The sequence below is a fragment of the Bradyrhizobium sp. BWC-3-1 genome, assembly GCF_032917965.1.
Lineage (GTDB): Bacteria > Pseudomonadota > Alphaproteobacteria > Rhizobiales > Xanthobacteraceae > Bradyrhizobium > Bradyrhizobium canariense_D.
On record NZ_CP136625.1, the window covers coordinates 789,596 to 845,835 of the forward strand.

53 protein-coding genes and 3 pseudogenes (2 of these 56 running past the window's edge) are annotated in these 56,240 nt (G+C 64.2%); 36 read left to right on the top strand and 20 right to left on the bottom strand.

Going from position 1 to position 56,240, the window contains the following annotated elements; all coding sequences use genetic code 11:
- The 3 genes in view from RX329_RS03845 to RX329_RS03855 are tightly spaced (at most 19 nt apart) and all read left to right on the top strand, a layout consistent with a single transcriptional unit that may run on beyond the window.
- On the top strand, positions 1–278 hold the 3' end of the coding sequence (locus RX329_RS03845; protein ID WP_085348315.1) for an FABP family protein. 397 nt of this gene lie to the left of the window's left edge; only the last 278 of its 675 coding nucleotides appear in the window; its start codon lies beyond the left edge, outside the window; its stop codon occupies positions 276–278.
- A gap of 19 nt (positions 279–297) precedes the next feature.
- Entirely contained in the window at positions 298–1,008 is a 711-nt protein-coding gene (locus tag RX329_RS03850; protein ID WP_085361186.1) for a RibD family protein, read from the top strand.
- Between the two features lie 10 nt (positions 1,009–1,018).
- The gene (locus RX329_RS03855) at positions 1,019–2,290 is read left to right on the top strand and encodes a flavin monoamine oxidase family protein (protein ID WP_085361125.1); all 1,272 of its coding nucleotides are present in this window, start codon (positions 1,019–1,021) and stop codon (positions 2,288–2,290) included.
- A gap of 58 nt (positions 2,291–2,348) precedes the next feature.
- On the opposite strand, the gene RX329_RS03860 is transcribed toward RX329_RS03855, so the two are convergent.
- A complete protein-coding gene (locus RX329_RS03860; RefSeq protein WP_018453118.1) occupies positions 2,349–2,669 on the bottom strand; it encodes a hypothetical protein in 321 nt (106 codons plus the stop codon).
- Positions 2,670–2,939: 270 nt separating this feature from the next.
- Between RX329_RS03860 and RX329_RS03865 the strand changes: the two are divergent.
- Positions 2,940–3,067, top strand: a pseudogene (locus tag RX329_RS03865) (oleate hydratase); the annotation flags it as partial.
- A 38-nt stretch (positions 3,068–3,105) separates the two neighbouring features.
- Here the strand turns inward: RX329_RS03865 and RX329_RS03870 are convergent.
- From RX329_RS03870 to RX329_RS03885, 4 genes are all read right to left on the bottom strand, one after another.
- On the bottom strand, positions 3,106–3,696 hold the full coding sequence (locus RX329_RS03870; protein ID WP_018453119.1) for a hypothetical protein: 591 nt from the start codon (positions 3,694–3,696) through the stop codon (positions 3,106–3,108).
- A gap of 197 nt (positions 3,697–3,893) precedes the next feature.
- The gene (locus RX329_RS03875; RefSeq protein ID WP_085384263.1) at positions 3,894–5,207 is read right to left on the bottom strand and encodes a tetratricopeptide repeat protein; all 1,314 of its coding nucleotides are present in this window, start codon (positions 5,205–5,207) and stop codon (positions 3,894–3,896) included.
- A gap of 13 nt (positions 5,208–5,220) precedes the next feature.
- The gene (locus RX329_RS03880; protein WP_085361124.1) at positions 5,221–6,231 is read right to left on the bottom strand and encodes an aldo/keto reductase; all 1,011 of its coding nucleotides are present in this window, start codon (positions 6,229–6,231) and stop codon (positions 5,221–5,223) included.
- A gap of 279 nt (positions 6,232–6,510) precedes the next feature.
- Entirely contained in the window at positions 6,511–6,936 is a 426-nt protein-coding gene (locus RX329_RS03885; RefSeq protein ID WP_085384272.1) for a PaaI family thioesterase, read from the bottom strand.
- Between the two features lie 66 nt (positions 6,937–7,002).
- On the opposite strand from RX329_RS03885, the gene RX329_RS03890 reads away from it, so the two are divergent.
- Positions 7,003–7,632: an NUDIX hydrolase gene (locus RX329_RS03890; protein WP_085361123.1), complete on the top strand. Its 630-nt coding sequence runs from the start codon at positions 7,003–7,005 to the stop codon at positions 7,630–7,632.
- A gap of 70 nt (positions 7,633–7,702) precedes the next feature.
- Entirely contained in the window at positions 7,703–8,917 is a 1,215-nt protein-coding gene (locus RX329_RS03895) for a hypothetical protein (RefSeq protein WP_018453123.1), read from the top strand.
- Positions 8,918–9,076: 159 nt separating this feature from the next.
- On the opposite strand, the gene RX329_RS03900 is transcribed toward RX329_RS03895, so the two are convergent.
- Positions 9,077–9,379, bottom strand: coding sequence for a hypothetical protein (locus RX329_RS03900; RefSeq protein ID WP_026232467.1), 303 nt, complete (start codon positions 9,377–9,379; stop codon positions 9,077–9,079).
- 194 nt (positions 9,380–9,573) lie between these two features.
- On the opposite strand from RX329_RS03900, the gene RX329_RS03905 reads away from it, so the two are divergent.
- The 5 genes from RX329_RS03905 (at position 9,574) to RX329_RS03925 (ending at position 14,632) form a co-directional block, all read left to right on the top strand.
- Entirely contained in the window at positions 9,574–10,053 is a 480-nt protein-coding gene (locus RX329_RS03905) for a hypothetical protein (protein WP_018453125.1), read from the top strand.
- 162 nt (positions 10,054–10,215) lie between these two features.
- Positions 10,216–11,163 carry a TAXI family TRAP transporter solute-binding subunit gene (locus RX329_RS03910; RefSeq protein ID WP_018453126.1) on the top strand — a complete coding sequence of 316 codons (948 nt, stop codon included), beginning with the start codon at positions 10,216–10,218 and terminating at the stop codon, positions 11,161–11,163.
- Between the two features lie 161 nt (positions 11,164–11,324).
- The gene (locus RX329_RS03915; protein ID WP_085384262.1) at positions 11,325–13,436 is read left to right on the top strand and encodes a TRAP transporter permease; all 2,112 of its coding nucleotides are present in this window, start codon (positions 11,325–11,327) and stop codon (positions 13,434–13,436) included.
- A complete protein-coding gene (locus tag RX329_RS03920) occupies positions 13,433–13,810 on the top strand; it encodes a DUF1850 domain-containing protein (RefSeq protein WP_198293337.1) in 378 nt (125 codons plus the stop codon). The genes RX329_RS03915 and RX329_RS03920 overlap by 4 nt, the downstream gene beginning before the upstream one ends.
- A gap of 15 nt (positions 13,811–13,825) precedes the next feature.
- A complete protein-coding gene (locus RX329_RS03925) occupies positions 13,826–14,632 on the top strand; it encodes an SDR family NAD(P)-dependent oxidoreductase (protein ID WP_085361122.1) in 807 nt (268 codons plus the stop codon).
- Positions 14,633–14,791: 159 nt separating this feature from the next.
- Here RX329_RS03925 and RX329_RS03930 read toward each other — a convergent pair whose 3' ends face one another.
- The gene (locus RX329_RS03930; RefSeq protein WP_018453130.1) at positions 14,792–15,562 is read right to left on the bottom strand and encodes a hypothetical protein; all 771 of its coding nucleotides are present in this window, start codon (positions 15,560–15,562) and stop codon (positions 14,792–14,794) included.
- A gap of 79 nt (positions 15,563–15,641) precedes the next feature.
- Entirely contained in the window at positions 15,642–17,219 is a 1,578-nt protein-coding gene (locus RX329_RS03935; protein ID WP_085361121.1) for a cation:proton antiporter, read from the bottom strand.
- A 95-nt stretch (positions 17,220–17,314) separates the two neighbouring features.
- Between RX329_RS03935 and RX329_RS03940 the strand changes: the two genes are divergently transcribed.
- The 4 genes and pseudogenes from RX329_RS03940 (at position 17,315) to RX329_RS03955 (ending at position 22,087) form a co-directional block, all read left to right on the top strand.
- Positions 17,315–18,073, top strand: coding sequence for a tetratricopeptide repeat protein (locus RX329_RS03940; protein WP_085384261.1), 759 nt, complete (start codon positions 17,315–17,317; stop codon positions 18,071–18,073).
- Between the two features lie 133 nt (positions 18,074–18,206).
- Positions 18,207–19,591: pseudogene (locus tag RX329_RS03945) on the top strand (tetratricopeptide repeat protein).
- 143 nt (positions 19,592–19,734) lie between these two features.
- On the top strand, positions 19,735–21,657 hold the full coding sequence (locus RX329_RS03950) for a propionyl-CoA synthetase (RefSeq protein WP_085361119.1): 1,923 nt from the start codon (positions 19,735–19,737) through the stop codon (positions 21,655–21,657).
- A 169-nt stretch (positions 21,658–21,826) separates the two neighbouring features.
- Positions 21,827–22,087, top strand: coding sequence for a hypothetical protein (locus RX329_RS03955; RefSeq protein WP_018453135.1), 261 nt, complete (start codon positions 21,827–21,829; stop codon positions 22,085–22,087).
- Between the two features lie 119 nt (positions 22,088–22,206).
- On the opposite strand, the gene RX329_RS03960 is transcribed toward RX329_RS03955, so the two are convergent.
- Positions 22,207–22,902, bottom strand: a complete 696-nt coding sequence (locus RX329_RS03960) for a DUF1013 domain-containing protein (protein WP_007597507.1) — start codon at positions 22,900–22,902, stop codon at positions 22,207–22,209.
- A gap of 253 nt (positions 22,903–23,155) precedes the next feature.
- On the opposite strand from RX329_RS03960, the gene ispH reads away from it, so the two are divergent.
- The 4 genes from ispH to RX329_RS03980 all read left to right on the top strand — a co-directional run bounded on the left by ispH (position 23,156) and on the right by RX329_RS03980 (position 26,894).
- Positions 23,156–24,124, top strand: coding sequence for a 4-hydroxy-3-methylbut-2-enyl diphosphate reductase (gene ispH, locus RX329_RS03965; protein WP_007597506.1), 969 nt, complete (start codon positions 23,156–23,158; stop codon positions 24,122–24,124).
- A 6-nt stretch (positions 24,125–24,130) separates the two neighbouring features.
- Positions 24,131–25,114, top strand: a complete 984-nt coding sequence (locus RX329_RS03970; protein WP_018453137.1) for a homoserine kinase — start codon at positions 24,131–24,133, stop codon at positions 25,112–25,114.
- Complete coding sequence (rnhA, locus tag RX329_RS03975; protein WP_018453138.1) at positions 25,111–25,575, top strand: ribonuclease HI; 465 nt, start codon at positions 25,111–25,113, stop codon at positions 25,573–25,575. Before RX329_RS03970 ends, rnhA begins: the two co-directional genes overlap by 4 nt.
- Positions 25,576–25,715: 140 nt before the next feature.
- Positions 25,716–26,894, top strand: coding sequence for an IS481 family transposase (locus tag RX329_RS03980; RefSeq protein WP_317244478.1), 1,179 nt, complete (start codon positions 25,716–25,718; stop codon positions 26,892–26,894).
- Positions 26,895–27,020: 126 nt separating this feature from the next.
- Here the strand turns inward: RX329_RS03980 and RX329_RS03985 are convergent, their stop codons facing one another.
- The 6 genes from RX329_RS03985 to RX329_RS04010 form a co-directional block, all read right to left on the bottom strand.
- Complete coding sequence (locus tag RX329_RS03985; RefSeq protein ID WP_085361118.1) at positions 27,021–27,506, bottom strand: peroxiredoxin; 486 nt, start codon at positions 27,504–27,506, stop codon at positions 27,021–27,023.
- 107 nt (positions 27,507–27,613) lie between these two features.
- Entirely contained in the window at positions 27,614–28,168 is a 555-nt protein-coding gene (locus tag RX329_RS03990) for a DUF924 family protein (protein ID WP_018453140.1), read from the bottom strand.
- A gap of 15 nt (positions 28,169–28,183) precedes the next feature.
- Complete coding sequence (locus tag RX329_RS03995; protein ID WP_018453141.1) at positions 28,184–29,869, bottom strand: long-chain fatty acid--CoA ligase; 1,686 nt, start codon at positions 29,867–29,869, stop codon at positions 28,184–28,186.
- A gap of 190 nt (positions 29,870–30,059) precedes the next feature.
- Entirely contained in the window at positions 30,060–31,505 is a 1,446-nt protein-coding gene (locus RX329_RS04000) for a D-alanyl-D-alanine carboxypeptidase family protein (protein ID WP_085361117.1), read from the bottom strand.
- Positions 31,506–31,707: 202 nt separating this feature from the next.
- Positions 31,708–33,504, bottom strand: coding sequence for a glucan ABC transporter ATP-binding protein/ permease (locus RX329_RS04005; RefSeq protein ID WP_018453143.1), 1,797 nt, complete (start codon positions 33,502–33,504; stop codon positions 31,708–31,710).
- Positions 33,505–33,593: 89 nt separating this feature from the next.
- Positions 33,594–34,640: an ABC transporter substrate-binding protein gene (locus RX329_RS04010; protein WP_018453144.1), complete on the bottom strand. Its 1,047-nt coding sequence runs from the start codon at positions 34,638–34,640 to the stop codon at positions 33,594–33,596.
- Positions 34,641–34,867: 227 nt separating this feature from the next.
- Between RX329_RS04010 and RX329_RS04015 the strand changes: the two genes are divergently transcribed.
- The 7 genes from RX329_RS04015 to RX329_RS04045 all read left to right on the top strand — a co-directional run bounded on the left by RX329_RS04015 (position 34,868) and on the right by RX329_RS04045 (position 40,377).
- The gene (locus RX329_RS04015; protein ID WP_018453145.1) at positions 34,868–35,239 is read left to right on the top strand and encodes a hypothetical protein; all 372 of its coding nucleotides are present in this window, start codon (positions 34,868–34,870) and stop codon (positions 35,237–35,239) included.
- A gap of 121 nt (positions 35,240–35,360) precedes the next feature.
- On the top strand, positions 35,361–35,765 hold the full coding sequence (gene hisE, locus RX329_RS04020; RefSeq protein ID WP_007597487.1) for a phosphoribosyl-ATP diphosphatase: 405 nt from the start codon (positions 35,361–35,363) through the stop codon (positions 35,763–35,765).
- 45 nt (positions 35,766–35,810) lie between these two features.
- The gene (locus RX329_RS04025; RefSeq protein WP_085385485.1) at positions 35,811–36,413 is read left to right on the top strand and encodes a YqaA family protein; all 603 of its coding nucleotides are present in this window, start codon (positions 35,811–35,813) and stop codon (positions 36,411–36,413) included.
- Between the two features lie 48 nt (positions 36,414–36,461).
- Positions 36,462–36,998 carry a hypothetical protein gene (locus tag RX329_RS04030; protein WP_018453147.1) on the top strand — a complete coding sequence of 179 codons (537 nt, stop codon included), beginning with the start codon at positions 36,462–36,464 and terminating at the stop codon, positions 36,996–36,998.
- A 30-nt stretch (positions 36,999–37,028) separates the two neighbouring features.
- The gene (locus RX329_RS04035; protein ID WP_085361116.1) at positions 37,029–38,429 is read left to right on the top strand and encodes an aspartate ammonia-lyase; all 1,401 of its coding nucleotides are present in this window, start codon (positions 37,029–37,031) and stop codon (positions 38,427–38,429) included.
- Positions 38,430–38,579: 150 nt separating this feature from the next.
- On the top strand, positions 38,580–39,548 hold the full coding sequence (locus tag RX329_RS04040; protein WP_018453149.1) for an NAD(P)H-dependent flavin oxidoreductase: 969 nt from the start codon (positions 38,580–38,582) through the stop codon (positions 39,546–39,548).
- Positions 39,549–39,603: 55 nt separating this feature from the next.
- The gene (locus tag RX329_RS04045) at positions 39,604–40,377 is read left to right on the top strand and encodes a thioesterase family protein (protein ID WP_085350797.1); all 774 of its coding nucleotides are present in this window, start codon (positions 39,604–39,606) and stop codon (positions 40,375–40,377) included.
- 10 nt (positions 40,378–40,387) lie between these two features.
- Here the strand turns inward: RX329_RS04045 and RX329_RS04050 are convergent, their stop codons facing one another.
- Positions 40,388–41,950 carry an AMP-binding protein gene (locus RX329_RS04050; RefSeq protein WP_085350796.1) on the bottom strand — a complete coding sequence of 521 codons (1,563 nt, stop codon included), beginning with the start codon at positions 41,948–41,950 and terminating at the stop codon, positions 40,388–40,390.
- A 108-nt stretch (positions 41,951–42,058) separates the two neighbouring features.
- Here RX329_RS04050 and RX329_RS04055 point away from each other — a divergent pair, with 108 nt between their 5' ends.
- The 4 genes from RX329_RS04055 (at position 42,059) to RX329_RS04070 (ending at position 45,063) form a co-directional block, all read left to right on the top strand.
- On the top strand, positions 42,059–43,033 hold the full coding sequence (locus RX329_RS04055) for an NAD(P)H-dependent flavin oxidoreductase (RefSeq protein WP_085361115.1): 975 nt from the start codon (positions 42,059–42,061) through the stop codon (positions 43,031–43,033).
- A gap of 138 nt (positions 43,034–43,171) precedes the next feature.
- On the top strand, positions 43,172–43,420 hold the full coding sequence (locus RX329_RS04060) for a hypothetical protein (protein ID WP_018453152.1): 249 nt from the start codon (positions 43,172–43,174) through the stop codon (positions 43,418–43,420).
- 132 nt (positions 43,421–43,552) lie between these two features.
- Complete coding sequence (locus RX329_RS04065; protein WP_018453153.1) at positions 43,553–44,263, top strand: hypothetical protein; 711 nt, start codon at positions 43,553–43,555, stop codon at positions 44,261–44,263.
- Between the two features lie 86 nt (positions 44,264–44,349).
- On the top strand, positions 44,350–45,063 hold the full coding sequence (locus tag RX329_RS04070; protein ID WP_085350794.1) for a hypothetical protein: 714 nt from the start codon (positions 44,350–44,352) through the stop codon (positions 45,061–45,063).
- A gap of 106 nt (positions 45,064–45,169) precedes the next feature.
- Here the strand turns inward: RX329_RS04070 and RX329_RS04075 are convergent, their stop codons facing one another.
- Positions 45,170–45,394 (bottom strand): cysteine rich repeat-containing protein, encoded by a 225-nt coding sequence (locus RX329_RS04075; protein ID WP_085350793.1) that lies wholly within the window; start codon positions 45,392–45,394, stop codon positions 45,170–45,172.
- Positions 45,395–45,629: 235 nt separating this feature from the next.
- Between RX329_RS04075 and RX329_RS04080 the strand changes: the two genes are divergently transcribed.
- A complete protein-coding gene (locus tag RX329_RS04080; protein WP_026232471.1) occupies positions 45,630–45,911 on the top strand; it encodes a hypothetical protein in 282 nt (93 codons plus the stop codon).
- Between the two features lie 116 nt (positions 45,912–46,027).
- On the opposite strand, the pseudogene RX329_RS04085 reads toward RX329_RS04080, so the two are convergent.
- A pseudogene (locus RX329_RS04085) lies at positions 46,028–47,967 on the bottom strand (ATP-binding protein).
- The gene (locus RX329_RS04090; RefSeq protein WP_018453158.1) at positions 47,964–48,647 is read right to left on the bottom strand and encodes a response regulator; all 684 of its coding nucleotides are present in this window, start codon (positions 48,645–48,647) and stop codon (positions 47,964–47,966) included. Before RX329_RS04090 ends, RX329_RS04085 begins: the two are co-directional and overlap by 4 nt.
- A gap of 405 nt (positions 48,648–49,052) precedes the next feature.
- Between RX329_RS04090 and RX329_RS04095 the strand changes: the two genes are divergently transcribed.
- Positions 49,053–50,885 carry a caspase domain-containing protein gene (locus tag RX329_RS04095; RefSeq protein ID WP_085361114.1) on the top strand — a complete coding sequence of 611 codons (1,833 nt, stop codon included), beginning with the start codon at positions 49,053–49,055 and terminating at the stop codon, positions 50,883–50,885.
- 65 nt (positions 50,886–50,950) lie between these two features.
- Here the strand turns inward: RX329_RS04095 and RX329_RS04100 are convergent, their stop codons facing one another.
- Positions 50,951–51,184, bottom strand: a complete 234-nt coding sequence (locus RX329_RS04100) for a hypothetical protein (RefSeq protein WP_026232472.1) — start codon at positions 51,182–51,184, stop codon at positions 50,951–50,953.
- 236 nt (positions 51,185–51,420) lie between these two features.
- Here RX329_RS04100 and RX329_RS04105 point away from each other — a divergent pair, with 236 nt between their 5' ends.
- From RX329_RS04105 to RX329_RS04120, 4 genes are all read left to right on the top strand, one after another.
- Positions 51,421–52,086, top strand: a complete 666-nt coding sequence (locus tag RX329_RS04105; RefSeq protein WP_018453161.1) for a response regulator transcription factor — start codon at positions 51,421–51,423, stop codon at positions 52,084–52,086.
- Positions 52,083–53,504 (top strand): sensor histidine kinase, encoded by a 1,422-nt coding sequence (locus RX329_RS04110; protein ID WP_018453162.1) that lies wholly within the window; start codon positions 52,083–52,085, stop codon positions 53,502–53,504. The genes RX329_RS04105 and RX329_RS04110 overlap by 4 nt, the downstream gene beginning before the upstream one ends.
- An 87-nt stretch (positions 53,505–53,591) precedes the next feature.
- Positions 53,592–54,668: an ABC transporter substrate-binding protein gene (locus RX329_RS04115; RefSeq protein ID WP_085350789.1), complete on the top strand. Its 1,077-nt coding sequence runs from the start codon at positions 53,592–53,594 to the stop codon at positions 54,666–54,668.
- A 271-nt stretch (positions 54,669–54,939) separates the two neighbouring features.
- Positions 54,940–56,240 carry the 5' portion of an MFS transporter gene (locus RX329_RS04120; protein WP_018453164.1) on the top strand. 7 nt of this gene lie beyond the right edge of the window, so the window shows 1,301 of its 1,308 coding nt (coding positions 1–1,301); the start codon lies at positions 54,940–54,942; the stop codon falls past the right edge of the window.

Below are 56,240 nucleotides of genomic sequence, written 5' to 3' on the forward strand. Positions count from 1 at the left end.
TGACCGCCAAGCGCGGCGACACCGCTTACGGGATCTGCTCGACTGATTTTCTGGAACAAGCGTTCCGCACCGATGCTTACCGCTGCGACATCACCTTCAACGACGACGGCAGTTGGACCTATCTGATCCAGACCGAGTTGTTCGTGCGCGGCGCGCCGTTCAACCATCGCGACACCAACACGCTGAAACTCATCGCGCCGCCAAAGCTCAATCCCCTCGCTTTGATCGTGAACGATCGCGCCACTGGGAATGAGAAGGGCAATGAGCCGGCTGCCTGAGCGCGGCCCGGAGATACGCATGAAGCCTTACGTCATCTGCCTGATGCATTCGAGTCTGGACGGCCGCACCCATCCGAGCCGCTGGCGCCCGAAGGGGGCAGGAACGGACTGGTTCGAGAAGATCCACGACGAGCTCGGCGGCGACGCCTGGGTGATCGGCCGCATCACCGGCTCGGAGTTCGCCAAGGGCGAGCCCTATCCCACGACGGCGGACGCGAAATTTCCGCGCGAAAACTGGTTCGCGCGACGCGACGCGAAAACCTATGGCGTCGTGCTCGATGCGCAGGGCAAGATCGGCTGGGGCCGCTCCGATATCGGCGGCGATCCGATCGTCGTCGTGTTGACCGAGAGCGTCGCAGATTCGCATCTCGCGGGGCTCCGCGGCGAGGGCGTGTCCTATATCTTTGCCGGCAAGTCCGAGATCGACCTCGCGCTGACGCTGGACATCCTCAACCGCGAGCTCGGCGTGAAGCGCCTGCTGGTGGAGGGCGGCGGCGTCGCCAACGGCGCGTTCCTGCGTGCCGGCCTGATCGACGAGTTCAACCTGATCCTCAGTCCCGCGATCGACGGCGCCAAGGGCGCGCCATTCGTGTTCGATTCCATGGACTCCGACGGCGACCGGCGCGCACCACTGAGCGCGATGACGCTGGAGAGCACGCGGGATGTCGGTGGCGGCGTCCTGCTGCTGCGCTATCTGATCCAGAACGATCCGCAGGCCATGGGCAAGTAACAGCACCGAGATGTCGGCAACATCAGAGCATATCGTCATTGTCGGTGCCGGCGCGGCCGGCCTGATGGCGGCGCGCGAGCTGGCGCGCGCGGGCAGGACCGTGACAATCCTGGAGGCGCGCGAGCGCTGCGGCGGCCGCATCCATCCGCTGCCTGCTTCGGAGTTCGGCTACCCCGCCGACGGCGGCGCCGAATTCGTCCACGGCGAGGCGCCGGTCACGCGCGCGTTGCTGCGTGAAGCCGGGCTGTCCCTTCAGGAGATCGAGGGCGAGCGATGGGGCTTTGACGGCGCTGACATCGTGCGCGAGGATCGCCACGATCCGCATCAGGCTGAGCTGCACGCCGTGGTTCGGGAATTGAACGACGACCTCACCGTCGCCGATTTCCTGCGCCGGCATTTTGCCGGGGATGAGCATGCGCGGCTGCGCCATTCGATCGAGCGGATGGTCGAGGGCTATGATGCGGCCGATCCCGAGTCCGCCTCCACGCTGGCGCTGCGCGAGGAATGGATGGCTGGCGGGCACTCTCCGCAGGCGCGCATCAAGGGCGGCTATGGTGGGATGATCGACTTCCTGGCAGCCGAGTGCCGCAAGCTTGGCGTGACGTTTCGCTTCGGCTGCATGGTGTTGGCGATCGAGGAGGAGGGCGGCGCGATCGCCGTTCGCTGTGTCGGCGGCGACGTGCAGGGCTGCGATCGCGTGATCATCACCGTTCCGTTGCCGTTGTTGCGCGAGATCGGGCTGCCGAGCCGCGCGCGCGCGAAGGCGGCGGCGGCCGACGATATCGGCTTCGGTAACGTGATAAAAATCCTGCTGCGCTTCAGGCGGCCATGGTGGCGTGAGCGCAAGGAAGAGCTCGCGGACATGGCCTTCCTTTTGTCCGACCAGGCCATCCCGGTGTGGTGGACGCAATATCCGAACCGGCATCCCGTGCTGACCGGATGGTTCGGCGGCCCGCGCACGGCAGCGCTGTCGCGTCTCGACCCGCAAGCGCTGATCGATACCGGGCTCGATTCGCTTGCGATCGTCTTTGGCCTGTCGCGCGAGGACCTCGCACGCGAACTCGTCATCGCGGTCGCGACAAACTGGGCGCACGATCCCTACGCCCGCGGCGCTTATTCCTGGGCGACGCCGCGAACGCGCGAGGCGCAAACGATCCTTGCGCGCGCCGACGGTCCGGTGCTGTTCTCCGGCGAGGCGCTCTATCGCGGAGCCGACATGGGTACAGTCGAAGCGGCGCTGGCGAGCGGTCAACAGACGGCGGGGATAATCTTGCGGGAATAGGCTGACGAGCAAAGAAAGGCCCGCGTTTCGCGAGCCTTTCGTCTTGCTGCCTTTCGTCTTACCAGCGGCTGCCGCCGAAGCCGAACGTCACGCTGGGACCGCCGCCGCCGTAATATCCGTACGGTCCACCGCCGTAATAGCCGTGGTGCCGCGGATAATAGCCGTAGCTCCGGTAGTGCGGACGATGAAATCCGTGATGGTGGTGAGGACGCCAGTGATGGCGATAGCCGTGATGGTGGTGCCTGTGCTGCGCGCTGATGTCGGTTGACTGGGCGGCTGGCGCGTTCTGTTTCGCACTTGAATGATTGGCCGCGTTCGCCGCGGATCCGCCGACAAGCGCCGCAGCACCGACGGCCATCGCGACAAAGAGATACTTCATGTCATCACTCCGGTTGAATGTCGTGTGACAACACATGGTCATCCGGCACGTTCCGGCCAGTGCGGGCGTCGAAACGACGCAGTTACATTGGTCCGGTTCGCGCGGCTGCTTGCGTCTCGTGAGATCTATTGTCGCATCACCGGCGTGATCGCAACTCTGCCATCACTCTGCCGCGAATGACGCAATCACGTCATCGGTGGTGACGATGCGCGCGAATTCGTCGGTGAGCAATCTCGGCTTCGACACACAGCTGGTGCGCGGCCATCTGAATTCGACCCTGGCGTCTTCGAGGATGCGATCTGCATTCCCTGCCGCATGCCCTACATCACCAGCATGTTCATGCCGCGCAGCGCGGCCGACCGCTGCCGGTGCCCAGGAACTCCGTCAATCTCGCCTTCTTCGCGACGCTGGAAAGGCGTTCACGTAACGGATGGAGCTATTTGAACGGATCCTGGATCGACGGCGCCGACTGCCTGATGCGGCGCACGCTCACCGGCGTGCCGTCGGAGACGAACAGGAGTTCGTACTTCCGGCCCTCGCTGTCGGTCGCGGAGCAGGTGACGTCGTTCACCTTCTTGGCGGCGAAATTGCCGGTCTGGCGGCAGAGGCCGGTGGAGGTCTGCTCGGCCGGCACCGGCAGCCCGTCGACCTTGGGGCGGTCCTTGGAGTTGAGCAGCATGCGGTCGATCGGCAGCTCGTAGGAATTGTCGTCGGCGCGCTTGCCGTTCTCGCCGGAGAACGACACGACGTGATTGTCATCAGCGGGATCGTCGACCGCGACCGTGAAATTGACCCGGCCCTTGTCACCATGAGCGTAGGCGACCGTCTTGCAGGGGAAGGTGCGGCCGGCAACCTTCAACGTCTTGCAGTGGCCGGACATCAGCGCCAGCAAGTCGATAAAGGCGGTCTGTTGCCCGGGCGGATTGTTGACGGGAATCGGCGCGGAAGACTCGGCAAAACAAGGGCTTGCCAAGAGGACCAAGGTGGCGACGAGGGCAGCAGCGAGGATGGGGCGGCAGAGGCGCATCGGAAGGCTCACATGCCAGGGAACGACCGAAAAGTCCCGTCGGATAACCAGCGAACCGTAAATTGGTTGCGATCCCGTTTGTTCTGCCGGACTCGTCTGAAATACCACCGCGCCACCCCAACGGCAATTCGCCCATATCGCCCAACCCATTCCCGGCCAGCACTTGCCGTCAGGCCGGTGTTTTTTTCGTGGCGGGACTACCCCATAGCCGCCCGCCAGCGCGTATCGCGCAAGGATGGGCGGCGGTGCAGGCGGGCGTCGAGCAGGGCGCGGGCGCGCGGCAGGTCGCCGCTGCGCATGAGGGCAACGACAAAAGTGTCCTCGATCAACTCGCGCTGGGCGTGGCTGCCGCCGAGACGCACGACCTCGTCGAGGACCGGCGCGAGCATTTGCACGCATGCCGCGTAATCCTCGTCCGCAAAGGCTGCCAGCGCGCGGCAGACCGCCGGCACGACGGGGCCGGCCGGCAGCTTGCCATTGGCGAGCCGCTGCTCGATCGCGGTCAACCGCGCGACAAGCGCCTCGCGATTTTGCGTTGCGGCTGCGAACAGTGCCATGTGGATATCGGCGAAGGGCAGGCTCGATTTCGGAAACAGTCTTTGCGCGGTGGCATCGGCTTCGACCCAGAGCGCTCTCGGCACGGCGTGGCCGTAAGCCGACAGGCGCCAGAGCAGTGACGCACCGTCGGTGACGAGATTGAGCGGCGGCGCCTGTGTGGCCTTTGGCTGCAGCACATCGGCATAGATCGCGAGCGCCCGCGCGGCATCGCCATGCTCCAGCGCGCCGAGCGCCTGATGCCAGCGGATGTGGCCGTGCAAGATCCCGGCGCGGTCGTAAGAGGGGATCCAGTCGTCGACGAGCCGGTCGGCCGCTTCGATCGAACCGTCCTCGAACATCGCATGCAGCACGGCGTGCACAGCATGGGCATTCTGCCGGCGCAGCTCGAAGCCGCGCTCGGTGACACCGCGGCCGCGACCGACATTGCCGTTCTCGGTCATCGCCCAGCCGTACATGGTGAGGAACCACCAATCCTCGCCATAGTCATGCGCGACGCGCTCGCACAGCTCCTGCCGCGCGCGGTCGTGATCGGCCATGCCGGAGAACGCGAACAGGCCGAAGGCGCCGAGCGGCAGCGACAGCACCAATGCATCGCGCGGCCACGCCTCGACGTGCTTCATCGTTGCCGCGATCGCCTCCGGCAGCCGGCCCTCGATTGCGAGCGCCAGCGTCTCGACATGCGAACGCTCGCGTTCCGTGCCGCGTGTCGCCACGAGCTCACGCGCGAGGGCCGCCTTCTGACGTGCCAGGTCGCCTTGCTGATAGAAGCCATGCAGGCGGGCGCGGGCGATATGGGCCAGCGCAAAATCCGGATCGGCCGCAGTCGCGCGCTCCAGCGTTTCCGCCGTGCCGGTCCAGCCCGCGAGCATGAGGTCGACGCCCTCACGATAAGCGGATGCCGCCTCGGGCGAAGAGGTGGAGATCGGCAGGCCATAGCGATCTTCGAGGGCCATCCTTGTCTCCGGCTCAGGCCGTCCGCGCGCGACGTCCTTCGATCGGATAGGCCGGGTCGTTGTAGCCTGGCGTCGAAGGATGACCCGGCACGACCAGTCTGTCGATCAGCGCCTCGTCCTCGGCGGTGAACCGATAGTCGAGCGCGCCGATGTAGCCGTCCCATTGCTCCTCGGTGCGCGGGCCGGCAACGGTCGAGGAGACAAAGGCGGAGTTCAGCACCCAGGCGACCGCGAACTGGCCGCCGGTGATGCCCTTCTTTTCGGCGTGAACCTTGATCTCTTGCGCCAGCTGGAGCGATTCCGGCCGCCATTCGGTCTGCATCATGCGGGTGTCATTGCGGCCCGCGCGCGTCTCCTTGTCGGGAGCCGCGTCGGGCGTGTATTTGCCGGTCAGCACGCCGCGCGCCAGGGGGCTATAGGGCACGATGCCGAGGCCGTAATAGGAGCAGGCCGGGAAGTGCTCGACTTCGGGCATGCGATTCATGGCGTTGTAATAGGGTTGGCTCACCGCGGGCCGGTCGATGCCGAGCCGGTCGCAGATGTTGCAGATTTCGGCGACGCGCCAGGCGCGGTAGTTCGAGACGCCGAAATAGCGCACCTTGCCGGCGCGGATCAAATCGCCCATCGCGCGCACCGTCTCCTCCAGCGGCGTCGAATGGTCTTCCTTGTGCAGATAATAGATGTCGATGTGGTCGGTGCCGAGCCGCTTCAGGCTCTCATCCGCCGCTTGCAAGACCCAGCGTCGCGACAGGCCGACACGGTTGGGATCGTCGCCCATGGGATTGGCGAGTTTCGTGGCCAGCACCCAGGCGTGACGGTTGTTGCCGATGGCGCGTCCCACGACCTGTTCGGATGCGCCCTTGGAATAGGCGTCGGCGGTGTCGATGAAATTGACCCCGGCCTCGTGCGCCTTCGCGATGATCCGCTTTGAGGTGGCTTCATCGGTCGGCCCGCCGAACATCATGGTGCCCAAGCAGATCGGCGACACTTTCAGGCCGCTGCGGCCGAGTTGGCGGTATTGCATGGGCGCGTCCTTGCTGCTTCTTCTGGCGACAGCATAACCGTCTCACTCCGTCATTGCGAGCGCAGCGAAGCAATCCAGAGATGCGTCTGCGGCGGCAGTCTGGATTGCTTCGCTGCGCTCGCAATGACGCGGTTGGCGGAGATGCTTGCTACGCTCTCAGCTGTCATCGCCCGGCTTGACCGGGCGATCCAGTATTCCGAGAGGGCTGTAGTTCAATCGAGAAGCCGCGGCGTACTGGATTCCCCGCCTTCGCGGGAAATGACAGCGTTGGGTGTGGAGTTACCCCGGCCCCTTCAAGATCTTGAACACGCCATTGGCCATCACCACGCAGCGGCCGTCCACGCTGACCTCCGTGCTCATGAAGATCAGGCTGCGCGTCGAGCGCACCACGCGCGGGCGGGAGATCAGGATGTCGCCGATCTGGCCGGCGTCGACGAAATGGGTGTCGAGCTGCACCGTCGCCATGAACTCCTTGCCCGAGACATAGCGGGCAGTCATGCCGCAGGTACGGTCCGCGAACGTCATCATCACGCCGCCCTGGACCATGCCGCGGCGATTGTGGTGCTTGTCCTCGGTCGCAAGTGCGAATTCGTACTGGCCGTCGACCTTGCGCTCCCACAATGGGCCGATCAGGTGCATGAAGCCCGTGGTCTCCAGGATGGTCCAGCCGTCTGCTTTCAGCCTCGCGGCGGTCTTGTTGGTCATGTCGTCCATTTCCTGAGCGGGTCGTGCGATCTCGTTTCATCGGGGCCGGACGTGGTGTAGTCAAGCATGATGAGACCGTTCGACGATGCCACACGGCGGAATATCGCGGCTGCCTGTGCGGCCTTCACGCGGCTGCCGGAGGATGAGGCGCCGGCGGCGTTGAAGCGTGCCGCTGTGGTGATTGCGCTGACCGCAGCCAGCGAGCGCGATGACACGGCGTTCCTGCTCACGCTGCGCGCATCGCATCTGCACGCCCATCGCGGCCAATGGGCTCTTCCCGGCGGACGCTGCGATGCCGGCGAGACGCCGGTCCAGGCGGCACTGCGCGAGCTCGACGAGGAGCTTGGCCTGCGCCTCACCGGCGCGGAGGTGCTCGGCACGCTCGATGACTATCCGACCCGCTCCGGTTATCTGATCACGCCGGTCGTGGTCTGGGCCGCCGATAGTGCCGCGATCAAACCAAACCCGGACGAGGTCGCCTCCGTCCATCGCATCGCGCTTGCGACGGTCGAGCGCGCCGACGCCTTCGATTTCGTCGCGATCCCCGAGAGCACGCGCCGTGTGATCCGTTTCCATCATCAGTCGAGCTTGATTCACGCACCGACGGCGGCCCTGATCTACCAGTTCCGCGAAGTGCTGGCAGGACGGCACACCCGCGTCACCGAGCTGGAACAGCCGGTACTCGCCTGGAAATGACGCGAGGGGCGAAAACGAGGTAAACGGCGCGTTAACGTGACAGTTACCGGATGCCTGCTAAGAGGGCAGCATGCATCAATCGATTCGAAATGCCGTGAGACTGGTTCCACTCGCGCTCGTCCTGCTCGCGCCTGCCGTGCGCGGCGGCGAATCCGACGCGCTGCCGCCGGCCGTCCGCAATGCCAATGCCCAGCTGTTGTCGCAGTTCTTTGCGCAAGGCGGCGTGTCGCCCGCCGTGCTGGAATATCGCCGCAAGCTGCAGGAGTATCAGGCGGCGCGCGCGGCCTTTGACGAGGAAGCCGGCGCCTATTGGAGTCAGATCTCCGAGAAGCGGAAAGGCCGTAATGCCAAGCGGCGCAGCGGGCAGCAGGTCACGCTCGACGATTACGTGCTGGAGCATCCGCCGCTCTATAACGGGCCGAAACGGCCGGTGAATCCGGAGCCGGAGGAAACCCCGGACCGCCCGACGAAAAAGCCGATCCCGGTGGTCGCCGATCTGCTGCGCGCGGCGCAGGAGCTTTATCAGTTCACGCCACAGCGGCCGGCCAACGAAGTCGAATTCAAGCGCGTCTATGCACGCTACGCGCTGGCCTCGGGGCTGACGCGCGAGCAGGCGGTGCGGGTCTACGCGTTCGAGACCGGCGGCACCGGCAGTTACGACGTGCAGGCGGGAATCGAACATGGCGGCAAGCGCGCCATTTCGACCGCGATGGGCTACAACCAGCTGCTGACGACCAACAGCGTCGAGCTGCTGGCCGAGCAAGGCCATGAATTCATCCGCGCTCTCTCTGACAAGGTGGCGCGGACCTCAGGCCCGGCGCGTCAGTCGCTCGAGCACAAGCTCACTGTGCTCAAGAAAATGGTGGCGCACGCCAAGTCGGTGCCCGACACCTGGTCGGAGCACGAGAAGATCGGCAACACCGCGCAGGGCTGGGCCATGCATGCCATGGTGCTCGACATCGATATCGGGCCGATGCTGCAGACTCACAAGCTGCTCACCTCGGTGCTGTTCGCGCGTGCCAAGGGCTACAACCGCCCGCTCAGCGCGGCCGAGCTCGAGATGATGAACCTCACCGGCGACGGCACCGGCCTCGACATGGTGACAATGCCGCAGGTAATGCGCGAGCAGGTGCCGACTTCGAACTTCTTCCAGCGCGGCGGCTACGAGCGTAACCCGGTCGCGATCCGCCACAACACGGTGGCGAAGCTGCTGGCGGTGACGGATACGAGGATGGACAGCAACAGCAACAACGCCGGCGCGCGCGAGCTGGCGGGGGCGTTTTAGGCGGCGTCGTCCGGCGAAGGCCGGGACCCATCACCACAGGGCATAGTTTGGGAGGACGGTCGTTCGGTACTGCGGCCGTACGCAATCGAGGGATCACGCGGTATGGGTCGCGGCCTTCGCCGGGACGACAGCAGTGTGTGGCGTCGCCGCGACCTCGCCCTACTGATCCGACCCGAACTTGAACTTGCCGTCGCCTTCCAGATACGGGCCGCTGCGCATGTAGAGCTGGCCGTTGTGGCCGAGGAAGAACAGCGTGCCCTTCGGCACCTTCTTGGCGCCCTTCAGAAGTTCGCCGGCATTGCTGGTGCCCATCTTGTAGGAGAAGGTCTTGCCGTCCTTGTCATAGGCGTAGCCGGTGTCGGGCTTGAGCTCCCAAGGTGTTGCAGCGGTCTGCGCCAATGCGGGTGCAGCGAACGCGCCGAGCACGGCCGTCACCAAAAATATCCTTGTCGAAAATGCCATCACCCTATCCTCCCCATCGAGGCTCCCGGCTTGAACAAATCACGAACGGCGCTTTCAGGTCAATTTGCGAAAGCGCCGCAGCGCATCACGTCTTGCCGAGCAGTTTGTGATTTTCCCTTCGTCCCCGCGCGACTATGTTCCGCTTTCCGTCTAGAACGCAATTCGACAAAAACATTGGGTAGGGGATGATTCGAATGAACCTCGTCATTAAAGCTTGCTGGGCCGCCGGCCTGTTGCTGACGGTGCTCGCGCCGGCCGCCCGTGCCGATGATTACCAGCTCAGCCACAACCAGAGGATCTCGTGCAGCCGCGGCCTGGCCCCGGGCAAGCTGAACACCGCGACCTGCAAGTCATACACCTACCTCTTCAACACCAAGACCTCGGAATATTTCCGTTGTCAGGTCTCGCTGGCGCTGACCCGGGACAACAAGGAAGTCATCAACGTCCAGACCGACGGCGGCTGTACCAAGAAGCCGCGCATCTTCGACACCGACGGCCATTACGATTTCGACGCGACCGAGACCGAGCCGCCGAACACCAATTCGTTCTTCGGCCCCGGCGGCTACTCGGTGTGGGCCGCCGACGTCGGCGCGCAGAAGGTGCGCGGCTGCATCATCATCTCCTCCGGCCTCGGCTCCGACATCTCCAAATGCCTGGACATGACCTTCCAGTGAGGGGCTGACCAGACCTGGCTGCGCCACCTCGCCGCACCTGGCGAGTTCCCCAAAAATCGAACCAGCACAGCCATTTACTGCAGTCCTGTTTTGACTTTTGGATGGGTTGACCCGCCCCCCTCATCCGGCCAACTTCCGGCCGGTTTGGGGAGTAGAAAGATCATGAAACGAACGATTTTCGGCGTGGCCGCGGCTCTTGCTCTGGCGGCCTCGGCACCTTGCGCGCAGGCGCAATCCTTTATCAATGTGCTGACCGGTGGCACCTCCGGCGTCTACTATCCGCTCGGGGTCGCGATCGGGAAGATCTACGGCGACAAGATTCCTAACGTGAAGACGCAGGTGCAGGCCACCAAGGCGTCGGTCGAGAATCTGATCCTGCTCCAGCAGGGTCGCGGCGAGATCGCGTTCACGCTGGGTGACTCGCTGAAAGCGGCCTGGGATGGCGACGAGGAAGCAGGCTTCAAGTCCAAGCTCGACAAGCTGCGCACGATCGGCGCGATCTATCCGAACTACATCCAGATCGTCGCGACTGCCGAGAGCGGCATCAAGACGCTTGCGGATCTCAAGGGCAAGAGCCTGTCGGTCGGCGCGCCGAAATCGGGCACGGAGCTGAATTCGCGCGCCATCCTGGCGGCGGCCGGCATGAGCTACAAGGATCTTGGCAAGGTCGAGTATCTGCCGTTTGCCGAATCCGTCGACCTCATGAAGAACCGCCAGCTCGGCGCGACGCTGCAATCGGCCGGGCTCGGCGTGGCCTCGCTGAAGGATCTGTCGACCTCGAGCCCGATCGTGGTGGTGTCGGTGCCGAAGGAGACCGTCGACAAGATCGGCCTGCCCTTCATCGCGGCGACCATTCCCGCCAACACCTACACCGGGCAGGACAAGGACGTGCCGACTGCGGCGGTGGTCAACTACCTCGTCACCAGCTCGGCGGTGTCGGACGATCTCGCCTACCAGATGACAAAACTGGTCTACGAGTCGCTGCCCGAACTCGCCAACGCGCATGCGGCCGGCAAGGAGATCAAGCTCGAGACGGCCGCCAGCGGCAGCCCGGTTCCGCTGCACCCCGGCGCGATCCGCTATTACAAGGAAAAGGGGCTGATCAAGTAACGTCGGCCTCGTTATCGGACGTCATGGCCGGGCTTGTCCCGGCCATCCACGTTCTAAGGCCAGGCGAGAAAGATCGTGGATGCCCGGGACAAGCCCGGGCATGACGGCGCGGATGGACCGTGCCAATGCTATAAGCGCTCGACGATTGGGGATGGGTTGAAATGCTGGAGAAGGCAGAGGGCGCTCAAGAGCCCATCAAGGTCGAGTTCGACAATTTCGAGCACGGTTTTCCGGAAGGCTTTGGCCCGGGCTGGTGGGGCACGCTCGCCTACTGGATCGGCATCGCCTTCGCGATCTTCCAGCTTTATGTCGCGGCCTTCAATTATCTGCCGAGCCAGGTGGTGCGCGGCGTCCATGTCGGCTTCCTCATTCTCCTCACCTTCGGCCTGATCGGCAACTTCACCGCCAAAAGCGATTTCGGCCGCGCGATCGGCTGGCTGATCGGCGGCATGGGCTTTCTGTGCGGGCTCTATCAATGGATCTTCTATGCGGATCTGATCGCACGTGACGGCGATCCGACGCGCCTCGATCTGGTGGTCGGCACGCTGCTCGCCGTCCTGATCTTCGAGGGCACGCGGCGGCTGATGGGCGCAGCGCTCCCGCTGATGTGCGGCGCCTGTCTCGTCTACTGGTTCTTCGGCCAGTATCTGCCGTCACCGCTCAACCATCGCGGCTATGATTTCGACCAGATCGTCACGCATCTGTCGTTCGGCACCGAAGGTTTTTACGGCGTGCCGATCTACGTCTCGGCGACCTACATCTTCCTGTTCATCCTGTTCGGCTCGTTCCTGGAGCGCGCCGGCATGATCCAGCTCTTCACCGACGTTTCTCTTGGGTTATTCGGCAGGACCCGCGGCGGCCCGGCCAAGGTCGCGGTGTTCGCCTCGGGCATGATGGGCACGATCTCCGGCTCCGGCGTCGCCAACGTCGTCACCGTCGGCCAGTTCACGATTCCGCTGATGATCAGGTTCGGCTATCGCCGCGCGTTCGCGGCCGGCGTCGAAGCGACAGCGTCGATGGGTGGGCAGATCATGCCGCCGGTGATGGGCGCGGTCGCCTTCATCATGGCAGAGACGCTCGGCGTCCAATATTCTGAGATCGTGAAGGCGGCCGCGATTCCCGCGATGCTCTATTTCGCCTCCGCCTTCTGGATGGTGCATCTGGAGGCCGGCAAGCACGGGCTCACCGGCATGAAGCGCTCGGAGATTCCGAGCGCCTGGAAGGCCCTGGTGACGCGCTGGTATCTCGTGCTGCCGCTCGCGGCGCTGGTCTACATGCTGTTCGAAGGTTTTACGCCGCTCTATGCCGGCAGCATGGGCCTCGCGCTCACAGTGGCGCTGATCCTTGGCACCGCCATCACGACAGGCGCGTCTTCGATGGCGATCCGCTATGTCTTCTGGATCGGGCTCGCGCTCGTCGTCGCGGCGCTCTCGCGCGACGGCCTTCAGATCGTGCCGGTCGCAGGCGTCGTCGTCGCGCTGATCGTGATCACTGCGTTCGTGCGTGGCGGATTTTCCGCCCTGCGCGCCTGCCGCGATGCCTTGGCTGAAAGCGCCAAATCCGCGATCACCGTCGGCATGGCCTGCGCCATCGTCGGGGTCATCATCGGCATGATGTCGCAGACCGGCGTCGGCACCATCTTCGGCGGCTGGGTGATCGATCTCGGCGAGAAGAGCCTGTTCCTGGCACTGATCATGACCATGCTGCTGTCGATCCTGCTCGGCACCGGCATCCCGACCATCCCGACCTACATCATCACGGCAGCGCTCGCGGCGCCCGCGCTGGCCAAACTGGGTGTGCCCCTGATCGCAAGCCACATGTTCGCGTTCTATTACGGCATCATGGCGGACCTCTCGCCGCCGGTGGCGCTGGCCGCGCTTGCCGCAGCACCGATCGCGAAGGAGAATCCGGACAAGATCGGCTGGGAGGCGATGCGCATCGCGCTCGCCGGCTACGTCATCCCCTTCATCTTCGTCTATTCGCCGGCGCTGATGCTGCAGGGCGGCGATCCCATGGCGGCCAAGCTCGGCTTCTACGGCGCGGTGGCATTGGCGACTGTCAAGGCGCTGGTGGCGATCGCGCTGTTCGGCATGGTCGCGATCGGATTCCTGTTCACGCGCCTGACGTTCCTCGAACGTTTGGTCGCGCTCGGTGCCGCGCTGTGCCTGCTCGGCGACTTCCCGTTCAGCGACACCGCGGGCTTCCTGCTCGCCGCTGCGATCGTGCTGTGGCAGTGGCGGCGGCGGCCGCCGGCGCCGGTCGAGGCGGTGTGAGCCTCTGCCTCGTCACAGCCTCAGGCCTGAAGGCGCTGGCGCTGTCCGCGTTCACACTGGTGTGGACGCATTCGATCGCGAAGGTCGACTGGCAGGAAGACTGGCGCGTCACCCCCGCCGGGCTCGAACTGGTGCAGGCACGCGTGAAGGGCACCGGCCCCGGCATGGAGCCGCCGCCCGAGGCGCGCCTCGTCGACGGCTGGTTTCAATGGAGGCCCGCGCGCGCGCCGATGCCGGAGGTCGTGCTGGGCAATTCGGACGCGGCTGGCGAATGGCGGCTATGCCATGACGGCAAGTGCCGGACGTTGTCCGAGATTGTCGGTCATCCCATTGGTGCTAACGTCACAAAGATGATCGTCTGCAAAGAACAATAATAAGGGAGACACGCGATGGGTCGGCTCACGGGCAAGGTTGCGATGGTGGTGGGTGCCGGCTCGATCGGGCCTGGTTGGGGCAACGGCAAGGCCACCGCGGTCACCTTTGCCCGCCAGGGTGCGCAGGTGTTTTGCGTCGATCGCAACGGCGCGGCCGCCGAGGAGACCGCGAAGATCATCGCGGACGAAGGCGGCCAGGCGAGCGCGTTCACGGCCGACGTCTCGCATGCGCGCGAGGTCGAGGCGATGGTCGCGGCATGCCTCAAGGCCTACGGCCGCATCGACGTGCTCGACAACAATGTCGGCATCGCCGAGATGGGCAGCGTGGTCGAAGTGACCGAGGAAAGTTGGGACCGGGTCTTCAGCGTCAACCTCAAGAGCGCCTATTTCGCCATGAAGCACGTCATCCCCGTGATGGTGAAACAGGGCGGTGGCTCGATCATCAACATCTCCTCGATCGCTTCGATCCGCCACATGGGCATCTCCTACGTCACGTACGGCACCTCGAAGGCGGCGATGAACCAGATGACCCGCACCACCGCGATCGAGTTCGCGCGCCACTATGTCCGCGTCAACGCGATCCTGCCCGGCCTGATGAAGACGCCGATGGTGGAACATTCCGCAGGTCTTGCGAACAGCTATGCCAAGGGCGATGTTGAAGCGATGTGGCGGGCGCGCGATGCGCAAGTGCCGATGGGCCACATGGGCGACGCTTTCGACGTCGCCAACGCCGCGCTGTTCCTGGCCTCGGACGAAGCGAAATATGTGACGGGCATCGAGCTCGTGGTGGACGGCGGGATCACGTGCAAGGCGGGGGCCTAGGCGTCGTTCCGTGTTCGCCGTCGTCCTGGACAAGCGAGCGTAACGAGCGCTGATCTAGGACCCATAACCCCAGGGAGAAGTTTGACGAAGGCTGGCGGCTCCGGCTACTTCAACATTCGGCATTCGGGGTAATGGGTCCTGGCTTTCGCCAGGACGACATCATTGCGCCAGCGCCAGAATCCCGCCGGCGAATGAATGCCATGCCGCCGTTTCGCTGATCGGCCAGTTCAGCACCTTCACCGCCAGCAGCGCGAGCGTGCCGGTGATGTAGACTGGATGCACTCGGCCCGCGGTGCGCCAGTCGCGTACCATGGCGACGACGAGCAGCAGCGAAGCGACCATCGCGGGCGCGATGGTGACGGGCACCGGCGGCGGCCCTGGCGGTCCCGAAGGCGCGAGGAAAGTGAGAAACCAGCGCGCGATCGCGGCATCGAGGATGGAGACCGCCGCGAGCAGCATCAGGCGTTTGTGAATCTCCGGCTTTCGCGTGTTCATGATCGCGAGCACGAATACACCAGCGAAGAACGCGATCCCGCTCATCGGCACGATCGAGAAGGCGATGCCGGCCTCTTTCTGGCCGAGCGCCGCGGAATGCTGCATCACATGGACGGAGGCGAGGAAGCCGAAGATCGTCATCGCGGTCGCGAGCGAAACGCCGGCTATGCCGAGCGCACGGTGATTGACCATGCGGCCTGAGGCGGCGAGCCACGTCTGGATCACGAAATAGAGAGACCAGGTGAAGAACAACAGGCCGTGGAAATGAATGACGGGGCTTGCGGACAATGTCCGGTTCGCGAGCGGCACAAAATAGGTCGGTGCGAAGCCGAGAAAGGCGGTGGCCGCGCAGGCCAGTGCCATGTGGAGATAGAAATATCGTGCGGGCGACGCATCTCGCGCGCGCACACGACGGTCGTCGATCAGGGTCGTCATGAGGGATGAGTCTGGAGAGGCGGCGTTTGGTTCAAACCCCTAGCCACCTGTGCAGGGTGCTTGTCGGGATGACGAAAATCTAACCCCCCGCGCTCAGTTCCGCGCGATCGAGCTCCTCCTCGACCCTGTGAAACGCGTCGTCACCGATCACCTCGGTGGCCCGGAGGTCGAAGATCGATTTTCGCGCGGCTTCGATGGCGCGGCGGCGCAGCGGATCGGCGGGCAATTCGCCGTTGGTGATGCCACCATGGGGATCGTCGTCGGCCTGCATCAGGATGGCACGATATTCGAGCCGCAGGATTTCGGCTTCCTCCGACGGATCGTCCTCGATCGCGTCGAGCGCCGCGCGATAGGCGACGGCGCGGGCGCGCGCGACCTCGATGCCGACGGGATCGTCGTCCTTGAGGCCGAACGCCAGGATCAGCGGCCGCAAGGTCAGGCCCTGCACGACCAGCGTGCCGAGCACGACCGCAAACGCCGAGAAGACGATGAAGTCACGATGCGGAAAGTTTTCCGGCAAGGCAAAGGCGGTGGCGAGCGTGACGAGGCCGCGCATGCCACACCAGGAGATGATGAGGCCGCCCTTGGCGGAGGCGACCTGCTTCGGATCCTTGGGGTGATAGATCCCGTGCGCCACCAGCGTGCGTAGCGTCGTGCGGTAGAGCGTGACCCAGGCCAACCGGACCAGGACCACGGTGAGCAGGATCCAGGCGGCGGCCAGGCAATAGTCCCAGCGCACGTCCGCGTCCAGCCGCGTCCAGATCGGTCGCATCTGCATGCCGATCAGCATGAACGCGAGCACGTTGAGCACGAACACCATCGTATCCCACACCGCGTAGGACGGCACCCGCAACCGCGCCGGCATGCGAGCGGGTGCAGCGCGTGCCATCGTGATGGCGTACACGACGATGGTGAGGATGCCGGAGAGGCCGAGATGTTCAGCGCCGATCCAGACCATGAAGGTAGTGGCGAATTGCATGATGATCGAACTGGGAGCCTCCGTGATCTGCACGATCACCAGTGGCATGACTCGCGCGGCGAGATAGCCGGCAACGACGCTGCCGACCAGCGCCAGAGCCATGGTTGGCGCGACCTGGCTCCATGCCAGATGCTCGGTGGCGATCGCTCCGACGGCGATGCGATAGATCAGGAGCGCGGTCGCGTCGTTGAGCAGGCTCTCGCCTTCCAGGACCTTCACCATGCGGTGAGGCAGCTTCACCTGGCTCAGGATCGCGACCGCGGCGGCCGCGTCCGGCGGGGCCACGATGGCGCCGAGCGCAACCGCGGCGGCCCAGGGCATATCAGGCATCAGCCGGTGCGCGACGTAGGCCACAGCGGCCGTGGTCAAGCCGACCGCGGCGACGACGAGGGTGGAGACCGGAACCCAATTGTTGCGGAGATCGCGCAGCGAGGTGTCGAAGGCGGCATCGAGCAGGACCGGTGCGACAAAAAGAGCCAACGCCAGGTCGGGCTCCAGCGTCCAGGACGGGCTCGACGGCACAAAGGCGATCAGTGCGCCCCCGATTGCGAGAAAGGTCGGGTAGGGGACCTTGATCCGCCGCGCCAGCGCCGATAATGCAACGGCGCCGAGCAGAAGCACGATGATCCATTCGAATGTCGACACGTTGATCCCCGAACCCGATTTGAGCGGCGCCACAAGCTAGCACCAATCCGGTCGTATGATGGATGATGCAGCCCCAAGGCAAGACCTCAAGGCGGACCTTAACTCAAGACTTTCCAACTGTGGCGAGCATGCGTTTTCTCATTCAATGGTCCGGCGCCGGGTTGCTCTTTGCGCTCTCGTTCGTTGCGGCTCATGCTGCGACCGGCGGCGAGCCGGCCGCGGTGCCGCAGGTCGACATCGCGCCGTGCCTCGCGGCCGCCGCAGCCGACGACATTGACAAGGCCGCCACGGCCTGCGCTGCCGTGATCGACAACGAGAAGACGGCGAAAGGCGACCTGATCAGGGCGCTGATCGCGCGCGGCGGGCTTTATGCGCGGCACGACCAAGTCGACCGCGCGATCGCCGACGACAGCCGCGCGCTGGAGCTCGATTCCGGTCTTGCCGATATCTTCAACGCGCGGGGCGAGCTCTGGCTAAGGAAGGGCGACAAGCCCAAGGCGGTGCAGGATTTCGGCGCAGCGTTGAAGATCGATCCGAACCACGAGAAGGCCAAGGTCAATAACAAGGCGATGGCGCGCGAGATCGAGCGGATCGGCGCGCAGATGGCGGTCGCGGGCAAGCCCAGCTTCATTTGCAAGGGTGCGCGCCGTCCCGTCGAGAAGGCGATCTGCGCCAACCGCGAGCTCGCTGATCTCGACCGTGAGGTCTTTGCCGCCAACGCGCGCGTGTTGCGCGAAGCCCGCAATGCAGGCGAAGCGAAGGCGCTTCAGCGCGAGCAGGACGATTTCATCGCCCGCCGCAACGCCGGGTTCGGCCGGCCGGGGTACGATTTGAAGAAGGCGATGCAGGAGCGGCTGCAGCGGCTCAACGGGGTGGACGGGTATTGAGGCTCCTCGTCTCGCTCGTAAGAGCGGGACGAAGGAGGGAAGGGATCGGTGCGCCGCTGGCACGCCTCGATTTGAACCGATTCTTTGGCTGCCGCGACAATGGTGAAAGCCTGATGTCCCGGAGCCCTATGCCATGTGCGGCACGCATCCTTCCGCGCAAATGCTCTCGTTTGCAAAAATCTCGTTTCGCTCGCTCCTGCTCAGCGCGGCAATGAGCGTCGTTCTCGTCGCCTCTGCTTCGGCCGGCGTCGATTGCGTAATCGGGAGCAAGGCCGCTCCGGCTGAGCTGATCCCGGCCTGCAGCGCCATCATCGACCAGGCCTCGAATCCATCCCTCGATCGCGCCGCGGCATTGCTGGTGCGCGCCGACGCCAATGCGCGAACCTCGGGCGGCCTCACGCAGGCGCTGCGAGATATCGATCGCGCCATCGCACTCGATGGCAAGAACGCAAAAGCCTGGCGCCTGCGTGGCGATCTCCTGCGCGAGGCCGGCGGCGATCTCAACCGCGCCGCGGCGGACCTCAGCAAGGCCATCGAGCTCGATCCGCAGGATTCGGAATCTTACGAGCTGCGCGGCGTCGTCTACACCAACCAGCACCGGCTCGACCGCGCGCTTGCCGATTACGACCAGGCGATCAGGCTGAAGCCTGACAATGCACAGGCCTGGTCCGACCGCGGCGTGACCTATTATCTCGGCGGCGACAACGAGAAGGCGATCCGCGATCTCAGCGAGGCGTTGCGGCTCGATCCGAACCGGCCGCGCAGCTACACCAATCGTGGCGCCGCCTACAAGAAGCTCGGCCAGCTCGACAAGTCGGTTGCCGACGACGGCGAGGCGATCCGGCTCGATCCGAAGGTGCCCGAATATTACGATAATCGCGGGCTGGCGCTGGCCGCGATGGGGGAGTACGACAAGGCGATTGCCGATTACGATCAGGCGCTCCGGCTGGCACCGCGGCCGAATTTCTTCACAAACCGCGGCGATTCCTACCACCTCAAGGGCGAGCTTGGCGCGGCGCTGAGCGATTACGAGGCCGCGCTGAAACTGGATCCGAATTTCGCGCAGACCTACAATAACCGCGCCGTGCTCTACAAGAAGATGGGCGAACGCAGGAAGGCGCTGGCCGACTATGAGACCGCGCTGCGGCTCGATCCGGCAACGACAACGCCGCCGCCGGCCGCCGTGCCATGATCGCGGAGATTGCGAAATTCGGCGGCGAGCCGCTGCGGCCACTCGCGGCGAATTCCGGCAATGGCCCGTCGTTCGATTGTGCCACTGCGAAGCGCGAGGTTGAGAAGGTGATTTGTGCCGATCCGCAGCTGGGGGTGCTCGATCGCCAGATCGCCGAGACCTACGAGCGCGTGCTGAAATCGGCCGGGTCCCGCTTCGCCGGCGGCCTCCGTCGCACCCAGCGCGATTTCCTCACCACCCGCAATACGAGCTTCGGCCGCCCCGGCTATGATCTCAGGAAGGTCATGCAGGAGCGGCTGCAGCGGCTGAATGCGATGGATAGCTGAGCATTGTTCTTTTCAGCTTGAACCGCGGCCCGTTCCCGGGAAAATACCCCTCAAACAAGGCCGGTACTTGATCCCTGTCATGGCGGGACGTCTGTCCTGCAACAAGGTCAAGGCCAGGCGAATAAGGGAACGGGAGCGCGGGAATGAACGTCCGAGGAAACATCGACGGAAAAAGTCTCTATCACGAGGTTTATGCGCGCTCGCTGGCTGACCCCAAGGGCTTTTGGGCCGAGGTGGCCAAGGAGATCGACTGGATCGAGCCACCGAAAAAGATATTCGATCCCTCGCAAGGCGTCTACGGCCGCTGGTTCAGCGGTGGCGTCGTCAACACCTGCTACAACGCGCTTGACCGTCAGGTCGAACGCGGCCGCGCCGACCAGGTCGCGCTGATCCATGATTCGCCGCTGGCAAATAGCGTCACCAAATTCACCTACGCCGAACTGCTGGCCGAAGTGCAGGCGCTTGCCGCCATCATGCAGGATTTTGGTGTCGCCAAGGGCGATCGCGTCATCCTGTATATGCCGATGGTCCCCGAGGCCGTCGTCGCGATGCTCGCCTGCGCGCGCATTGGCGCGGTGCACTCCGTGGTGTTCGGTGGCTTTGCCGCGAAAGAGCTCGCCACCCGCATCGACGATGCGCAGCCAAAGTTGATTCTGTCGGCGAGTTGCGGCATCGAGCCCGGCCGGATCGTGCGGTACAAGCCGCTGCTCGACGAGGCGATCAGGCTTGCGGGGGCAAAGCCGAAGGCCTGCATCGTGCTGCAACGTCCGCAGCTCGTCTGCGCCCTCACGCCCGGCCGCGACTATGATTGGGCGGGCCTGCGCCGCAAGGCGATGAACGACGGCAAGAAGGCGCCTTGTGTGCCCGTCGCCGCTACCGATCCGCTCTACATCCTCTATACGTCAGGCACGACCGGCATTCCCAAGGGTGTCGTGCGCGACAATGGCGGCCATCTCGTCGCGGTGAAATGGTCCATGTTCAACCTTTATGGCGTCAAGCCGGGCGAGGTCTGGTGGTGCGGCTCCGACATCGGCTGGGTGGTCGGCCACAGCTACATCGTCTACGGCCCGCTGCTGCATGGCGCGACCTCGATCATGTATGAGGGCAAGCCGGTCGGCACGCCCGATGCCGGCGCGTTCTGGCGCGTGATCAGCGAGCACAAGGCCGTCGCCTTCTTTACTGCGCCGACCGCGTTCCGCGCGATCCGGAAAGAAGATCCGGAAGGAAAATTCATCCGGCAATACGACCTCTCGACGTTCCGCACGCTGTTCCTGGCCGGCGAGCGCGCCGATCCGCCGACGGTGGAATGGGCGGAGCAGCAGTTGAAAGTGCCTGTGATCGACCATTGGTGGCAGACCGAAACCGGCTGGTGCATCGCCGGCAATCCGGTTGGCTTAGGTCAGCTGCCGGTGAAGCACGGGTCGCCGACGGTGCCGATGCCGGGCTATCAGGTCGACGTGGTCGACGAAGCGGCAAAGCCGGTCGGTCCGAACACCATGGGTTCGATCGTCATCAAGCTTCCGATGCCGCCGGGCTGTCTGCCGACGCTGTGGAATCAGGACGAACGGTTCAAGGAAGCCTATCTCACCGAATTCCCCGGCTACTACAAAACGTCGGATGCCGGCTACAAGGACGACGACGGCTATGTCTTCGTCATGGGCCGCACCGACGACATCATCAACGTCGCCGGCCATCGGCTCTCCACCGGCGGCATGGAGGAGATCCTGGCTTCGCATCCCGATGTCGCTGAATGCGCCGTGCTCGGCGTCAAGGACGCGATCAAGGGCGAGGTGCCCTGCGGCTTCCTGGTGCTCAAGGCGGGTGTGAAACGGGCCCCGGCCGAGATCGAGAAGGAGATCGTCGCGCTGGTGCGCGACAAGCTCGGTCCCGTTGCCGCGTTCAAGCTCGCCATCACCGTCGGCCGCCTGCCCAAGACGCGATCCGGAAAGATCTTGCGCGGCACGATCAAGAAGATCGCAGATGGTGAAGCTTGGACCATGCCGGCGACGATCGAGGACCCCAAGGTGCTGGACGAGATCGGCGATGCGCTGAAGGGGCGGGTGTGAGGTTTGCAATGGGGCTTGAATAGGCCGCATTTTTCCGCTCAATCCTCATCCTGAGGAGCGCGCCTGGCGCGCGTCTCGAAGGATGAAAGGCCCCGCTGCGGCAGCTTGGCCTGCATGGTTCGAGACGCCCGCTGCGCGGGCTCCTCACCATGAGGATGAAGGGCCTGCCATGAATTCGAAGCCGTTTCTAGCGATTGCATTTGCGGGCCTCATTCTCTCCGCCTGCTCCGCGCGCTACCAGACGCCGGTGGCGATGGGCGGCGATGATGACGACGCGGTCTGCCAGAGCCGCGGCTATGCGGCCGGATCGCCCGAATACGTGGCGTGCCGCAAGGACCGCGACGTCCAGCGCAGTTCCGCGACCACCCGCGCCGACCGCCGCCAGCGCGACCTCGGCGAATACATGCTGAACCATCCGGACCGGCCATAAAGGCTGCGCTGCGCCGCTGCGCTCGCAATGACGAGGTTGCTGAAGCTTCTTGCGTCAGACTAAAAACGCGGCGAGTTTCCCCGCCGCGTTTGCATTCGATGACGACTGAAGTGGAAGGATTACTCCTCCTCCTGGTCCTGCTTCTTGCCGCCGAGCGTCTTCAGCTTGGCGAACACAGCATCGACGTTGAGATCGTCGCTGGACCTCTCCGCGGGTTCGTACTCGTCCTTCTTGGTGGTTTCTGAGGCCGGCAGCAAAGTGGCGCCGCCATAGGCTGCGTCGATCGGCTTTTCCTTCGCCGCGCGCGCGACCTCGAAATCGAGCTCGATCTGCGAGCAGAGGCCGAGGGTGACGGGATCGATCGGCGTCAGCTGGGAGGTGTTCCAGTGGGTGCGATCGCGGACACTCGCGATCGTACTCTTGGTCGTGCCGACCAGGCGCATGATCTGGGCGTCCTTGAGCTCGGGATGGTTGCGCAGCAGCCAGAGGATGGCGCTCGGGCGTTCGTGGCGGCGCGAGACCGGGGTGTAGCGCGGGCCCTTGCGCTTGGGCTGCGGCGGCAGCACCACCTTGCTCTCCTGGAGGCGGAGCCGGTAGTCCGGGTTGTTCTCGCCCTTCTCGATTTCCTCGCGGGTCAGCTGGCCATTGGAAAGGGGATCCATGCCCTTGATGCCCTGGGCGGCGTCGCCATCGGCGATCGCGCGCACCTCGAGGGGGTGCATTTTGGTGAAATCGGCGACCTGATCGAAGGTCAGCGCGGTATTGTCGAGCAGCCAGACGGCGGTCGCCTTGGGCATCAGAGGTGCGTTGCTCATGGCAAATCTCCTTTGTGCTTCGCCCACCCCTTTGGAGGCGAAACCGGTGGTCATCAGCGATGACTGGGAATTCGCGCTATATAAGCCCGGAGGGGCTAGCCACGCAATGGTTCTGCTATAGATAGTGCCTTGACAGCGCCCGAAAGGGGGCCCAATTCCCTCTGAAGTCTCTGTAAGACCGTACCCAAGCCCTGTTCATCCATCGACCGCTTCCCGCCCATTTGGCGAGGTGATTCGGTCCCGAGATCGCTCAATGTCAGCCAAACCAGACCTCAAGATCGTGCTTTGTTCTCCCCGTGGCTTCTGCGCCGGGGTGGTCCGGGCGATCGACACCGTGGAACGGGCGCTCGATAAATACGGCGCCCCCGTCTATGTTCGCCACGAGATTGTGCACAATAAATACGTCGTCGATGGGTTGAAGAAGAAGGGCGCGATCTTCGTCGAGGAACTCGCCGAGATCCCGGAAAACACCACCGCGCCGGTGGTGTTCTCGGCCCATGGCGTGCCGAAATCGGTCCCGGCCGACGCCACCTCCCGCAATTTGTTCTCGCTGGATGCGACCTGCCCCCTGGTCACCAAGGTGCACCGCGAGGCCGCGATCCATTTCAAGCGCGGCCGCGAGATCTTCCTGATCGGGCATTCCCATCATCCGGAGGTGGTGGGCACGCTCGGCCAGCTCCCGACCGGCGCCGTGACCCTGATCGAGACTGCCGAGGACGCCAAGACCATCGCCCCGAAGGACCCGAACAACCTCGCCTTCGTGACCCAGACCACGTTGTCGATCGACGACACCGCGGAGATCGTGGCGCTCCTGAAGGAACGCTTCCCGAACATCAACGGGCCGCACAAGGAAGACATCTGCTACGCCACCACCAACCGCCAGCTCGCGGTGAAGAAGGTGGCGCCGGTGGTCGACGCCCTGATCGTGGTCGGTGCGCCGAACTCGTCGAACTCGCAGCGCCTGCGCGAAGTCGCCGAACGCGAGGGTTGCCCGATCGCCGTGCTGGCGCAGCGCGCCACCGAAATCGACTGGAAGCGGTTCGAGAACATCACCAGCCTCGGCATCACCGCGGGTGCCTCGGCACCGGAAGTGATCGTCGAGGAGATCATGGACGCGTTCGCCGAGCGCTTCACGCTGCATGTGGAGACGGTCTCGGCCGCGGAAGAGAACGAGTTCTTCCCGCTGCCGCGCCAGGTGCGCCCCGAAGCCGCCGCCGAGTAGACGTTCATGGCGGTCTACACCGACGTTGCCGCCGACGAGCTTGCGGACTTCCTCAACCAATACGATCTCGGCGAGTTGCTCTCCTACAAGGGCATCGCCGAGGGCGTCGAAAATTCCAACTTCCTGCTGCATACGACCAAGGGGTCGTTCATCCTCACGCTCTATGAGAAGCGCGTGGCGAAGAACGATCTGCCGTTCTTCCTCGCGCTGATGACGCATCTTGCCGAGCACGGCGTCAACTGCCCGCTGCCGGTGAAGGGAACGGACGGCGAGGCGTTGCGCGAGCTGTCGGGCCGGTCGGCCGCGATCATCACCTTTCTCGAAGGCGTCTGGCCGCGCAAGCCGAACGCGGTCCATTGCGCCGGCGTTGGCGAGGGGCTCGCCAGGATGCATCTGGCCGGCGCGAATTTCGCGATCAGGCGTGCGAACGCGCTGTCGGTCCCGGGCTGGCGGCCGCTGTTCGATGCCGCATCACACCGGGCCGACGAGGTGCAGCCCGGCCTGCGCGCGTTCCTGAGCCAAGAGCTCGACTACCTCGAGAGCGGGGTCTGGCCGACGCTTCTGCCCGAAGGCGTGATCCACGCCGACCTCTTCAACGACAACGTCTTCTTTCTCGGCGACAAGTTGTCAGGGATCATCGACTTCACTTTCGCCTGCAATGACTGGCTCGCCTATGATGTCGCGATCTGCCTCAACGCCTGGTGCTTCGAGCCGGATCATTCCTTCAACGTCACCAAGGCGCGGGCCTTCCTCAATGCCTATGGCCGCGTGCGAAAGCTGTCCGAGCCGGAAGAGGCAGCGCTGCCGCTGCTCGCGCGCGGCGCTGCGATGCGCTTCCTGCTGACGCGGCTGGTCGACTGGCTCAACGTTCCGCCCGGCGCGCTGGTTCGGCCGAAGGATCCGCTGGAATATGTCCGCAAGCTGCGCTTCCACCAGAGCGTTTCCAGCGTGCGCGACTACGGGCTGATGCCGTCGGGGCTGGTGGCGTGAGCGAGCTTCCGATTGTCACGATCTACACCGACGGCGCCTGCTCGGGAAATCCGGGGCCCGGCGGCTGGGGCGCGATCCTGAAGTTCGGCGACAAGGAAAAAGAACTGAACGGTGGTGAGCGCCACACCACCAATAACCAGATGGAATTGATGGCGGCGATCTCCGCGTTGGAAGCGCTGAAGAAGCCGTGCACGGTCGATCTCTATACCGACAGCCAATATGTCCGTCAGGGCATTACCGGCTGGATCCACGGCTGGAAGCGCAACGGCTGGCGCACCGCCGACAAGAAGCCGGTGAAGAATGTCGAGCTATGGCAGCGCCTGGATGCCGCGCTGAAGGCCCATGACGTGCGGTGGCACTGGGTCAAAGGTCACGCAGGCCATCCCGAGAACGAACGCGCCGACCAGCTCGCGCGCGACGGGATCGTGAAGGCGCGGTTGCAGCAGAGGCTGGCGGAGTAGGCGCGCGGTCGGCGCTCCTTCCTCATGCTCCGCCGTCATCGCCCGGCTTGATGTTTAGACCGGACAGATCACTGACAGGTGTTCGGAGACATAGCTGACACTTCAAACTGGGCTGGAATGGTCGATTCGGGAGGCCTTCCATGCCCTGGAACGAGGTGTCGGTGATGGATCAGCGACGGGAGTTTGTGCGGCTTGCGTTGCAGGAAGGGGCGAACCGGCGGGAGTTGTGCCGGCGGTTCGGGATCAGTCCTGATGTGGGCTACAAATGGCTGCGGCGTTGGCAGGCTGGAGATCATGAACTGGCGGATCAGTTGCGCCGGCCCAAGAGCATGCCCAAGCGGAGCGTGCCTGAGGTCGAGGCGCGGGTTCTGGCTGTGCGTGACAAGCATCCGGCTTGGGGAGCGCGCAAGATTGCCCATTGCCTGAAGCGCGGCGGCCAGACCGTACCGGTGCCCTCCACAGTGCATCGGATCCTGTGCCGGAACGAACGGATCAAGCCGAGCGAGAAAGCCGCGCCGAGCCCTTCAGGCCACCGGTTCGAGAGGGACGCGCCCAATCAACTCTGGCAGATGGACTTCAAGGGCCACATGCCGCTTGCCGACGGAAGGCGTTGCCATCCGCTAACCATGGTCGATGACCACTCCCGCTATGCGCTGTGTTTGAAGGCGTGCGCCAACGAGCAGCGACCTGATGTGCAGAGGCATCTGACCGACACCTTCCGACGCTATGGGCTGCCGGAGGCCTTCTACCTCGACAACGGTTCTCCCTGGGGCGACACCTCGGGCGTTCGCTGGACTGCGCTGAAGGTATGGCTGCTCAAGCTCGGCGTCAGGGTGGTCCATGCCAGGCCACGTCATCCTCAGGGCCGAGGCAAGAACGAACGCTTCCATCGCAGCTTGAAAGCAGAAGTGTTCGCTCTGCGCACGTTCCGCACTTTGGCGGAAGTCCAGCGTGCCCTCGATAGCTGGCGAACGGTCTACAATCTGGAGCGGCCCCACGAGAGCTTGGGCATGGGCATTCCCGCCGATCGCTACCGGCCCAGTTTACGCGCCATGCCGGATCGTGTGCCGAAGATCCAATACGACGCCGGGGAGATCGTTCGCACCGTCTCCTCGACGCGGAGCTACATCGCCTTCAAAGGGCAAATGTGGAAAGTCCCTCAAGCCTTCTGCGGCGAGCAGCTGGCCGTGAGGCCGCTCGACCGCGACGGCCGCTACGGAATCTTCTTTGCCAGTTGGCAGGTCGGATCAATCGACTTGACGCGCAGCCAAACTGTCAGTGATGTGTCCGAACAGGCGTCAGCTATGTCTCCGGTCTAAACACTTGACCGGGCGATCCAGTACGCAGCGGCCTCTCGATTCAACAACAACTGCTCTGGAATACTGAATGCCCCGCTTTCGCGGGGCATGACAGAGTCGTTTGTGGCTGAAAGCGGCGTCTAAAGCTTACAGCTGCCCGAGCAGCGTATCGCCGCCGGACACCTCGACCTTGCCGGGCATCGCCTCGAGGTTCAGCTTCTTGACCACGCCGTCCTCGACCAGCATCGAATAGCGCTTGGAGCGGATGCCGAGACCGTTGCCGGAGGCGTCGAGCTCCATGCCGATCGACTTGGTGAAGTCGGCATTGCCGTCGGCGAGGAAGATGGCCTCGTCGCGCTGGTCGGTATCGCGCTTCCAGGCGTTCATGACGAAGGCGTCGTTGACGGAGACGATGGCGATGGTGTCGACGCCCTTGTCCTTCAGGGCGTAGGCGTTGAGGAAAATGCTCGGCAGATGCATCTTGTGGCAGGTGCCCGTATAGGCGCCGGGCACCGCGAACAGCGCCACTTTCTTGCCCTTGAAGATGTCGTCGGTGGTCTTCACCTGCGGGCCTTCGGCCGTCATCACGCGGAATTTCGCCTCGGGCAGTTTGTCGCCAGTCTGGATCGCCATCGTCAGTCTCCCTGAAAATCGGTCCCGCTTTTTAGACCGTGCGGCGGCGCTGCACAATGTTGCCGGTAGGGCAGGCGGTGAGGGCGGGACCCTTCACCGTTATGTCATCAGCCGGCGAACCCGCCGCCGTCGAGGAAGGCCTGCTCGTCCGGGGTGGTGTCGCGGCCGAGCAGATGGTTGCGGTGGGGGAAGCGGCCAAACCGCCGGATGATGTCGGCGTGCTCACGCGCGTATTTCAGATTTTCGGCATTGTCGGTGTTTTGAAACAGCGCGACGCAGTGCAATTGGTCGGGCAGGTGCTCGGAATGCATGAAGGGCAAATAGAGGAATTCGAGCAGGACCGGATCGATCCTTTGATCTGCGCCCCGCGCAATGGCGCGGCGGGCGACGTCGCGCGCCAGCGCATCGCTGGCAAAGGCCTGCGACGTGCCGCGAAACATGTTGCGCGGAAACTGGTCGAGCACGATGACGAGCGCGAGTGCGCCCTCATCGGTCGCCTCCCATGACGAGAGTTCGCCGGCGACCGCCTTCTGCCACAGCGCGAGAAAGCGGCGCCTGATCTCCGCGTCGAATGCGTCGTTGCGCTCGTACCAGGCATCGCGGCCGGCCTCGCGCCAGAAGGCGAGGATGCCGGCCGGACTGATGTTGCCGTCGTCGGTCATGAACGAAAGAGGCGCTTACGCCGCCTCCGCCTTCTTCTCGTCGCGCAGCTGCCGCCGCAGGATCTTGCCGACATTGGTCTTCGGCAGGTCGGTGCGGAATTCGATGTGCTTGGGCACCTTGTAGCCCGTCAGCTGCTCCTGGCAGAACTTGACCAGGGCCTCCGCCGTGAGGTTCGGGTCCTTCTTGACCACGAACGCCTTCACCGCCTCCCCCGACTTGGAATCGGGAATGCCGATGACGGCGCATTCGAGCACCCCGGGGTTGCTCGCGATCACTTCCTCGATCTCGTTCGGATAGACGTTGAAGCCGGAGACCAGGATCATGTCCTTCTTGCGGTCCACGATCTTGGTGTAGCCCTTCTCGTCCATGATGCCGATGTCGCCGGTGCGGAAATAGCCGTCCGCGGTCATCACCTTGGCCGTCTCCTCCGGCCTGTTCCAGTAGCCCGACATCACCTGCGGGCCCTTGGCGCAGATCTCGCCGGGCTGGCCGAGCGGCATCTCGTTGCCGTCGTCGTCGCGGATCGAGATCCAGGTCGAGGGCACGGGGATGCCGATAGTGCCGTTGAACTCCGGATTGGTCGTGGTGTTGCAGGTCAGCGTCGGAGATGTCTCCGACAGGCCGTAGCCTTCGGCGATGGAGCAGCCCGTGATGGCCTTCCACTGCTCGGCGACGGGGCGCTGCACCGCCATGCCGCCACCGTTCGAGATCTTCAGCTTGGAGAAGTCGAGCTTTTTGAAGTCGGGATGATGCATCAGGCCGTTGTAGAGCGTGTTCACGGCAGGGAAGTTGTTGACCTGGTACTTCGCCAATTCCTTGATGAAGCCCGGGATGTCGCGCGGATTGGGGATCAGGAGATTGCAGCCGCCGGCGCGCACCGCGAGAAGGTAGCAGGCTGTCAGCGCGAAGATGTGATAGAGCGGCAGCGCGCAAACGACCATGAGTTGATCGACATGCGGCGGCGCGGCCATCGCCGGCTGCAGCCAGGCGTCGTTCTGCAGGACGTTGGCGACGATGTTGCGATGAAGCAGGGTGGCGCCCTTGGACACGCCGGTGGTGCCGCCGGTATATTGCAGGAAGGCGACGTCGCCGGGTGACAGCTTCGGCTTGTTGAAGGCCAGAGAGCGGCCGGCGGAGATCGCGTCGTTGAAGGACACCGCGCCCGGCAGCGACCATGCCGGCACCATCTTCTTGACGCGGCGGACGACCAGATTGACGATCACTCCCTTGAAGCCGAGCAGGTCGCCCATGCTGCCGACGATGACGTGCTTGACTTGCGTCTTGGCGATCACCTGCTCGACGGTGTGGGCGAAGTTCTCGAGCACGATGATGGCTTCGGCGCCGGAATCCTTGAGCTGGTGCTCGAGCTCGCGCGGCGTGTAGAGCGGATTGACATTGACCACCGCGAAACCGGCGCGCAGCACGGCTGCGGTCGCGACCGGATATTGCAGCACGTTCGGCATCATGATCGCGACGCGGGCGCCGCGTTGCAGGCCGCGCCCTTGCAGATAGGACGCCATCGCCAGCGACATCTGGTCGAGGTCGCGATAGCTGATCGACTTGTCCATGCAGATGAACGCCTTGCGGTCGGCGAACTTGGCGAAGCTCTCCTCCAGGAGGTCGACCAGCGATGAATATTGCGTCGGCTCGATATCGGCGGGGACGCCGGGCGGATATTGCTTAAGCCAGATGCGCTCCATGGAAACTCCCCTCATTGACCAGAGCCCGTTGTGTCTCGGGCTTGCCTCGTTGCCGTCAGTATCGAGCCTGCCGGAACGGGTGGCAAGCGGTCGAGGCTTAGGACAAACGTCAGGGAGTGGCTACCGGAATCCTTGCAAATGGCGCTGCCGCAACTGCGAAGTGCGGCGCGGTCTCGCCTCGCGTCGGCTGTTAACTGTTGTTGGCGGGCTTGGCGGGCTTGGTCGCGGCCTTGGGCTTGGCGGGCTTGGCCGCCTCGCCGCTCACCGCAGGCTTTGCCACCGCATCGGGCTTGGCTGCGGCATGCTTGGTACCGGCCGGCTTAGCTGCGGACTTGCCGTCGGCCGGCTTTGCGGCCGCCGCCGTCTTGGCATCGGGCTTCGCCGCCGCCGTCTTGGCATCCTTCGGCTTGTCTGCCGCGTCGGGCTTTTTGGCGACGCGCGACTTCTTGCCACGCGGCTTTGGCGTGGCCTGCTGGTCGGCATCGGCCGCGACCGCCGCGATCAGGGCGGTCCCGGTGCGGGTCGGACCGGTATACACCAGCACGGGCTCGGCCGCCGCCGGGGCCGAGGCCATCAGCTCGGAGGCCTTCATCAGAGGCGGCTGAAGCCCGGCCGTGAAGAAGGTGACTTGGGCTTCGCCGCCGGTGGCCGAGGCGGACCCGGACGTGCCGCCATTGGCCGCGATCAGCGCGTCGTCATCGTCGCTGGCCGGCCGCTTGCGATGGCCGCCGCACATGTCGTCACGCAGGTTCGGCGGCGAGGCGTCGACCGGGACCAGCTTGTCAACGGTGCCGAGCGAGGGGCGGAGCCAGGTGAGATTATCTTGCGAGAAGCCGCGCTCCAGCAGCTGCGCCGCCTTCACCGCGCGCGCGGTCCCGGAGTTGGCGCCCAGCACGACGGCGATCAGCCGGCGGCCGTTGCGGGTGGCCGACGCGACGAGATTGTAGCCGGAGGCGCAGATGAAGCCGGTCTTGAAACCGTCGGCGCCGGGATAGCGGCCGATCAGCTTGTTGAAATTGCCGGTGACGCGCTTGCCGAAGCGGATTGCCGGAATGTGCACGAAGTACTCGTACTCGGGCAGGTCGCGCAGGAACGAGCGCGCGAGAATGCCAAGATCCCGCGCGGAGGTGATCTGTCCGTCGGCGGGCAGGCCGTTCGGATTGACGTAGCTCGTCTGCGTCATGCCGAGCTTCTGCGCCGTGTCGTTCATCAGCGCCGAGAAACCATCGATCGAACCGCCAACGCCTTCGGCGAGCACGACGGCCATGTCGTTCGCCGATTTCACCATCATCATCTTGAGCGCGTTGTCGACGGTAAGCTGCGTTCCCGGGCGAAAGCCCATCTTCGAGGGCGACTGCGAGGCTGCCGTCGGCGAAACCGTGAGCAGTGTGTCGAGTGTGAGCTTGCCGTCCTTGACCGCCTTCAGCGTCACATAGGCGGTCATGATCTTGGTGACGGAAGCCGGATACCAGGGAATGGTCGCGTTCTCCGCCTGCAGCACCTTGCCGCTATCGGCCTCGATCAGGAGCAGCGCTTCGGCGCTCGCCGCGCGCGGCGCGAGCAACGCGGCACACGCGAGTGCCGCGGCGAACAGGTTGAACAGGGATTGACGAAGCAGCGGGCGAAGAGCGTGCACTATCCGATTCCGGTCCTTGGAGACCCGCCGGTTCCGGTCGGCTCTCGTGATCTGATGTTCGGTTCTGAAATCCAGCGCCGCCGCTTGCGGCGCCGCAAACCTATACCGGCTGGTGCGTCGGGAATAGGGGCATCAGCCGGGTATTCCGCAATGAAATGGGCCGAATTTCGACGATACGATGGGGACTTGCCAAGGCGGCTTGTTAAGGCGACTTGGCGGCCGTCGCGGCAGCCTCAGCCGCTGTCACGCTGGCCCGTGCGTTCTCCTGAACCATGAATTGAGCCCTGGCGAGGTCGGCGAAATGGCCGCCTTTGGCCACGAGTTCATCGAAAGTTCCGCTTTCGATCACGCGCCCGTTCTCGAACACCAGGATACGCGTGGCATTGCGGATGGTGGAGAGACGGTGGGCGATCACGAAGGTGGTGCGGCCCTTCATCACTTCGTCGAGAGCGGTATTCACCTTGGCCTCGGTGACGGCGTCGAGTGCGCTCGTCGCCTCGTCCAGGATCAGGATCGGCGGATCCTTCAGCAGTGCACGTGCGATCGACAGCCGCTGGCGCTCACCACCCGACAGCATCCGGCCCCGCTCGCCGGCATTGGTCTCGAAGCCGCCGCTGCGCTCGATGAATTCGAGCGCCTGCGCGCGCTCCGCCGCCTTGCGCATCTCGGCCTCGGTGGCGTCCGGCTTGCCGACGCGCAAATTCTCCGCGATCGAGCGGTTGAACAGCAGCGCCTCCTGAAAGACCACGCCGATGTTCCGCCGCAGCGATGTCAGCGTCACCCCGCGCACGTCCATGCCGTCGATCCTGATGAAGCCGGACTGCGGATCGAAGGCGCGATGCAGCAGCGCAATCGCCGTCGACTTGCCGGCGCCCGTCGCGCCGACCAGTGCGATGGTCTGGCTGGGAAGCGCGGTGAAGGAGAGGTCCTCGACCGCCGGCCGCTTGCCGTCATAGGAGAAGGTGACGTCGTTGAATTCGACGAGGCCGGAGAGCCGACCCGCATCGATCGCGTCGTGCCGGTCGTGCACCGCAGGAACCGCATCGAGCACGTTGAAGAACTCGCGCAGGCGCGGGGCTTCCATGAACACGTTGTTGATGAAGCTCACGACCTGCTCCAGCTTCTGGATCAGAAGCGTCGCGAAGCTCACGAACATGACGATCTCGCCGACAGAGGTCAGCCCCTGGTCGTGCAGCGCGATGCCGAAAGTGAAGATCGCGAGCACGGTGATCGTGGTGGAGGCGCGCGTGATGACGGTGACGAGTGCCCACCACGACAGCACCGGCATTTGCGCCGCTAGCAACTCGTCGGCGACGGAGCGCAGGCCCTTCACCTCGGATTCGACGCGGACGAAACTCTGCACCAGCGCGACGTTGCCAAGGGCGTCGGACGCGCGCGCGGAGAGCTCGCTGTAGTGCTCCTCCACCTCCATCTGCATGCCGAAGGTTCTGCGCACCACGAAGGTGGTCAGCGCGGTGAAGACGATGCAGAGCACGAACAGCAGGATTGCAAGCCGCCAGTTCAGGTAGAGCGATAGCGGCAGCAGCACCACGACCGAGAGGATCGCGGCAAAATGCTCTCGAAAGAAGCCGACCCATAACCGCCACAGCGCATCTGTGCCGTTCAGCATCACCTTCATCAACCGGCCCGAATGGGTGCCCGAATGGAAGGTCAGAGGCAGCTGCAGGATGTGCTCGAAATAGTCCGTCAGGACCGCCTGCCGCTGGCGGTGGGAGAGCCGGTCGGCCTGCAACGCTACGACCGCGCTGCAGACGATGGTGAACAGTCCGAACGCGACCCATGCAACCAGGAACGGCCAGGCCGAGTTGGAGCCTGCGACCGTCTTGCCGGAGAGCACATCGACGATCCGGCCGAACAGCACCGGTTCGGCGAATTGCGAGCCCGCAAGCAGGAGATTGACGACCGCAAGCAGCCAGCCCAGCCGTGCCTCCTTACCGAGCAGCTCGAGAACGCGGGTGTAGAGGCGGAGAATGGGCATGGGCGAGGAGCTCGGGCGGCTGGAACGGAGTGAGCGCATACTCTAATCAGGGATCGCCCGTGAGATATAGCGGAAGCTGTCGGTTTTGCTCAGTTGATCAACCGCCCTGCAACTGGCGGCAAGAACCCGCTGTCGAAGATGTCGCCCGCCGCCGGCCGGTTGCGGAATTTGAAATCCTGCCCGATCTGGTCGATCGCGCGATCCATGCGCGCCGGGTCGATGTCGCCGAGGCCGTTGCGACGGACCTCGTCCGTCAGGATGTTGTCGACGAGGACGGTGCGCAGCCGCTCCAGCTCAAGATCGCGATCGCCGCCGTCGATGCGGCTCGCGGCTTCGTCCGCCGCACGCGCCGGGTCCTTGACGGTCGCGTTGATGCCGGCGATCAATGCGCGGACGAATCCCTTCACGGTGTCCGGCTTGGCCGCGGCGAAAGCCGGGTTGACCACGACGGCAAAGCCATAGGCCTCGCAACCATAATCGGCATAGCGAAGCGCGACGAGATCGCCGCCTGGCACGCCGCGGTCGCGCAGGTTCACTGCCGAGAGATAGCTGAAGCCGGCGACGGCATCGACCTGTCCCGCGGAGAGGATCGGCTCGCGCACCGCGGCGCTGATCTTGTGGAATTTCACGTGAGCCGTGTCGATGCCGTTCTGCTGCGCCAGCGCCGGCCACAGCCGCATCGACAGATCGCTATCGGCAACGCCGACGGTTTTGCCGTCCAGGTCGGGCAGGAGGTGGATGCCGCGGCTCCTGCGGGCGACGATCGCGTAGGGCGCGCGGTTGAACAGCACGAATACCGCCTTGACCGGGGTCGCATCCTTGTCGCGGAAGCGGATCAGCTCGTTGATGTCGACGAGCGCGAGCTCGCTGTTGCCCTTGGCGACGCGCGCAAGCGCCTCCGGCGATCCGGCCGCGCTGCTGAAGGAGACGTTGAGACGTTCGGCGCCGAAGCTGCCGTCCTTGGCGGCAAGAAAGAACGGCGCCATGCTCGCATCGATCGGGCGGTCGAAGGTGAAGTGGATCGCAATGGAGGGCACGACGGTCTCGGCCGCGGTAGCATCGCGCGCAGTCAGCACCGCAAGCGAGATTGCAGCGGCCAGCAGACCGCGAAGAGCAATTGTCGTGAATTCGAACATCAGTCGCGCCGGTCCGGTGTTGTTATGGCTTGGTGACGCTCGGAGCGCCGGCTGGCGACAAGCTTGTTCGCGCCAACATGAACGGCGGATGAGCGGCGGTTGCGTCACGATCACGCAACCCCGTTCAGCTTGTGTTGGGGTTGGGGAACCCAACATGGGATGCGGGTGTTTGAGAGACACGAGCCTGTCATCAGGCACCATTCGAGGTCCCAAGGAGGGTCCAGGACATGTTTGACAGATTTTCAGGATTTGCCGGCCGTAAGGCCGTTCTCGCTACCGCCGCGGTGCTGGCGCTGACCGCAATAACCCCGACCGCTTCCTACGCGGGCGGCCGTCATTGGCATGGTGGCGGCGGTGGCGCGGCGGCTGCTGCAGCGTTTGCCGGCATCGTCGGCACCGGTCTTGCGATCGCCGCGACCCGCAACGCCTACGCCTATGACGATGGCCCCTATTATGGCGGCCCCGCCTATTACAGCGGCCCTGCCTATTACGGCGACGGCCCGTATTACGGACCCGGCCCGAACTACCAGTATCAGCGTTACGGCGGCACGGCTCCGTCGGAGCTCTGCGGCCAGGGCCACCGCACCAACTGCTACTAGTTTTGGCCACAACAAAAGGTTGACCACAAACGGGCCGTCGTGCTTGCCGCGGCGGCCCCTTTTTGGGCTCTACTATCGCGCGTTAACGCGCTGGCCATGGGTTTAGAGTAGCGTCGCGTACATGAGTGATTCGCTTGAGCGGCTATATCTGGCTGTGCTCGCGGCCAGGGACCTTGATCCGGCAACATCGCGCACAGCGCGGCTGTTTCAGCGCGGCCCGTCAAAAATGGCGAAGAAGCTGGCTGAAGAGGCCATCGAGGTCGTCATCGACGCGGTCAACGGCGATAGCGAAGCCGTGATCCGGGAAAGCGCAGATCTACTCTACAATCTGACCGTGCTCTGGGCCTCGGCCGGCGTGCGCCCCGAGGACGTCTGGCGCGAGATGACGCGGCGTGAAGACATGCTCGGCATCGCCGAGAAACTGCCGAAGTCGGCTATGAAACTGCCCAAAGTTGCGTCACCGCGTGTCGCCGCCAGGCGGCCAATCGTCGCGCTCGAAGGCCGCACCGCGCGCAAGCGCCACTAGTATTGGCACAAATCGGTCCCATCTCGGCATGGACAAATCCGTCCCATGGTGCTTCATCGCGGCGCCATGCTGAAACGTATTTACGACTGGTGCATCGACGCCGCTCACAAGCCTTACGCGCTCTGGATCATGGGCGCCGTGGCTTTCGCTGAAAGCTCCTTCTTTCCCGTCCCGCCGGACGTGATGCTGATCCCGATGTCACTGGCGCGCCCGCAACGCGCCTGGGTCTATGCGGCGATCTGCACTGCGACGTCGGTGCTGGGTGGCCTTCTGGGCTACGCTATCGGTGCGCTGCTCTTCGACTCGGTCGGCCATTGGCTGATCGAAGTCTATGGCCTCGGCGGCAAGGTCGACGCCTTCCGCGCCTCCTATGCCGAATGGGGCGCCGTGATCATCCTGCTCAAGGGCCTCACGCCGATCCCCTACAAGCTCGTGACCATCACGTCCGGCTTTGCCGGCTACAATCTCGGGCTCTTCATCCTGTGCTCGATCGTGGCGCGTGGCGGGCGCTTCTTTATCGTGGCGATCCTGCTAAACCGCTACGGCGACTGGATCCGGATCAAGATCGAGAAGCATCTCGGATTGGTGGTGGCAATCGGCGCCGCGGTGCTCGTGCTCGGCTTTGTCGTCGCAATCAAATTGATCTAACGCCCAAGGCGCTTTGCCACCGCGCCTCGTTCGGCTACGGTTGCCGCCATGATGCTTCGATCCGGCAATCCGGTCCTGCGACTGGGCACGCTGACATTTGCGGCGCTTTCGGTCCTGCTCGCTGCCGGCGGTACCGGATGGCCGCAATCCGCACCGCCGGCGCTCGGCTTGCAGGAGCAAGGACCGCAGGCCGCACCGGCGCCCTCGACAGCTCCTTCGTCGCCGCCGGCGCACGAGGAAAACCCCGGGCTGATCAACGAAATGGGCAAGCTGTTCGAAAAGCTGCCCTCGATCCTGCCGCCGATCAAAAGCCCGAGCGAGACCATGAACGATTTGTCGCGCCTGGCGAAGCCGTCGACCATGGTGTCGGGACGCGTGGCCTGTCCGGCCTCGTCGAACGGCGCGCCCGACTGCAAGCTCGCCGCCGACAAACTCTGCCAGAGCAAGGGCTACACGGAAGGCAAGAGCCTGAATGCCGACTCCGCGGAAAAGTGCTCGGCCAAGGTTCTGATCCCGGGCAGGCAACGCAAACCGGATGACTGCCGCACTGATACCTTCGTCACCAGCGCGCTGTGCCAGAACTGAGGACGTCGCGCGAGCAAGCAAGGAGCGCCCATGAGCCGCACGGAGCAGGACTTCCTCGGACAGCGTGAGATCGCCGACGACATCTATTACGGCGTCCAGACCATCCGCGGGAAGGAGAACTTCCACATCACCGGCATTCCGATGAACCAGGAGCCTTACTTCGTGAAGGCGCTTGGTTACGTCAAGAAGGCCGCCGCCATGGCCAACCGCGATCTCGGCGCGGTGGACACCAAAGTCGCGGAAGCCATCATCGTGGGCTGCGATCGCGTCATCGCCGGCGATATGATGGACCAGTTCGTCACCGACTTCATCCAGGGCGGGGCCGGCACCTCCACCAACATGAACGCCAACGAGGTGATCGCCAATCTCGCGCTGGAATCGCTCGGCTTTGCCAAGGGCGACTACCAGCACGTCAGCCCCAACGATCACGTCAATTACGGCCAGTCCACCAACGACACCTATCCGACCGCCTTTCGGCTGGCGCTGATCCTGCGGCTCGAGAGCTACATGACGGCGCTGCGTCAGCTCCAGGAGGCGTTCTTCGCCAAGGGCAGGGAGTTCGAGCGCGTGCTGAAGATGGGCCGCACCCATTTGCAGGACGCGGTGCCGATGTCGCTCGGCGCCGAATTCCGCGGCTGGGGCACCACCATGGGCGAGGAGGTCGATCGAATCTCCGAGGCCCGCGCGCTGCTGCGCGAGATCAATCTCGGCGCCACCGCGATCGGCACCTCCGTCACCGCGGCGCACGGCTATCCCAAGCTCGCGGTCCGGCATCTGAGCGCGCTCACCGGCGTCGACTTCATCCTAGCAGGCGATCTCGTGGAGGCGACGTCGGATACAGGCGCCTATGTGCAACTCTCCGGCGTGCTCAAGCGCACCGCGAGCAAGCTGACCAAGATCTGCAACGACATCCGCCTGCTCGCCTCGGGCCCGCGTGCCGGCTTCAACGAGATCAACCTGCCGCAGCTTCAGCCGGGCTCCTCGATCATGCCCGGCAAGGTCAATCCTGTCATCCCCGAGGTCGTCAACCAGACCAGCTTCCTCGTGATCGGGCTCGACACCACCGTGACGCTCGCGGCGTCCGCGGGTCAGCTCCAGCTCAATGTGATGGAGCCGGTGATCTCGTTCGCGCTGTTCTTCTCGATCCGCACCATGGAGCGCGCGGTCAACAGCCTGCGTGAGAATTGCGTCGTCGGCATCACTGCCAACGAGGAGCACACCCGCAACATGGTGCTGAATTCGCTCGGTATCGTCACGGTGCTGAAGCCGCTGCTCGGCTACAAGGACTGCGCCGAGATCGCGCGCGAGGGCTACAAGAGCGGCAAGTCGCTGCATCAGATCGTCGTCGTCGAGCGCAAGCTGCTGACCCAGGAGAAATGGGACGAGATGTTCTCGTTCGAGCGGCTGATCAATCCGGATTTGCTTGCGTGATGTCGTCGGTCCGCGCTGAATTCCGCGGCTTGGAATTGCGGTAACGGCGTCCCTCCACGGCGCTAAAACGCAATACTTGACAGTGGAAAGATTGCCTTGTTGGTATGGCTCCCAACTTCGATGTGACCGCCAACAGAGGATCGTCTCGCAATGTCCATGCCTGCCTTGTTCAAGGGACGCCTGTCGATCCCCGTGATCGGTTCGCCGCTCTTCATCATCTCGGTGCCCGATCTCGTGATCGCGCAGTGCAAGGCGGGCGTGGTCGGCTCGTTTCCGTCGCTGAACGCGCGGCCGCCGGAGCTGCTTGACGAGTGGCTGGCGCGCATCACCGAAGAGCTCGCGGCCTATGATCGCGCGCATCCCGACAAGCCGTCGGCGCCGTTTGCGGTCAACCAGATCGTGCACAAGTCGAACAACCGGCTCGATCACGACATGCAGCTTTGCGCCAAGTACAAGGTGCCGATGATTATCTCCTCGCTCGGCGCACGCGAGGAGCTCAATCAGGCCGTGCACGGCTGGGGCGGCATCGTCTTCCACGATGTGATCAACCAGAAGTTTGCGCACAAGGCGATCGAGAAGGGCGCCGACGGCCTGATCCTGGTCGCCGCGGGCGCCGGCGGCCATGCCGGCACGATCTCGCCATTGGCGTTCGTCGCCGAGACGCGAAAATGGTTCGACGGCCCGATCGCGCTGTCGGGCGCGATCGGCAACGGCAAGGCGATCCGCGCCGCGCGCATACTTGGCGCCGACTTTGCCTATATCGGCTCGGCCTTCATCGCCACCAAGGAAGCCAATGCGGTCGACAAATACAAGGAGATGATCGCGGGCGCGACGGCTGACGACATCGTCTATTCCAACCTGTTCACCGGCGTGCACGGCAACTATCTGAAGCCGTCGATTCTCGCCGCCGGTATGGATCCGGAGAACCTGCCGACGTCAGATCCCTCCAAGATGAACTTCGGCACCGACGCCTCCGGCGAGCGCGCCAAGCCAAAAGCCTGGAAGGAAATCTGGGGTTCGGGCCAGGGCGTCGGCAGCATCGACGGCATCGTGCCAGCCGCCGAAATGATCGCGCGCTTCAAGAAGGAATACGACGAGGCGGTCGATCCGCCGTTGTGAACTTCGCCGGGACGACAGCTTTTGCTCAGCACCGAATGTGCATCACGGAGAAACGATGCCCCCCATCTACCGCGTCGATGGCGACAGCGTCGTCACCAGCCCGGATGCCGCGGGCCCGTGGGACCGGCGTATGCAGCACGGTTCGGCGCCGGCCGCGCTGGTGACGTGGGCGGCTGAGCGCATTCCGACGCCAGTTGCAATGGACATCGCGCGCGTCACCATCGACCTGATGCGCCCGGTGCCGGTGGCACCACTCACGATCGCGACCGAGATCTTGCGCGAGGGCCGCAAGATCCAGCTCTGCGGAGTCAAGCTGCTCGCCGACGGCGTCCAGGTGGTCGGCGCGACCGTGCTCAAGATCAAGCGCCAGGCGCTGACGCTGCCCGAGCACGTCAAGGCGCTGCCGGTTACGCTGCCGTCGCCGGAGGACTCGCTGCTCGAGGACGGTCATGCCGCTACCAGCCCGTTCGTACGTTCAGTCTCGATGCGCGCTGCGCGCGGCCGCTTCGGGCAAGCCGGCGCCGGCGCGATCTGGTTTCGCGTCGACCATCCCCTGATCGCGGGCGAACCGCTCTCCCAGGCGATGCGCGCCGTGGTCGCGGCCGATTTTTCCAACGGCACCGCCTCGTCGCTCGATTTCCGCGCCTGGACCTACATCAACGCTGACCTCACCGTGAGCTTTGCGCGCCAGCCGGTCGGCGAATGGATCCTGCTCGACGGTGATTCCTGGATCGGCCCCGATGGTGCCGGGCTTGCGATGTCGCGGCTCGCCGACCGGCAGGGCTATTTCGGCCGAGCCGTGCAAAGCCTGGTGATCGAGAAGCGGTGAGGCACCTTATCTATCCCACCATCCGGCCCCGCCCGCTCCAAAAGCTCGCGCGCAGCATCTTCTTGTCCACCTTGCCGACGCCGGTCATCGGGAGTTGCTTGACGAACTGGATCTGCTTCGGTGCATGAGCCGAGCCTTTTCGCGTCTTCACCAGATTGATCAGTTCATCGGCGTCAGGTTTTGCGCCTTCGCGCAGGACGACGACAGCGGTCACGGCCTCGCCCCATTTCTCGTCGGGGATGCCGACGACCGCAACCATGGCCACATCGGCGTGCTGTGACAGCACGTCTTCGATTTCCCGCGGAAAGATGTTGAAGCCGCCGGAGACGATCATGTCCTTCTTGCGGTCGAGGATGAACATGTAGCCGCGATCGTCCTTACGAGCGATGTCGCCGGTGTGCACCCAGCCGTTCTTGAGCGTCTCGGCGGTGGTGTCGGGCCGCTTCCAGTACTCCGCCATCGCATGCGGAGCGCGCACGCAGATTTCGCCGGCCTCGCCCGTCTTCACCTCCTGGTCGTTGTCGTCGAGGATCTTGACCTCGCACGCCGCGATCGGGAAGCCACAGGACAGGAACAGTTCGGGCGTTTTGGGATCGTGATCCGCCTTGCGCAGCACCGAGATTGGGTAGCATTCGGTCTGGCCGTAGAGCTGCGAGAACACCGGCCCGATCCGTTCGATGCCCTCGACCAGCCGGCTCGGCGACATCGCGGAGGCGCCGTAGAGCACCAGCTCGAGCGAGGAGAGGTCGGTCCTGCTCAATGCGGGATGATCGAGCAGCACATAGACCATGGTCGGCACGAACAGCGTGAAGTTGATGCGCTCGCGTGCGATAGTCCCCAGCACCGCCTCGGGATCGAAACCCTTCAGCATGTGCACGGTGCCGCCCCGCATCAAGGTCGGTAGCACTTTCGTGCCGGCGACATGGCTGATCGGTGCCACCGCGAGGTAGCGCGCGCCATCGGGAATCTCGAAGTCGGCGAGGATCGCGGCCGCGGCTCCGGCATTTTCGCGGTGGTAGCGCAACGCGCCCTTGGATTTGCCGGTGGTGCCACCGGTGTAATTCAGCGTGGAGAGGTCGTCGGGTCGGGCGAGGCAATGCGCGCTGGCATGGCCTTCGATCTCGATCGCCTGCAAGAGATCGACGCCATAGTTGGCCGGTCCCGTGGTGAACACCGCCTTGAGCCAGGTCGCCTGCGCGGCGAGCTCGCCGCCGCGATCGTGGAAGGCGGCCGCATCGACCACCAGCACCTCGGCCTCGGAATCCTCGAGCTGGAACATCTGGTCTCCCGGCGATCCCAAAGGATGCAGCCAGGTGACGCAGAGCCGCGACAATTGCGCGGCAACGCCGGCGCACCAGGTGTCGGCGCGGTTCGCGGTGAGGAAGGCGACCCGCGCGCCGGGCTGCAATCCAAGCCGCATGAACACGCCCTGGATGTGCCCGATCAGGTCGATGGTGCCCTGATAGCTCAGCGATCCGCCGGGCCACGCGAACGCGGTTCGGCCCGGATAGCGCGACAGCGCCCGCAGCGCCTGCGCGCAAGTTGGGGACGATGCATGGAGCGGATCGGACATATGTTTCCTCGCTGCTTTGTCATCGGCTTCCGGCGTGCCAATGTTTACCGCGACGCTAGCACAGGGAATGCGGGATGGAACGACTAAGCCCGCGCGAGGGAGGCACGCGTGACGTCAGATCGGCTGCAACATTTCCACGGTCGTCTCGCCCTGCCGCTGATTGCCGCGCCGATGTTTCTGGTCTCGGGCGTCGAGCTCATGGTCGCGGCCTGCCGCAACGGCGTGATCGGCAGCTTCCCCACCGCGAATTGCCGTAGCACCGAACAACTCGATGAATGGCTCACCGACATCGAAGCGCGGCTGCGGTGGCATGAAGATCAAACCGGCCGAAAGGCCGCGCCGCTTTGCCCAAACCTGATCGTGCACCGCTCCAATGCACGGCTGGAGCAGGATCTCGCCGTGTTGCTGCACCACAGGCCGGAGATCGTCATCACCTCGGTCGGCTCGCCCACGACGGTGCTCAAGCCGCTGCACGACGTCGGCGCATTGGTGCTTGCGGATGTTGCCTCGATCCGCCACGCCGAACGCGCGGCGGAAGCAGGTGCCGACGGGCTCGTGCTGCTTACCGCCGGCGCGGGCGGGCAAACCGGCTGGCTCAACCCGTTCGCCTTCGTCCGCGCGGTGCGTGCGTTCTACGATGGCATCGTCGTGCTCGCGGGGGGCATCAGCGACGGCCACGCATTGCGCGCGGCCGAAGTGCTCGGCTGCGATCTCGGCTACATGGGTACGAAGTTCATCGCGACGCGGGAGAGCATGGCGGATGAGCGTCACAAGCAAATGCTGGTCGACGGCAGCGCGGACGACATCTTGCTGACCACCGCGTTCACGGGCCTGCAGACCAGCATGCTCAAGCCGTCGATCCTGGCAGCCGGTCTCGACCCCGACGATCTGCCGGCGCGCGGTGCAATCGACGTCGGCAAGGACATCGACGTCAACGCGCGCGAGAGCCGCCCCGAGCGCTGGCGCGATATCTGGAGCGGCGGGCATTCGATATCGGGTGTAACCGAAGTGATGGAGGCCAACGATCTCGTCGCGCGGACGGTCGCGGAGTATAGAGAGGCGGGTGGCCGCCTCTCCCCGTAAAAACCCGGAGACCGACAGGGCCCGTCGCCTCCATCACAGTTAATCGAGCGCTCCTTAGAAGCGGTCACTTAACGGCAGATTAACCATCGATCGCCCAGAATCCCCTCAGGCGCCAATCAGGACCGAGAGGGACAGGCGATGGACTTCGACTTTCTCAACGCCAAGACGGCGGCTTCGCTGGACGAAATTCGCGTTCGCGTGGCCCATGCGCTGGCCCGCCACCCGCTGTGCCGCAATGTTCGCTTCGACATCGTCAGCGTCCCCCGCACCCGCCGGGGCGGCAATTGGACGGTGGCGCTGCAATCGGTCGAGCCGCGTGGAGTCTGGGAGGCCTCGGAGATCGTGGCCGACATCCAGGACGCTTACGATCTGGCGCTAGCTGCTTGATTTTGTTGACCTTTCCAGATGATGTCGCCGCAGTCCGCGCGATTGCCGCCGCGATGGCACGGTTAAGCCTTAATTTTCGCCCAGTTTGCGGGCAGTGATCACGTGGACTTGAAGCCGGTTGCGGAGAGACGTTTGTCGAAAGCCATCACCATCGTCGTGCTGACCTGCTTCCTCGTCCTCGGCGCCGCCACCACCGCCATTCTCGGCCGCGACAGCGTGCCCAGCGTCAGCGCCGAAATGATCACGCAGGCGCCGGCGCCCAAGCTGCTTGCAACCAATCGGGCCGCCAAGGCCGACCGTCTGGTTCCGACGCTGGCGCTAGCCTCGGCCGCCATCGACCCGGTTCAGGTTCCGGCGGACAAGCTCTCGCAAATGCCCGTGCTGACCGAGCCGCTGCGTCAGGCGTTTGCCGCCGCCACGCCATCCGATTTCCCGATGCCCAAGGCGAGCGTGAACGAGGCTCCGGCCGCTGCAGAGATTCCTGCCGTCGAAGTCCCGGCCAAGCCGAAGGTCGTCGCCAAGCCGCAGCCGCAGAAATCCTATTCGCTGTTGTCCGACGTACAGATTGCGGGCATCAGGGACCGTCTGAAGTTGTCGTCGTCGCAGGAATATTACTGGCCGTCGGTCGAGACCGCGCTGCGCAACGTTGTCCGCAAGATCTCGGCAAACAAGCTGTCCAATCCGAACGTGCAGGGCGTGCCGATCGATCCCAATTGCGACGAGGTCCAGCAGTTGAAGTCGGCCGCGATGCCGCTGCTGTTCCAGCTGCGTGACGACCAGAAAGAGGAAGTGCGCAAGCTCGCCCGCATCATTGGGCTCGAGAAGGTGGCGCAGCAGATCTGACGCGCAAGTTCCTTCCGGAACTGCGGCTATATCGGGAACATCCTGCAATTGACAAGCGTTGCCCGCTCCAAAGAGGGAGTGGACCAATGCGCGCCTCGACAGCCTATTTCGTCGGTGCAGGAACCATCGTCGCAGCCATCGCCATTGGTCTCGGCGGCGGCATTGTCGCCGGCAATATCATGAATCCGGTCTCGCCCAAGCAGGGGCCTGATACCAGCAAGATCGCGCAGCGCGCTGACGCCAAGCCCGCCACGACGGAAGCGCCATCCGAGCGGCTGCAATATCTCACCGGCTCGCAAGCCTTCGGCGCCATGGTCGCCGCGCCAGCGCAGGCCGAAGCCAAATCCGACGCCAAGGCCGAGTCCAAGCCTGAGGCAAAGTCCGAAGCGGTGAAGCCCGACACGCAGACCACTCAAGCCAACGCTGAACAGCCAGCGCAACAGCCTTCGCAGGCGGCAGCGGTGGAGCCCCCGAAACCGCCACCGGCGTCGCCTCCGCAAGTCGCAAAGCCTGCCGAGCGGCAAGCATCGACAGAGCCGTCATCCTCATCCGACAACGCCTATGCCAAGGCCAGGGATTCTGACGTCAAGCGCGCCACGTCTGAACGGCGCCGGACGGAGCGCCGTGAGCGCTGGGCCGAGCGCCGCCACTACGATTTCCGCGAGCCGCGTGGGATGCGCGACCGCACCGATTGGGACGACGTCGCGCGCAACATCCGCGAAGATGCCGATGCGCGCGAGGTCCCGAGCAGGCCGCGCGGCGGCTTTCCGCAGATCAGGCTATTCGGCGACGACGATTAGCGTCCATCCTCGCCGTCGTGCGCGCGCCCGACCTATGACCGGCGCATCGACGTCTATGGCCTGACGGCTTTGACGCCGCCGAGATTTGTGTTGTGGACGCGAGCACTCACCCGCCGTGTGACTCCACGACCTTGCGGCAGCCGTCCGAAAGCTTCGACTTGTTCTCGCGCAGGCAGGCATTCATCTGTGGCGGCTTGCCGATATGTTCGGCGCAGAATTTGTTCGCGTCGCTTCGGCAGGTCATCTGCTCCTGCGGCGTCGGACCGGATTGCGCAGCGGCGTTCTGGGCGGTAGCGGCGAGCAGCAGCACGGCAAGAACCGAGATCTTCATAAAACACCTCCTTGGGAATGTCGTTGGTCCCGCCTGGGATCAAGCGGGCCGGACCATCTCGCGAGCGCCGGGCGCAGGTCCATGCCATGTTCATGGCATCGGCCAGCCCGTCCCGCCGCCGTACCCCCATTTTCATGGCATGTATCAGCGCGCCGTCTTTTGTCATTCAGGCTGCACGTCGGCCGCGAGACCCGGTGATTGCATCTGGACGCCGAACGGGAAGCAGGAGAGCAAGATGTCGAAAAGAGCGGGAGCGCTGAGCGCCGGGCTGACAATTTTGGCGCTGGCAGGTGCGGCGACGGTCTCGCTGGGCACGAGCCCGGCGCAGGCGGTGGTCTATTGCAAGACGGTCGGCATACCCAAGGGCTGCGTGGTGCGGCCGAGAGCGGCAGTGGTCGCTGCGCCGGCCGCCGCAGTCGCGGTCGCGACACCCGGGGTCGGTGCGCCCGGTGTCGGCGTGCGTGCGGGCACGCCGATGAATCGCGGTGGTCCGGTCAATCGCGTCGGCGTGCGCTGAGAAAGACGAAAGAGTTCGGGCGAAGGAGCATTGCGGACGAACCCCCGTCTTCCGCAGGCAAATCATCCGGCCCGTCCCTCTCTCCGCGCGTCCCACACGTTCGGAGAGGGGGCTTTTCAGCCGACGGCGGCACCGCTGTCGGGGAAAATCTGCGGCAATTGCAGCCGCACGCGCGTGCCTGAGGAATCCGAGCTCAGATCGAGCATCGCCCCGCAGCGCGCGGCACGGCTCCTCATGTTGCGAAGCCCCCGCGCGGTCTGGCCCGCGTCGGTGGCTCTGCCGCTGCCGACCGGCGCAGAACCGTTCGCAAAGCCCTTGCCATCATCCGCGACCTTGATCACACCGAACGGCCCCTGACCTTCGTCGACCGTCTCGATGGTGACCGCGATGCGGCGGGCCTGTGCGTGCTTGACCGCATTGGTCACGGCCTCGTCGAGGATGCGCACGATCTGGATGACATGCCATGGCCTGAGCTCGGGATGCAGCGGCAGCCCCTGCGGCGTGGCCACGTGCCAGTCGAGCGCGATGTCGTGCGGTCGCAATTGCGCGGTCGCTCGCTCGCGCCAGGAGCCGAGTGCGAGCATCAGGTCGCCGCCGATGTCGTCCATGGAGTCGATGACGAGGCGGAGGTCCTTCAGCGCCGCACGGGCAGCGTCGGTGATGGTCGCGCCCTCGTGCCCGCGCTCGGACAGTGCCACGATGCTGATGAGCTGGCCGCCGAGGCCGTCATGCAGGTCGCGCATCAGCCGCGTGCGCTCATTGGCGAGCGCGGCTGCCCTTGCGCGCTCCTCCTCGCGGGCAAAGCTCGCCTTCAGCCGCTCCTCGGCCTCACGTACGCGCGTCACGAGCTGGTCGGCAAAGCTGTCGACCTGGTTCAGCGCGCGCGCGAACCGCCAGGTCAAGCCGGCGCCGATCGCGACCAGCATCGCCGAGTAGGACAGGCGCGAGAGGAAGATGCGCTCGTCGGTCACGATCTCGAACACCGACAGCATGTCGTGGACCCAGCAGATCAGCACGATGGTCACCGCGCAGCCGAGCGTGAAGCTTGCCGCGTCCTGCCGCCGCACCACCGCGGCAGCGGTGACGCAGGCCATTAGGAGCAGGCAGAGACCGACGGTAGGAATGCCAAGCAGGAGAAACAGAATGCGCGGCAGCGGCGGGCCGGCGATCAGTCCGACGCCGAACACGACGAGCCCCGGCGCGAACAGCAGCATGCCGTAGCGCGGCCAGCGCCAGCCGAAGAACAGCACGCCGAAGACGACGACCAGGGCGCTCTCGATCGGTGCGGACGCGAGCAATACCGCGGCGAGCCGGGACGTGTTGAGGGGGGGGCACCGGTGGCGGCGCAAAGGCCTGCACTACGCCGAGTACCATCGCCACGGCCAGCACGCCGTAAACCGGCTCGCGGCGGCGCATCAGCCACATGATCGCCAGGATGACGGCGAGGATCGACTGCCAGGCGGAGAACACCACGGGCAACGTGACGAACATCAGCGTGCGTGTCTCGTAGGCCGGCCGCAAGGCCGCATCCGGCCCGACATAGACGGTGTCGAGAAAGCCCTTGAGCGGTCCCCAAACCAACAGCCGTACCGCGATCTCGTTCGCGCCCTCGCGCAGCAGCGAGGACGGGATCGCCCCGATCTGCGGAGTGTTGCGGTCGGGCCGGTTGGCGTTGGCATCGCGTCGGGAATCCAGGATGACGACGCCGTTGATTGAGACTTCCACCGCGTTGCTGAAGCGCGGCAGGAATACCGACCATCCCGACGCGACATCGCCGCGGCGGAACGTGAAGGCGCCGGTGTAGAGCGGCGGGTCGGCCAGGGAATAGCGTGACGACGTGAAAATGCGGCAGCGTCACGGGACGTGCCACGCCGTCCTCGCGCAGCGAGAATTCGCTCAGCGCAAAGTCGTCGGGGTCGCTGGGCTGGAGCAGCCGCAGCCCGAGGACGGTCGCGACCACTATCAGCGCCTGCAGCAGCAGATAGGGCACGAGACGCGAGACCAGCAGCCGGCGCCGCCCGGGTTTGACCGGTGCCTTGGCCACGATCTCGCTCACAGCTTGATCAGGCCCTGCTGCACCGCTTCGAACACCGCTTCGCTGCGGGTGTGCACTTCGAGCTTGCGATAGATGTTCTTGATGTGGCCGGGCACGGTCTGCCGGGACAGGCCGAGATGGCTTGCGATCTCGGCGTAGCTGAAACCTTTGGCAATGCCCCAGAGGATGTCGATCTCGCGTGGGGTGAGCCTTGCGGTGTTGAGCGCGGGGCCCGGCGGAGGCTCGGCCGCATTCTGCGCGGAACCTTGCGTCCTGCGCACGATGAAGCGGGCGATCGAGGCCGAGATCGGCGAATGGCCGGCGACAAGATCGCGCACGGTGGTGGCGATATCAGTGGGGAACGCATCCTTCAGGAGATAGCCGGTGGCGCCAACCGTGATCGCGGAGATCACACTTTCTTCGTCGCCGAGCGCCGAGATCACCATGATCTCGGTGTCGGGAAAGCGTTGCCTTGTCTCGCGGATCAGCTCGACGCCGTGGCCGTCGGGCAGCCGCAGATCGGTGAGCAGCACGCGCGGCACAGCCGCGCTCAGCGCCGAACGAGCCTCTCCCAGCGTACCGGCGCTTCGCACCTCGTAGCCGGCCTTGACCAGCGCGTCCTGGAGCCGCCAGCAGGTCGGCGCGTCGTCCTCGACGAGGAGGATGGTGATGGCTTCACCCGTCTCGCCCTGTTCGGTCATGATCATCGTCGTCCTGCACCGCGTGTCCCCCGCGGCGCAGGGCCAAGTTTAGCCGCGGTGCGGGCGCCGCGACACCCATAATCATGGGGGCGCAAGGCATCGGTCTGGCGTTCCCGACGCGATGCCTACTGCTTCGTCGCACTGGCTCGTCCGGCGGCATGGGCGGGCCCGGCAGTCGCTGCACCAGATGCGCGCGGTACCGGCATTGTTCTTGTAGAACTGCTGATACGGCTCCTTGATCACGTCGAGCTTCGTCGGCCGCAGTCATGCCGCCGGAGGTTTGGCCTGACGCCCACGGCGGCACCGGGAAGTGAGATAGGCCACAGACGGGTTGACTTACGGGAGGAGACCCTCGAAATCATCCCGGAGCCAGCCTAGGGCCCTTGACGGATTGAAGCCTGCACCATGGTCGGATTGATCCTCCCGGCTCCGATGTCACGCCTGCAGCGTCTGGCCGGCCGTGTTGCGCTGGCGATTGCTCTGATGCTGGCAGCGGCGACGACCGCGCAGGCCGACAAGCGAGTGGCGCTGGTCCTTGGTGTGTCCAACTACCAGAGCGTCGCGCGGCTGGCCAATCCTGACAACGACGCCGCCGCCATCAGCGACGTGTTCAAGCGGATGGGGTTCGATATCGTGGAGCTTCGCCGCGATCTCGGCGTCATCGAGATGCGGCGGGCGGTGCGCGATTTTGCTGCGGTTGCCGCGGATTCCGACATGGCCGTGGTCTATTACGCCGGTCACGGCATCGAGGTGAACGGCGCGAATTTCCTGATTCCGGCAGATGCCAGGCTGCAGAGCGATTTCGACGTCGAGGACGAGGCGGTTCCGCTGGACCGGATTCTCCAGGCGATAAATCCGGCGAAGCGGCTGCGGCTCGTCATCCTCGATGCCTGCCGCGACAATCCGTTTGCAGAGCGGATGACACGCAGTGTCGCCACGCGTTCGATGGGCCGCGGCCTCGCCAAGATCGAGCCCGCCACGGCGGATACGCTGATTGCGTTCGCCGCCAAGGCCGGCGCGGTCGCCGGCGACGGCGACGGTGCGCACAGCCCGTTTGCGACCGCGCTCCTCAATCATTTGGCGACATCGGGCCTCGACCTTCGCCTGACGCTTGGCCGGGTTCGCGACGAGGTGCTCAAGAGCACGGGGCGGCGGCAGGAGCCCTTCGTCTACGGATCGCTCGGCGGCGACACCGTGGCGCTGGTGCCGCCGGTTGCATCGCCGATCGATCCGAACGCGGGAGCCCGGCGGGATTATGAGCTTGCAGCGCAGGCCGGCACCAAGCAGGCCTGGCTTTCCTTTCTCGCCGTTCATGCCACCGGCATCTATGCCAACTTTGCGCATGCGGCGCTCGACAAGCTCGAGGCCGCAGAAAAAATCAGCGAAAACGCCGATGCCGTACAGCGGCAGGCTGAGCAGCAGGTCCGGCAGAAGAGCGACGATTTCAGGAAACAGATCGAGGAGCAGGCGGCGCGTGAGACGGAACGGGCCACGCAGCAGATCTCCGAGCAGGCCCGGCGCGATCTGGAGAAGGAGCGCCAACGCATCGCCGAGCAGGCCAAGCGCGAGCTCGACGATGCCCGGCGGCAGGTTGCGGAGGCGCGCCGGCAGGCGGAGGACGCGGCCCTTCAGGTCGAGCAGGCGATGAAGCAGGCCGCGCTGGAGGCGCAGCAACAGATCGAGGCGGTGAAGCGCGAGGCAGACCGGCGCGAGAAGGAGCGCCAGGCTACGCTTGCCGCTCTGACCCCGCCCGCCGCGCCCGCTGCTGCTCTCGCCGTGGCGCCGACTAGCGTGCCAGCGATGGATCCTGCGGACATCGCCCGCTTGCTCCAGGCGCACCTGAAGCGTGTCGGTTGCGATCCCGGTGCGGCCGATGGCGCCTGGACTGCACCGTCGCAAAAGGCGCTCGACAGCTTCAACAGATATGCCGGTACGAAATTCGACGTGAAGGTCGCAAGCCTCGACGCGCTCGATGCGGTGCGCGCCCGGCCCGATCGCATCTGCCCGCTGGTTTGTGCGAGGGGGCAAAAGGCGGTTGGCGACCGCTGCGTCCAGATCGTCTGTGACAACAAATTCGTGCTGGACGCCCAGGGCGTGTGCCAGCGGCGTCCCGATCCGTCGCCCCAGAAACCAAAGGCGGTGTCCCGCCACGAACCGAGCCCGCGCGCGCCGTCTGCTCCGGCCAGCAGCGAGGGCGGCAAATGTCATACCTATGGCGGAAAACAGTACTGCCAGTGATGCGGCGTTGCTCGCCCTGGGTTGACGGGGTGGCGAGATCCTCGCGTCCGTCCAGGATGGCCCCTCTACGAAGCCTCTGCCCGCGGCGGCGGATATCGCCGGGCCAGCGCCGACAACGGCAAGTGTCGCTCGCCCTCAGGTAGCTCGAGATAGGCGAGCACGAGCGGCCGTTTCCAGTCACCGACGCCGAAATCCATCGCCATCCATTTCTGCGGTTCGGGGCCCTCAAGACCGCGCACCCAGACGAAATAGCGGGGGAGATCGTCGGCTTCCGTTTCCGTCACGCGTCTCCTGGCCATCAAAGCTGCTCGCTGTATCGTTACGTGTTGCCACACGATATGGGGACTGGCCTGGCAAAGTCGAACCGTCGAGGGAGGGGATGCCGGGAAGCACGCGGCCCTCTCCTGGCGAAGTGTCCGAAGGATGCGAGCCGTACATCCGCGAGGAAGCTCCGATTTGATCTTTCGATACTGTCCTTCTAGCCTCACGGTGACGTCTCCCGCGCACGGGTGGTGCGAACGCAAGGGTTTGTTCAGTGAGGATTCTGATTGTCGAGGACGATGCCGCCATGGCGCGCGGCCTTGCCGAGCGGCTCAAGCTGTCCGGGTTCGCCGTCGATATCGAGTCTGACGGGGCTTCGGCGGCGCAGACCGCCTTGCTGGAACCCTACAGCCTCATCATTCTGGACATCAACTTGCCGAACGTGTCGGGTTTCGGCGTCCTGCACAAGATACGGCAAGCCGGGTCGACCGTTCCGGTCATGATTCTGACTGCCCGTTACGCGACCGGCGATAAGGTCAGCGGGCTCGATCTCGGCGCTGACGATTATCTCTCCAAGCCATTTGATATCGCCGAATTTGATGCCCGCGTTCGCGCGCTCGTGAGAAGGGGACAGGGGCTTCCAAATCCAACCTTGATCTGTGGCCCGCTCGCGTTCGACCGCGCCGCGGGCACGATTACACTGAGCGGCCGGCCGCTTGAATTGCGACGGCGCGAGTTTGCCGTGCTGGAAGTGCTGATGACCCGCGCCGGCAAAGTCGTCTCCAAGGAGCGCCTGATCGCGGAGGTATTTGGCTTCGACGAGGCGGTAGCGCCGAACGCGGCGGAACTCTACGTTGGTCGCGTTCGCCAGAAACTCGGTCCTGACGGGCCGCGGATCCGAACCGTCCGCGGGCTAGGCTATCTGCTGGAGGTACAGTGATCGCCACCTGGCGGCCGTCGTTGAGGCGAACGCTCCTCACCAATCTGGTGGCGCCCGCCATTGTATTGGCGATGGTGCTTGGAATCGGCGGTATGTTGCTGATCCAGCGCGTTGTGCAGACAGTTCATGACCGGTTGCTCGATGGGTCGGTTCTCGCCATCGCCGAACGCGTCGGCGTGGAAGATGGCGAACTGACGGTCGACTTGCCGCAGGTTGCGCTCGGCATGCTGGAAAGCCAGTCGCACGACAGCATCTATTACAGCGTGACTTACCTCGGCGAATTGATCACCGGTTACAAGGATCTTCCACTATCCGGCTTCGATCGATTGAAGGCTGGCGAAACCGGCCATCGCGATGGCGCGTATCGCGGCAAAACGGTTCGTATCGGCGCGCAGGCGCGGCAGGTCTACGGCAGGCCGGAGCTGGTCCTCGTCGCAGTGGCCGAAACGGTGCAGGCGCGCCGCGTCGTCGAACGTGAAATGCTGATCGGACTGGCGATGCTCGAGGCCGGGTTGATTAGCCTCATCGCTTGCCTCGGCTGGTACGCCGTCGATCGAGGCCTGAGGCCGCTTGGCGAACTCAAGCAAGAAATCGACGCGCGCGGTATTCAGGGCGGTCCAAATCTCAGTCCGCTCGACCTTTCCCGGGTGCCGCAGGAAGCTTTAGCACCGGCGCTCGCGGTAAATTCCCTGCTACAGCGGCTGGATCTGGCCATCGGACTGGTGCGCCGATTCACAGCCGATGCCTCGCATCAGATGCGAACCCCATTGGCGATACTGCGGACGCATCTCGATCTGGTGCGACGCCTGGGGTCGGAAACGCCGGCGGGCCAATCTGCCCTCGACGAGGTCGATAACGCCATCAACCGCCTTGAACGGCTGCTCGGGCAGCTCGTGACACTGGCACGGGCCGACGAGCAGAACATTGCGCAACCGGCCGCGGAGAACGTTGACCTGAATGAGGTCGCCTTCAATGTCCTGTCGGAGCGTGCCCCACAGGCTTTCGCGAACGACATCGACGTCCAGTTCGATCGATCCGACTGTCCCGCGGTCATCGCCGGCAATACGGTCCTGATTGGCGAATTGCTGGCAAACCTGATCGACAATGCGATCCGCTACAACCGCCCCGGGGGGATGGTCCTGGTTCGCGCGGTTGTTGACGCCACGACCGCGCGAATTGAAGTCGAGGATACCGGTCCGGGAATTCCGGAGGCCCATCGGGCCCGCGTTTTCGAGCGTTTTTATCGGATTCCGATGGCGAACGGCCCTGCAGGCAGTGGTCTTGGACTAGCCATCGTGAAAGCCTTGTCGGACCGTCTCGGGGCCCAAATCGTGCTTGCACCTGGCCCGGAAGGCCGGGGTCTGCGGGTTTCCGTGAGCTTTCCTCTTGCCAAGCGTGATGGTGAAAGCTCAAGTTGAGGCCGGATTGTGCGCTGCCGTACGAATGGCTGCGGTCCTGAACAAACTGAAGTCCGCAAAGCGGCTCATGGACGAGGAAACGTCACGATGGCGGCTGCCAAAGCCTTGGCCTTGTGCGTTGGGATCTTGCTGACGTGGCCTGCCATGTCGGAGCAGGCGCAGCTCGGCCCTCTCAAAGGGCAAGCATCCGCTATCGCCGGAGCTCGAGAGCAGCTCAACATCGTATCGACGACCCAGGACGCGGACGTCGCCGACTTGCTTGCCGATTTCCGGGCAAGTCATCCGGACATCGAGATCGTCCATACAAAGATCAACTCGAACGATATCTACAATCAAGTCGTGGATCCCTCGACCTCCAGCGCAGCACCCGGAGACATTGTCTGGAGCTCCGCGATGGATCTGCAGATCAAGCTCGTCAATGACGGCTATGCTCAACCCTATGTCTCGAAGGAAATTGCGCATATCCCGGATTGGGCCATCTGGAAAGACGAAGCCTATGCCATCACGGCGGAGCCGATTGTCATTGTTTATAACAAGAACCTCGTTGCGGAGTCCGATGTACCCCGAACCCGCACTGACCTGAAGAGCCTTCTAAGCCGAAAGCCTGACATCTATCGAGGTAAGATCGCAACCTATGACCCGGAGCAGAGCGGGACCGGTTTCCTGTTCATCACGCGCGATGCCGGAATCACCAGGACAACGTGGGATTTGGTCCGTGCGTTTGGCAGCGCCGGTATCAAGCTCTATTCGACCACCGGAACGGTGCTTGATCGGATTTCATCCGGCGAACATCTGCTCGCCTACAATATGATAGGGTCTTACGCGATCGAACGGGCCAAGGAAGATGCCTCTATCGGAATCGTGTTTCCTGCCGACTACATCACCTTGATGTCGCGAATAGCCTTTATACCCGTCACCGCGCCCCACCCGGAATCGGCGAAATTGTTTCTTGATTACCTGCTTTCAGAACGCGGCCAGAAATTTCTCCTGGCCCGGTCAGTCGGTCCTGTGCGCCTCGGTCTCGGCGCGGAAGGCGTGATACCTGCGGATCGCAGCGGCGCAGTCAAGCCGATCCATATTGGTGCAGAATTGCTCACCTATCTCGATCAATCGAAACGAGCGAGCTTCCTCAAAGAGTGGCGCCGCGCGTTGCAGGATCGATAGAAATCCAGGGATCTGGATTTCAGACGGAATAACATCCGAGAGAAGCCCCCCATATCTGCCGGCTCATCAAGCGCGTCGTCTTCAAACCGATTTTCTTGCGGAGTGCGGCAGCGACAGGTTGGTGACAGGCAGCTGATATACGATGAGGCAGCAATCGTAGCTTGAACGATCGCTCCTCGCGTATCGGTCAATCCGGCCGCGATCAAGTTTGCAACACCTGCAAGACGGGTGAACAAGACAAAAAAACATAAACGATAAAAGGGAGGACGGCATGACGGTTACCACCGGACAGTCGAAGCTTGGCATGGTGCTCCGCGTCACCAGTGGCAACTTTCTTGAGATGTTCGACTTCTTTCTGTCGGGCGTCTACGCGTCGTACATCGCCAAGGCATTCTTCCCACTCGAAAATGAATACGCGTCACTGCTGCTGACCTTCGTTGCGTTTGGCGCAGGCTTTCTGATGCGCCCGCTCGGCGCCATCATCCTCGGCGCCTACGTGGATCGGATCGGCCGGCGCCAAGGCCTGATCGTTACACTGTCGATCATGGCTGCCGGCACGGTGCTCATCGCGTTCGTGCCAAGTTACGCAACCATTGGCATATTGGCCCCGATCCTCGTCTTGATCGGACGCCTGCTGCAAGGCTTCTCGGCTGGCGTCGAGCTTGGTGGGGTTTCCGTCTATCTCTCGGAAATGGCCACACCGGGAAAGAAGGGTTTTTACGCCAGCTGGCAATCGGCAAGTCAACAGGTCGCGATCATCGTCTCGGCCTCGCTGGGTTTCGCTCTCAATGCATGGCTTGCACCGGCGCAGCTTGACGATTGGGGCTGGCGTATTCCGTTCTTCATCGGCTGCCTGATCGTTCCTTTCGTATTCTTCATTCGACGCTCGCTGCAGGAAACCGATGAATTCCTGGCGCGGAAGCATCATCCGACACCCCGCGAGATCTATCGCTCCATCCTCGCAAACTGGAGCATTGTGCTTGCCGGGATGATGATGGTGATCATGACCACGGTGTCGTTCTACCTCATTACCGTCTACACGCCGACATTCGGCAAATCGGTCCTCAAGCTGACCGCGGCCGATGGCCTGATCGTGACGATTTGCGTGGGAATATCGAACTTCATCTGGCTTCCCATCATGGGCTCGTTGTCCGATCGGATTGGTCGTCGGCCGATCCTCATCGCCTTTTCGACTTTGGCATTTCTGACTGCATATCCCGCGCTTTCCTGGTTGGCCGCAGGCCCGACGTTCCCGAAGATGCTGACGGTCCTACTTTGGTTGTCTTTCATCTACGCCAGCTACAACGGCGCGATGATCGTCGCATTGACCGAAGTCATGCCGGTGGGTGTGCGAACGTCGGGATTCTCCCTCGCATATAGTCTGGCAACGACGTTCGGCGGGTTTACGGCAGCGATCTGCACCTGGCTGATCGCTGCCACTGGTGACAATGCGTCGCCGGGATATTGGATGAGCGCGGCAGCGCTCTGTGGTCTGGCCGGGACGTACCTCGTTTACAGGCCGCAACAACGACGCGCGCTATCCGGCGCCAATTCGGTCGAGACGGTGATAGG

Coding starts and splice junctions, on each gene's coding strand:
- RX329_RS03880 (WP_085361124.1), bottom strand. CDS start 6,231: ATGCAATACCGCCAACTCGGCCGCAGCGGCCTGAAAGTGTCGCCGATC.
- RX329_RS03900 (WP_026232467.1), bottom strand. CDS start 9,379: ATGGCATTTTCGACAAGGATATTTTTGGTGACGGCCGTGCTCGGCGCG.
- RX329_RS03885 (WP_085384272.1), bottom strand. CDS start 6,936: ATGACCAACAAGACCGCCGCGAGGCTGAAAGCAGACGGCTGGACCATC.
- RX329_RS04070 (WP_085350794.1), top strand. CDS start 44,350: ATGCGCGCCTCGACAGCCTATTTCGTCGGTGCAGGAACCATCGTCGCA.
- RX329_RS03995 (WP_018453141.1), bottom strand. CDS start 29,869: ATGGAGCGCATCTGGCTTAAGCAATATCCGCCCGGCGTCCCCGCCGAT.
- RX329_RS04075 (WP_085350793.1), bottom strand. CDS start 45,394: ATGAAGATCTCGGTTCTTGCCGTGCTGCTGCTCGCCGCTACCGCCCAG.
- RX329_RS03915 (WP_085384262.1), top strand. CDS start 11,325: ATGCTGGAGAAGGCAGAGGGCGCTCAAGAGCCCATCAAGGTCGAGTTC.
- RX329_RS04095 (WP_085361114.1), top strand. CDS start 49,053: ATGGTCGGATTGATCCTCCCGGCTCCGATGTCACGCCTGCAGCGTCTG.
- RX329_RS04060 (WP_018453152.1), top strand. CDS start 43,172: ATGGACTTCGACTTTCTCAACGCCAAGACGGCGGCTTCGCTGGACGAA.
- RX329_RS03905 (WP_018453125.1), top strand. CDS start 9,574: ATGAACCTCGTCATTAAAGCTTGCTGGGCCGCCGGCCTGTTGCTGACG.
- RX329_RS03890 (WP_085361123.1), top strand. CDS start 7,003: ATGATGAGACCGTTCGACGATGCCACACGGCGGAATATCGCGGCTGCC.
- ispH (WP_007597506.1), top strand. CDS start 23,156: ATGTCAGCCAAACCAGACCTCAAGATCGTGCTTTGTTCTCCCCGTGGC.
- RX329_RS03980 (WP_317244478.1), top strand. CDS start 25,716: ATGCCCTGGAACGAGGTGTCGGTGATGGATCAGCGACGGGAGTTTGTG.
- RX329_RS04030 (WP_018453147.1), top strand. CDS start 36,462: ATGATGCTTCGATCCGGCAATCCGGTCCTGCGACTGGGCACGCTGACA.
- RX329_RS04015 (WP_018453145.1), top strand. CDS start 34,868: ATGTTTGACAGATTTTCAGGATTTGCCGGCCGTAAGGCCGTTCTCGCT.
- RX329_RS04035 (WP_085361116.1), top strand. CDS start 37,029: ATGAGCCGCACGGAGCAGGACTTCCTCGGACAGCGTGAGATCGCCGAC.
- RX329_RS04050 (WP_085350796.1), bottom strand. CDS start 41,950: ATGTCCGATCCGCTCCATGCATCGTCCCCAACTTGCGCGCAGGCGCTG.
- RX329_RS04090 (WP_018453158.1), bottom strand. CDS start 48,647: ATGACCGAACAGGGCGAGACGGGTGAAGCCATCACCATCCTCCTCGTC.
- RX329_RS03930 (WP_018453130.1), bottom strand. CDS start 15,562: ATGACGACCCTGATCGACGACCGTCGTGTGCGCGCGCGAGATGCGTCG.
- RX329_RS03925 (WP_085361122.1), top strand. CDS start 13,826: ATGGGTCGGCTCACGGGCAAGGTTGCGATGGTGGTGGGTGCCGGCTCG.
- RX329_RS04080 (WP_026232471.1), top strand. CDS start 45,630: ATGTCGAAAAGAGCGGGAGCGCTGAGCGCCGGGCTGACAATTTTGGCG.
- RX329_RS03860 (WP_018453118.1), bottom strand. CDS start 2,669: ATGAAGTATCTCTTTGTCGCGATGGCCGTCGGTGCTGCGGCGCTTGTC.
- RX329_RS04045 (WP_085350797.1), top strand. CDS start 39,604: ATGCCCCCCATCTACCGCGTCGATGGCGACAGCGTCGTCACCAGCCCG.
- RX329_RS03960 (WP_007597507.1), bottom strand. CDS start 22,902: ATGAGCAACGCACCTCTGATGCCCAAGGCGACCGCCGTCTGGCTGCTC.
- RX329_RS03940 (WP_085384261.1), top strand. CDS start 17,315: ATGCGTTTTCTCATTCAATGGTCCGGCGCCGGGTTGCTCTTTGCGCTC.
- RX329_RS04115 (WP_085350789.1), top strand. CDS start 53,592: ATGGCGGCTGCCAAAGCCTTGGCCTTGTGCGTTGGGATCTTGCTGACG.
- RX329_RS03870 (WP_018453119.1), bottom strand. CDS start 3,696: ATGCGCCTCTGCCGCCCCATCCTCGCTGCTGCCCTCGTCGCCACCTTG.
- RX329_RS03895 (WP_018453123.1), top strand. CDS start 7,703: ATGCATCAATCGATTCGAAATGCCGTGAGACTGGTTCCACTCGCGCTC.
- RX329_RS04040 (WP_018453149.1), top strand. CDS start 38,580: ATGTCCATGCCTGCCTTGTTCAAGGGACGCCTGTCGATCCCCGTGATC.
- RX329_RS03985 (WP_085361118.1), bottom strand. CDS start 27,506: ATGGCGATCCAGACTGGCGACAAACTGCCCGAGGCGAAATTCCGCGTG.
- RX329_RS03850 (WP_085361186.1), top strand. CDS start 298: ATGAAGCCTTACGTCATCTGCCTGATGCATTCGAGTCTGGACGGCCGC.
- RX329_RS03970 (WP_018453137.1), top strand. CDS start 24,131: ATGGCGGTCTACACCGACGTTGCCGCCGACGAGCTTGCGGACTTCCTC.
- RX329_RS03910 (WP_018453126.1), top strand. CDS start 10,216: ATGAAACGAACGATTTTCGGCGTGGCCGCGGCTCTTGCTCTGGCGGCC.
- RX329_RS03875 (WP_085384263.1), bottom strand. CDS start 5,207: ATGGCCCTCGAAGATCGCTATGGCCTGCCGATCTCCACCTCTTCGCCC.
- RX329_RS03955 (WP_018453135.1), top strand. CDS start 21,827: ATGAATTCGAAGCCGTTTCTAGCGATTGCATTTGCGGGCCTCATTCTC.
- RX329_RS03855 (WP_085361125.1), top strand. CDS start 1,019: ATGTCGGCAACATCAGAGCATATCGTCATTGTCGGTGCCGGCGCGGCC.
- RX329_RS04005 (WP_018453143.1), bottom strand. CDS start 33,504: ATGCCCATTCTCCGCCTCTACACCCGCGTTCTCGAGCTGCTCGGTAAG.
- RX329_RS04025 (WP_085385485.1), top strand. CDS start 35,811: ATGGTGCTTCATCGCGGCGCCATGCTGAAACGTATTTACGACTGGTGC.
- RX329_RS04010 (WP_018453144.1), bottom strand. CDS start 34,640: ATGTTCGAATTCACGACAATTGCTCTTCGCGGTCTGCTGGCCGCTGCA.
- RX329_RS03990 (WP_018453140.1), bottom strand. CDS start 28,168: ATGACCGACGACGGCAACATCAGTCCGGCCGGCATCCTCGCCTTCTGG.
- RX329_RS04100 (WP_026232472.1), bottom strand. CDS start 51,184: ATGGCCAGGAGACGCGTGACGGAAACGGAAGCCGACGATCTCCCCCGC.
- hisE (WP_007597487.1), top strand. CDS start 35,361: ATGAGTGATTCGCTTGAGCGGCTATATCTGGCTGTGCTCGCGGCCAGG.
- RX329_RS03950 (WP_085361119.1), top strand. CDS start 19,735: ATGAACGTCCGAGGAAACATCGACGGAAAAAGTCTCTATCACGAGGTT.